Origin of the sequence: Klebsiella michiganensis, assembly GCF_002925905.1 — a bacterium.
Lineage (GTDB): Bacteria > Pseudomonadota > Gammaproteobacteria > Enterobacterales > Enterobacteriaceae > Klebsiella > Klebsiella michiganensis.
Genome location: NZ_PRDB01000015.1, coordinates 1 through 56,994, shown reverse-complemented (window position 1 = coordinate 56,994; position 56,994 = coordinate 1). Strand labels below are relative to the sequence as shown.

The window sequence follows — 56,994 nt, the reverse complement described above, 5'->3', positions numbered from 1 at the left end:
AATAATAAACAGGGCGTTGATCGACTGGAACCACACCGCCGGGATCTCGAAGGAGCCGAGCATACGGTTGGTATAGTCGTTAGCGAACAGGTTAAACGAAGTCGGTTTCTGCTCAAACGCCGACCAGAAAAAGGCGGCGGAGATGAGCAGGATAAAGCATACCAGCAGGCGGGCGCGCTCTTTGCGGCTCAGTCCGGCGAAGACGAACAGGTAGATAAAATAGAGCACCACCGACGCCGCAATCACGTAGACCAGCACGCTGGCGACCGCCACCGGGTTAATCACGATAACGCCCTGGGCAATCAACGCGATGATAACCGCCACGCCGACCGTCAGCGCCAGCAGCCATGCGCCGACGCCGTTTCGTTTCACTACCGGGCTGTTCCAGGTGGAGTCGAGGCCGACTTCGCTGTCGTAGCGTTTCATCGCCGGAACGGCAAAGACGCGGAAGATAATCAGCGCCACCAGCATCCCGATGCCACCGATGCCGAAGCCCCAGTGCCAGCCGTGAGATTTAATCAGCCAGCCGGAGATCAGCGGGGCGATAAACGACCCCATGTTGATGCCCATATAGAACAGCGAGAAGCCGCCGTCGCGGCGCGCATCGCCTTTCTTGTACAGCGTACCGACCATCACCGAAATACAGGTTTTGAACAGGCCGGAACCGAGCACGATAAACATCAGGCCGATAAAGAACAGGCTATCCCCCATCACCGCCGACAGCGCGATGGAGAGATGGCCGAGGGCGATCAGAATCGAGCCGTACCAGACCGCCTTTTGTTGCCCGAGCCAGTTATCCGCCAGCCAGCCGCCGGGCAGCGCGGCAAGATACATGGTCCCGGCAAAGATCCCGACAATGGCCGACGCGTTCTCGCGCGCCAGCCCCATCCCGCCGTCATAGACGGTGGCCGCCATAAACAGGATCAGTAATGGTCGAATACCGTAAAACGAGAACCGTTCCCACATTTCGGTGAAAAACAGCGAACCGAGGGGGTAAGGATGACCAAAAAAGGTCCGAGTTTCATTTTTATTAACAGAGGAATGCATAACTTCTCCCAAAGATGTCCGCAGCGCTTTAACGCAGCGGAAAGCGTGTTGGCCTTTTATACACAAGGCCAATCATTCACATTTAATGTGACGTAATTTAACCATTTGATAACCTAATAATGGTCCTGTCTAGTCCCTTCCCCAACTTTTTAGATGAAAAGTCGACAAACGTCTACTTTTACAGATTTAAAGTTGGCGAGAGAGGAAATGTGATTGACAGAGGTATTCATGATAAAAATGATACTTTTTCATTTATTTACAATGAGTTAAGAAATTACCCTGGCAACCTCATCCCGCCAGAAAACCCGGGCGATAAAAGGGGTAAAAGCGGGAAAAAACAGCATTAATGGGGGGCTTTATTGAGTAATGCCGTTTAATGACATTCTCATCGACTCAAACCAGGAGGAACTCGCGGCAGGGAATATCCAACCTGCAGCCGGAAGAACGATCGAAGCGAGCATCCCGGCTCATTGGCCCATTGACGGAGAGGAGATATCTACAGATAGCGGATCAAAAAGACGATAAGCTCCTCAATCAGCTGAGGCTTCATGACTCTAAAAATATACTTAAACTTTTTATGGGATATTTTTACAATGCGCCATTTCGCTTTTGATGCCGTCAGCCGCAGGGTGAGCCTGACTTTCAGCGACAGGCTTTCTTCAGATACAATAATCCGCACTTTATTTCTTGCGTAGTCATATTTGAAACTAATATCAAAAAAGAAACCATCGTTTGCCACAGTGATTTTTTTGGCATCGCCAAAAGAACCCTTGGTAACTTTATTATCAGGATTTGCTTTCAGATGTGACAATATTGAGACATATAAGCACACGAATTTTATTTTAAATTCACGCCGCTGTCGCTTTATCTCCTCCTTTTCCTTCCTTAATCTTTCCAGGCTATTTGTCATCGAACTCATTTATTCTTCCTGCCATATGATTTATATCCTATATAATCACCAGCGAGGTTTTTAAGACAGGATAGCATCACGATAATTCTCCATGCGAATAATCAGACAACGCCTCAGAATGTTATTTCTGTAGCGTTGGGTAGTATCCGCTCATTATGGCTTGCATAATGACAATATATAAAATATGGTTTTTACTGCCATAACGCGATTCTGACATAAAGATTGAAATAAAATCCACTTTTTATTTCATTGGGCATGTTTTTCAGAAGTTTCGCGTTACATTTTAAATGTCCGCGCGCTAAGAATTATATTAGCTACGCGCATAATGTCTTGAAAACTTTTAAAAAGGGAGAAAACCAGTAACCCGTTTGTTCGTTGACGGATAAGCCGATGCTCCCGATGGCATACAGGAACGTTTGAGGGGCTATACCCTTCAGGAGGTATCTTTCCTGTACGCCACTATCAACGACGCTTTAATCCAGCGCGCTTTAATTGCGCTATATTCGGGAGAAGCCGTCACTTTCTCCAGCGCCTGGTTGATACGCGGCGCAATACCGAGCCCTTTACCGTAGTACTCCGGATCGGTGCGCCGCTGCCGGAACAGAACGCTAGAGGTGCGCCTCTTCATCCAGGGAGATCACCTGAATGCCGGCATTACGATACGCCTGAACGTCATCGGGCAGACGATCGACCACCACGGTATCAATCCGATCCGCGGCGGTAAACTGGGCAAGCGAGGTATTATTCAGCTTGCTGTAGTCGCAGACGATAATCACCTGGCTGGCGTGTTCAACCATGCCGCGTTTCGTTTCTGCCAGCATGATATCGGCCACGCAGGCGCCGTGTTTCAGCGACAGCGAATTGGCGCCCATAAACGCTTTATCGACGTTCAGGGTATCAAGAATGGAGCGTCCGTTGATCGCCACCACGCAGTGGTACCCCTTCTTCACGATCCCGCCCAGTAGAATGGTTTGAATAGAGGGGCTGGCTTCCAGCTCGCGGGCGATTTGGTAATCGTTGGTGACCACCGTGACGTTTTGTCGGTCGCGAATATTGCGCGCGATATGCAGTGTCGTCGTGCCGGTATCCAGCACGATAATGTCGCCATCCTCAACCAGCGCCGCCGCGCGCTGGCCGATCCGCTCTTTCGCGCTGAGGTTGACAATTTCACGCGCGTCCGATGCCTGTTCAAAGCTCGCCCGCGTGCGAAGGACGGCGCCGCCGTGGGTACGGGTCAGCAGTCCCTCCTCTTCCAGCTGGCGGAGATCGGCACGAATGGTGGCGCCAGATACATTAAAGACGTCACACATCTCAGAAACAGCCACTTTGCGTTTTTCCCTGAGAATACTGAGCAACTTCTCCTGTCTTTCTTCTGCAAACATTCTGCCTCTCTCTTATTTACGGCACGTTACGCGCGACGCGGCGCTGGCTTACCGTTGCTTATCAGTCGGGTCCTGCGCTCAGGGCATCCAGCCTGTCGTATAAGGCGGCGGATTGCCGGTAGAGCGTATCAAAAAGCTCGCTGCAGGCGTGGTAATAATCCCGCAGACGGGGATCCGGCGAAATCAGCTTATCGAACTGCACCGTCTGCCTCACGCCGCTGGCAAAATCCGCGTACAGCCCCGCGCCAACCCCGGCGATAATACCGCATCCGGTGACGCCATTCTCCTGATTGCGCGTAGATAATATCGGAAGATTGTACGCCGCGGCTTTGATTTCAAGCCACAGCGGGCTGCGCGCGCCGCCGCCGGAAGCGATCATTTGTTGCGGATATTGCCCGCACGCCTGCAGCTGGCGCAGATTGCGCCAGGACGCAAAGGCCACCCCTTCCAGGACCGCGCGGAATAAATGACCGCGGCGATGCTTGCGCTGCAGGCCGAAGAACTGCGCCCGCGAGTTCGTGTGTTCGGCCAGGCGCTCTCCCGTCAGATAGGGAAGAAAGAGCAGCCCTTCCGCACCGGCCGGCACCGCCGCAGCTTCCTGCAAAAGCTGCGGGTGGGTAATCTGGTTATCGGCAATCGCCAGCCGCGCCCAGCGGACGGCATCGCCGCCGGCGTCGAGAATCGTAAATCCGCCCCAGGCCGCGTTAGCCAGATGAAGGTTATTGACCAGCGGGTGGCGTAACGGCCGCGGCGACACTACGGTGATCAGCGTCGACGTGCCGGTGGAGTCGGACGCCATCCCCGGCTCATATACTCCCGAGCCCAGCAGAGAGGCCGCCATGTCCGACGTACCGGCAACCACCGGGATCCCTGGCGGCAGGCCCGTCAGGCCGGCGGCGCGCGGGGTCACCTGGCCGATAATGTCGCTGGAAAGTTTGAGGTCCGGTAGCTGATCGACCCGCAGGCCAAACGTTTCGCAGGCTTGCGAAGACCAGGCGCGGGTTTCGCTGTCCATCAGGAAATAGCAGGACGCCTCGCTATAGTCGGTCGCCAGAGCGCCGGTCAGCATGAAATTAATATAGTCCTTCGGCATCAACACCCTGGCGAGCTTTGGCCAGCGCTCCGGATGATGTTCACGCCACCAGGCTAATTTGAAAGCGGGCCAGGCCGCCGCGGGCGGATTATTTAAATGCGCCAGCCACTTTTCCCGCCCTTCGCGCGCGGTAAAAGCTTCCACCTGCGGCTGGCTGCGCTTGTCATTCCACAGCAGCGCCCTGTCCTCCACCAGCTCGCCGCGATCGTCCAGCAGGACGGTGCCGTGCATCTGCCCGCAGGCGCCAATAACCGCAATCTGCGCAGCCGTTTCAGGATAGCGGTAAAGCACCTCGCGTATACAGTCGCAGGCGGCCTGCCACCATAGAGAAGGGGCCTGTTCTGACCAGCCCGCACGCGGCGTGGTTTGCTCATACTCTCTTTGCGCAAAGCCGATCATCGCGCCGTCAATGCGCAAAATAGCGGCGCGGGTGCTGCCAGTGCCAACATCAATCGTGAGTATTTTATCTTTCATCACTGACTCCGGTGACGTCTTAAGGCGGGCCATCAGGCCCGCGGTCTCTCAGTTTAATCGGCGTTCAGCTCGGGAAAGCGTTCCGGGTGCTGCTCCAGTTCAGCCAGCACCTTTGTGACCGCGCCATGGCTCATGCCAAAGCGGCGGACGCCAAGCTGGTACAGGGCGCGCACCGTTGCCAGATCGCGAATCCCCCCGGCGCCTTTGATATCGATTCGTCCTTTAAGCTGGTCGGCAATAATGCTGACTTTTTCCACCGTCGCGCCGGTCGGCGCCCAGCCGGTGGAGGTTTTGACCCACTTCATCCCCACCTCTACGGCGATATCGCACACGCGGCGAATCTGCTCCTCATTGAGATAGTGCGTTTCGAGGATCACCTTCGCCGGTACCGGCGCGGCGGCCTCCACCACGCGGCGCAAATCTTCGCGCACATAGTCATAATCGCCGGATAACACTTTGCCGATATTCACCACCATATCCACTTCGCGGGCGCCATCGGCAATCAGCTGCCGCACTTCCTGAACCTTGGTGTCAGTCGCATGCCCGCCGCCGGGAAAGCCGACCGGCCCGCCAATCATCACCTCTCCCGTCCCCTGCTGTGGCAGCAGCGTACTGAGAAAACGCGTCCAGCAGGGCAGAACGTGGACGGAAATAATGTTGTATCGGGTTGCCAGCTCGGCGCAGGCGCGAACGTCCGCTTCGGTACTGGTGGCCTGGACTGCGCTCAGGTCGACTAAACGTGCAAAACGACGGGTTGTTTCATTCATGGTTTTATCCTGCTCTTTGTTTTTAGTTGCTTTCATTTAATGCTCTTAATCGGCTTAAATCCATTTAAAAACGCATCAAATGAAAATAACGTGATCAAATTAGCATTTTTTTATTTTCATTTGCTTTTAATTAGCAGGCGGGAAATGAACGATGCCCTTGATGAACGGGCGCAAACGGGCATAAACGGGCGCAAAGGCAATATTGCATTTATTTTTGTTTGTTTTTGTTTATGCCTGAATAACGGGTGAGAGAGCGAAACCGCTGCCGGATATGACGCCAAAATGCGTACGCTGTCACATTGACCGGCGACAAAACGGTCGCCTTCGCCGGATATTCCGGAGGTCTCAACGCCCTGCGCAAGGGAAAGGTAATCTGATTATGTACTTCAGGAGAGAGCTATGTTGCCGCTGGAACGTCATCGTTTGATTGTTGAACTGCTGGGCCAACGCGGCGTGATGCGGGTGAATGAGATTGCGCAAGCGACTCGGGTCTCCAGGGAAACGATTCGCCGCGATCTGAGCGAGCTGGAACGGAAAGGGATCTTAAATCGGAGCCATGGCGGAGCGCTGGCGGCGGAGAACCCGCTGCCGGCGATCCGAGCGGCGTCGCCCGCCCTGCCGGTCGAAGATAGCCAGGGAAGCTTTCAGCAGAGAACGCTGCTGCACAGCGAAGGAAAAATGCGCGTTGCCCGCAAAGCGCTGCAGTGTCTCCAGCCGGGACAGACCATTGTCCTGGACGGCAGCAGCACCAGCTGGTTTTTGGCCCGGCAGATGCCGGAGATGGCGCTAACGGTTATCACGCCCTCTATCCGCATTTTGCAAACGCTGATGAGCAGACGCTCGTTGCATCTCGTGGGACTGGGGGGCGATTTTTCCCCGACCGAGGAGTCGTTCTTCGGTGAAACCGCCTCACGAACGCTGCGCGAGTACGCCGTCGATACGCTCTTTTTCTCCTGCCAGGGTCTGGAGCGCGATAGCGGTTTATATGCGGGTACGGAAGCCCATGCCGCCCTGTTGAAACAGATGATGCTGGCCGCCCGTCAGACCGTGGCATTGGTCGACGGCAGCAAGCTGGGGCGAACAGGCGTCGCGCGGATCGGCGGATTGGGCGAGCTGGACTGTTTAATCACCGAAAAGTTTGTCGATCCGCTGCTGGAAAAAGAGATGACCTGGCATAACGTCGGGCTACAGATCGCCTGAGTACGCCGTCATGACGTGACGGTGACTACGCGCATTGTCGAAACGCTGCTTCCCGCGGCAGGGCCAGACTTTGCCTGAAATCAGCCACTACCGGAATAAAAGAGGCCTTATGCGTTATTACCTTTCTCCCTCGCTCATGTGTATGGACATGATGAAGCTGGCGGAACAGCTGCACTTTTTAAACGGCAAAGCCGACAGGCTGCACGTCGACGTGATGGACGGGCACTATGTGAAAAACCTGGCGCTATCGGCCAGCTTTGTGGCGCAGATTCGGCCCTATACGTCGCTTGCCATCGATGTCCACCTGATGGTCGAAGAGCCCGCCCCGTTTATCCCGGCGCTGATAGAAGCCGGAGCAGACGCCATTTCCCTGCATCCGGAAACCATCTGCCGCGAAGCTTTTCGGGTCATCAATATGCTTCGCCAGGCGGGGAAAGAGGTGGGGATGGTGCTCAATCCCGCCACGCCGGTTGAGAGCATCCAGCACTATCTGCATCTGCTCGATAAGGTCACGGTGATGACCGTCGATCCGGGCTATGCCGGTCAGCCGTTTATTCCCGAAATGACCGCCAAAATCGCGCAGCTTCATCAGCTAAAAGAGAGCCGCAGCCTCAACTTCTTGCTGGAAGTCGACGGCTCATGTAACCGCAACACCTACCGTGAGCTGCTGGGAGCCGGGGCGCAGGTATTGGTGATGGGCAGCAGCGGTTTATTCCGCCCGGATATGCCGCTCGAGCAGGCCTGGGAAAAAATGTCCCGCGATCTGTCCGCCGCGCTGCACTCCCCCGAGCACGTATAAAGGAGCGAATGATGTCAGGAAAAGTCTGTGTTTTTGGTTCATTCAATTTCGACATGGTGGCCAGAGTGGAGCGCTTTCCGGTGCCGGGCGAGTCGTTAGTGGCCTGCGGGAGCATGACCAGCGCCGGCGGAAAAGGGGCGAACCAGGCCACCGCCGCGCTAAAAGCGGGGGCGAATGTTCACTATATCGGCAAGATTGGCAATGATACCTTCGGCCATTTTGCCCGCCGTCATCTGAAGGGCGTGGGGTTTAACGCCGTGACGCTGCTGGTCGCCGAAGACGTCCCCACCGGCAATGCGCTGATTTATGTGGCCGGCAACGATGCCGAAAACATGATTGCCGTCGACCCCGGCGCGAATATGACGGTGACCGATGATGAAATCGCCGGCTGCATTCCCGCTATCGGCTGCGCGGATGTGGTGCTGGTTCAGCTGGAGAACAATCTTTCCGCCATTGAACAGGTCGTTGACGCCGCGAAAGCAGCCGGGGCCTTCGTGGTGCTCAATCCCGCCCCATGGCAGCCCGTTGAGCACGCCTTTCTAAGCAAAGTGGATTTGCTCACGCCGAACGCCACGGAGGCCGGGTTAATGACCGGGCGCCGGGTTGACTCTCTGGCGGCCGCGGCCGAGGCCGCCGATGCGCTGCATGCTCAGGGCGCGCGCAACGTCATTATCACCCTCGGCGCAAAGGGCGCCCTGCTGAGCGAGCAGGGCGTGAAATCCCCTATTCCGTGCTTTCCTTCTCATCCCCGCGATACCACCGGCGCGGGCGATGCCTTTAACGGCGCGCTGGCGGCGCGTCTGGCCTGCGGCGAGCCGCTGCATAGCGCGGCCCGATTTGCGGCGGCGTACGCCGCCGTCAGCGTCGAAAAGCAGGGCGCATCATCTTTACCGGATTACCAGGAGGCACGAGAACGGCTTTTACGTGCCGCCTCTGATTATGAAATGGCTTAAACCCTACTGTATAAAAACCATTAAGAGGATAGCTCAATGAGTACGCTAATCACGGATAAGGTCGATAAAGCGGCGGTCCACAATGAAAAACTGGACACCAGCGCGTATTTACCGCACACCCCCTGGCTGCAATTTTTACTGGTCTGTTGCCTGTTTGCGCTCTGGGGGATGGCGGGCAACCTGAATGATATTTTGATCGCCCAGTTTAAAAAGGGCTTCGATTTAACGGATACCCAGACGGCGCTGGTGCAGTCGATTTTTTTCCTCGGCTACTTCTTTGTCGCCCTGCCTGCGGCGGCGCTGATTAAGCGTTATTCCTATAAAGCGGCGATTATTATTGGGCTGTGCCTGTACGCCCTCGGCTGTTTCCTGTTCGTCCCGGCCGCGCAGATCATGACCTACGGCGCGTTCCTCGCCTGCCTGGGGGTGATCGCCTGCGGACTCTCTTTTCTGGAAACCTCGGCAAACACCTACTCCAGCCTGCTGGGCCCGATCCACTCCTCCACCCAGCGCATTAACTTTTCGCAGATCTTCAACTCGCTGGGCGTGATTTCCGGCGTGCTGATTGGCCAGGTGATGGTCTTCGGCGAAAACGATCCGAGCCATGAACAGCTGCTGACGATGCCCGCCGCCGCCGCGGACGCCGCGCGCCATCAGATGGTCGGCCAGGTGGTCGGGCCCTATCTGATTATCGGCTCCGTGCTGGTGGTGCTGGCGCTGGTGTTCGTGTTTATTAAATTCCCGTCGTGCAAGGGCACGCCCTCTCAGCAGCAACAGCTCCCGACGGAAAGCATGGGGCCTACGCTGAAACGCCTGTTTGCCATCCCGCGCTTTCGCCTCGGGATCCTGTCGCAGTTTTTGTACGTCGGCGCCCAGGTTGGCGTATGGAGCTTCACGATTCGCTTTGTGCAGCTCGTGCAGCAGGGCACCAGCGAGCACTCCGCGACTTACTGGCTGCTGGCTTCTCTGGTGATTTACGCCGTGGGTAAAACCGTGGCCACCTGGTTGATGAACCGCCTGAATCCGGCGCTGCTGCTCGGTACCTTTGCCCTGGCCGCCACCGCCCTTTTACTGGTTGCCGTATTCAGCAGTTCAATGCTGGCGGTCTATGCGCTCATTCTGGTCAGCTTCTGTATGGCACCATGCTGGCCGACAAACTTTGGTCTGGTAATCAAAGGGATGGGGAAAGATACCCAGACCGCAGGCTCGATCGTGGTGATGTCGATTATCGGCGGGGCCGTTATTCCGCTGGTGATGGGCATTATCTCGGATATGAACGGCGGCAATATGCAAATCGCCTTTATCGCTCCACTTGTGTGCTTTGTGTATGTCGCTTTCTACGGTTTCTGGTGCGTGCGTAAGGGGGTATAACATGCGCGAACTGATCAACACGATTGCTCATATTGGCTATCAGGTCAGCGACTTAACGCGTTCGCTAGCCTTCTATGAACCGCTGGGCTTTCAGCGCCAGCAGCGGTTTAGCAAACCGTCGCCGCAGGGCGTTATTGAAGTCGCGTTTCTTGAAATGGCGGGCGCCGTCCTCGAGCTGTACCAGCTTCCCGAAGGAACGCCTTTTGACGCCCCTCGCTGCGGTATCGATCATCTGGCGCTGGAAGTCAGCGATCTGGATGCGGTGCAGCAGCGGCTGGCGGCGCTCGGTTATCCGCTTGATGAAGGGCCGATTGAAGAAGAAAATGTGCGCTTCCTGCTTATTCGCGGCCCCGATGGCGAACGGCTCGAGTTCGATGCCTTTAAATATTAACGCGTTGAACTGAAATCATTTCACCATCCTGTTGTTCGGTTAGACCCGGCCAAAGCGGGTCTGACCTGACGCTGCTGCCATAAGCCACTACGCGTATCACTCTGAGATCGCCGTTTATCAAAATAATAGCGCGCCCGGCGATTTTATCGCGGGCGGTGCCTCCGTCGCCGATGGCGGGCTTTTCGCCTCAGCCGTTCGGCGAAGCTTGCTCGCTTCAGTCGCCATTTTTGTACACAATTTAATCAAATGGCACCGTTCTTGCCTTTTATCTACGTTCCCCAACCGCAGCATTCGTCGGCCAATATCGATAAAAAGGACAGGAAAATGGCGCAAATGAATGAAAACATCGCGACCGCACCGGTCTCTCCCCTCCGCGATTTTTTCGCGAAACCCCGTATCATCGCCAGGCCCGGCTTTAACCGCTGGCTGGTGCCGCCGGCCGCGCTGGCGGTTCATCTCTGCATAGGTATGGCCTATGGATTTTCCGTTTACTGGCTGCCTATGTCGCAGCTCATAGGAGGAAGCGCGTCCTTGCAATGCCCCGCCACGATGTCGTTCTGGCAGCAGCTGTTTACCCGCGATTGCGACTGGAAAATCTCCATGCTGGGCTGGACCTACACGCTGTTTTTTGTTTTTCTCGGCTGTTCGGCGGCGCTGTGGGGCAGCTGGCTTGAGAAGGTTGGACCGCGGCTGGTGAGCTTTATTGCCACCTTGTGCTGGTGCGGCGGCCTGCTGCTCTCCAGCGTCGCTATCTATTTCCATCAGCTGTGGCTGCTGTGGCTGGGGGCCGGGGTCATCGGCGGAATCGGTCTCGGACTGGGCTATATTTCACCGGTTTCGACGCTGCTGCGCTGGTTTCCTGACAAGCGCGGAATGGCGGCCGGGATGGCGATCATGGGTTTTGGCGGGGGAGCGCTGGTGGGCGCACCGCTGGCAAACGGTCTGATGAATTACTTCGCCGGTCCGGCCGGCAACGGAGTATGGCAAAGCATTCTGGCGCTGGCGGCGATTTATGCGCTGTTTATGCTCGCCGGTACCTTTGGCTATCGCCTGCCGCCCATGGGCTGGCATCCTTCGGGTGAGAAGGCGCAGAAAACGATCCGCAATAATCCCACGATCCAGGTGCACGTCCGCGTTGCCTGCCGCACTCCGCAGTTCTGGCTGCTGTGGATGGTGCTGTGGCTCAACGTCACCGCGGGGATCGGCATTCTCGGTATGGCTTCGCCGATGCTGCAGGAGATCTTTGCCGGCAAACTGCTGTCGCTCGATCTCAGCTGGCATGAGCTGAACGGCGAGCAGCTGAAACGCATTGCAACCATGGCCGCAGGATTTACCGGTCTGCTCAGCCTGTTTAACATCCTGGGACGCTTTTTCTGGGCATCGGTATCCGACCTGTGCGGGCGCAAAATGACCTTTGCGATCATTTTCTGCCTGGGCGCCGTGCTGTACGGCACGTTGCCGCTGGTGAATCACGGCGGCTATATCGCGCTTTATGTCTGCGCGATGTGCATTATCATTTCGATGTACGGCGGAGGCTTTGCCAGTATTCCCGCCTATCTGGCTGATGTCTTTGGCTCACAAATGGTGGGCGCGATTCACGGGCGCCTGTTAACCGCCTGGTCGGCGGCGGGGATCAGCGGCCCGGTTCTGGTGAACTATCTGCGCGAATATCAGCTAACGCACGGGGTTTCGCCCGAGCGCGTCTACGATATTACGCTGATGGTCCTGACCGGCCTGCTGGTGTTGGGTTTTATCTGTAATCAGCTGGTGCGTCCGCTGACGGAAGAGCATGCGATGACCGCGGAACAGCAGCAGCAGGCGAAAGGACTGTACACCATCAACAAGGATGCCCAGCTCACGTGGGAGCCCCGCCCGTCCACGCTGCTGTTAACCGTAAGCTGGCTGGCGGTGAGCGTGCCGCTGTTATGGGGCGTCGGTACCACCCTCCAGCAGGCCGTGAAATTCTTTATGTAGATTGTTGCCGCCGATGGCCCGGCGGCTGCTACGAACCTACCGGCGCGTGGCGATCGCGTGACGCAATATGCTCACCGATCCGCTCTACCGCCTCTTCGGCGGTCAGCACCGAGGTATCCAGAGTCAGGCTGGCGGTGCGCCAGGGTTCGTAGTCACGGGTGATAACCTTTTGCCAGTCCGGCAGGATATGACCGCGAATATCCGCTGCGCGGTTTTCCACGCGATACCGATGCTGTATTTGGTCGGAGCAGGTCAATTCTATCTCCAGAAACGGCGCGGCATTCCCGGTCGCGACTTCTCTCCATGCCTGGCGGGTAATGGCTATAGGGTTAACTGAGTCGGCAATCACCACGTTGCCCAGCCTGAGGTTATCCGCGGCAATGGCGTACGCCACCAGATATCCGGCTGGCCCTATATCGTGCCTGGTGACGGTTTCGGCGCGAATCAGCGCCTGTTCAATTGAATCAATCCGTAACCAGACGGCCCCCAGCCTGGCGGCCAGCAGGCGAGCAATGGTTGATTTCCCGGTACCGGGCAGACCGCCAAAGATCAGTAACATAGATATCCCGTTATTTAAGCGCCTTTAATGAATGACAACTTCCGGACGTTGATGACAATAGAGCGCCGATCGCCTCACGTCCAGCGCTGATGTGCGCACGTGGTATAAGGCCAAAAAACCACAAAAAAACAGGCTTAATTTATCTCCATTTAGGGTCTGTTGAGTTTGTTTACAGATACTAAGATGCAGGATGGCAGATTCCCCGGAGCCCGCATGAATACCCCGCCACGGCGTTTAATCCAGTACGGCAGCGTCATGTTGTTTCCGCTGGCGATGATTATTTATGATTTTTCGGCTTACCTGACCACGGATCTTATTCAGCCAGGCATTATCCATATCATCAACGAGCTTCAGGCTGATGTCACCCTTGCTCCGGCATCGGTCAGCCTGTATATGGCTGGAGGCCTGGCGCTGCAGTGGCTGCTGGGCCCTCTGTCAGATCGTATCGGCCGCCGCCCCGTTCTGCTCACCGGCGCCCTGATTTTTGCTCTCTCCTGCCTGAGCATGCTGTTTGTCGCTTCGATCGCGCAATACTTCGTCGCCCGATTTATCCAGGGAACAAGCATCTGCTTTATCTCAACCGTGGGCTATGTGTCGATTCAGGAAGCGTTTGGGGAAACCGATTCGATCAGAATCATGGCTGCGCTAACCTCTATCGTCCTGCTTGCGCCAGTTATCGGACCGCTGGCGGGCGCGACGCTAATGACGGTGATGCACTGGAAACTGCTGTTTGCCATTATTGGCGCGCTGGGCCTGGTGGCCTGGGCCCTGCTGCTTTTTAAAATGCCGGAAACCGTTATCTCTCAGGGACGGGGATTTAAACCGGGGGAAGTGCTGGCTGATTTCATCGCGGCGTTTCGTCATCCCGTGGTGCTGACCGGTTCGCTGGCGGTGGCCTTTGGCAACGTGCCGATGATCACCTGGGTGGCGCTCTCTCCGGTGATTCTGATTGAACACGGCGGCATGTCTCCCGCGGCATATGCCTGGACTCAGGTGCCGGTGTTCAGTGGGCTGATTATCGCCAGCGCGATCGTGGCGAACGTGGTAAAAGACCCAACTTCGCCGCGCTTTATCTGGCGTACCATTCCGATACAGCTGACCGGCCTGCTGATCCTGCTGGTCGGTAATCTTCTGTGGCCGCATGTCTGGTTCTGGTCGGTGCTGGGTACCAGCATTTATGCGCTGGGGATTGGGCTACTCTACCCGGTGCTGTTCCGCTTCACGCTCTTTTCCCATCATCTGCCAAAAGGCACCGTGTCCGCCACGCTGAATATTCTGGCCCTGAGCGCGTTTGCCGCTTCCATTGAGGCAACCCGTTGGATCTACTTCCATGCCGGAGGCAGAATCGCCTTCCACTGCGCGGCGCTGATGGCCGGGATCGCCGTGGTAATACTGGTTTCCCGGCTGCTGGAACTGCGTAAGCGGCATCAGGAGGCATCAACAGATAATCGTCACCTCCACGGCAATGTTCATAAAGAATGAGATCGCCCCGGATTTTTTTATTTCAGCCGTTTACCCGCGTCATCCACCACTTTCTCGCCATCTTCCTTAGCGAAAGCTCCTTGCTGAGCATCGGGAAGAATATCCAGAACAACTTCAGAAGGACGGCACAGGCGCGTTCCCAACGGCGTCACCACAATCGGGCGGTTAATCAGGATCGGATGCTGCAGCATAAAGTCGATTAACCGATCGTCAGTAAATCTATCTTCTGCGAGGCCCAGTTCTTCATAAGGCTCAACATTTTTACGCAGCAGCGCCCGCACCGCGATCCCCATATCGGCAATGAGTTTGACCAGCTCATCGCGTGACGGTGGATTTTCAAGGTAATGAATAACGGTGGGTTCAGTACCGCTATTGCGGATCATCTCCAGCGTATTACGCGAGGTGCCGCAGGCCGGATTGTGATAAATAGTGACGTTGCTCATAGATAGCAGTATCTCACGACAAAATGAAAGAGAGACGTAGCGCCAGCGCGGCCAGCGTTACAAACAGCACAGGCAGAGTCATGACGATCCCGGTGCGGAAATAGTAGCCCCAGGTGATGGTCATATTCTTCTGTGAAAGTACGTGCAGCCAGAGCAGCGTTGCCAGGCTACCGATCGGCGTAATTTTCGGCCCCAGATCGCAGCCAATCACGTTGGCGTAGATCATCGCTTCTTTGATAACGCCTGTTGCGGTGCTTCCATCGATAGAGAGCGCACCAACCAGCACGGAAGGCATGTTATTCATGATCGAAGACAGGAAAGCCATCAGGAAGCCAGTACCCAGCGTCGCGGCCCAGAGTCCTTTATCCGCCAGCACGTTCAGCACTCCTGAAAGGTATTCGGTTAGCCCGGCGTTGCGCAGACCGTAGACCACCAGGTACATCCCCAATGAGAAGATGACGATCTGCCATGGCGCACCGCGCAGCACTTTGCCGGTGTTAATGGCATGGCCTCGTTTAGCTACTGCAAACAGGATCACAGCTCCAACAGCCGCAATCGCGCTAACGGGAATACCGAGCGGCTCGAGGACAAAGAACCCAACCAGCAGAAGAACTAAAACTATCCAGCCGGTTCTGAAGGTTGCCAGATCTTTAATCGCCTTTGCCGGTGCTTTCAGAAGAGCCAGGTCGTAAGTCGGTGGAATATCTTTGCGGAAGAACAGATGCAACATCACCAGCGTGGCGATAATAGCGGCAATATCCACCGGCACCATTACCGACGCATACTCAGTGAAGCCCAGTCCAAAGAAGTCCGCCGAGACGATATTCACCAGGTTCGACACGATAAGCGGCAGGCTGGCTGTATCGGCAATAAACCCGGCAGCCATAACGAATGCCAGCGTGGTGCCTTTGCTGAACCCTAATGCCAGCAGCATGGCAATCACGATGGGCGTCAATATTAATGCCGCGCCATCGTTGGCAAACAACGCCGCCACCGCTGCGCCGAGCAGAACGATATACGTAAACAGCAAACGGCCACGACCGTTTCCCCAACGAGATACGTGCAGCGCAGCCCATTCAAAAAAGCCGGACTCATCGAGCAGCAGGCTAATAATAATCACCGCAATAAAGGTCGCCGTCGCGTTCCAGACGATATTCCACACCACCGGAATATCACCTACATGTACGACGCCAGCAATCAAAGCCAGTACCGCGCCCAGCGTCGCACTCGAGCCGATGCCTAACCCCTTCGGCTGCCAGATAACCAGAACAATGGTCAGGACAAAAATAGCACCTGCCAGTAGCATACCCCCTCCCTGAAAATCACATTCGAAAAAACATATATGTTACGGCAAATTTTTAAAGGCAGAACGCTTTACCGCTTCCAGAACAGTTTGCTGATGCCAGCTTGCGGGCGATGGCCTGTACGATCTCCTGTTGGCTTAACCAGGCCTGCTCTATTACCTTTGCCGCCCATGCAGGCATATGCGGTGATAAGCGATAGTGCACCCACTTACCCTGCTTGCGATCCAGCAACAATCCGCTTTCCCGCAGCATAGCAAGGTGACGGGAGATCTTGGGCTGCGACTGATCCAACGCCGTGCAGAGATCGCACACGCACAGCTCCCCCATCTCTTTAAGCAGCAGCACAATACCCAGACGGGTTTCATCGGACAGATTTTTAAAAAGCTGTAAGGGTGTTAATGACATCATTCCTCCCAATCGTCGATGGACAGGATACTCCACAGAGATATAAGTTCAATATCACATATGAAAAAACAGATGTATTAAGTAACAAAAAACAAGAGGCAAGTATGCCTGGCGGGTTAACCAGATCAATTTATAGGGGAAGAAAAGAATTCAGAAGTCTGGAGCGGGCGAAGGGAATCGAACCCTCGTATAGAGCTTGGGAAGCTCTCGTTCTACCATTGAACTACGCCCGCGAGGAGGTGCGAGGGCCATTATAGACCTTACGCACCCGCTGACAAGCCCAAACCAGGCTAAATGCCGATAAAATAACCTTTTAGCACTTAGGCTTACTGCCCTGCGGCGGCAAATAGCGCAGCGGGTCGATCGCCGTCGCCCGGTAGCGAATCTGGAAGTGCAGGCGCACGGAGTCCGCGTCCGAGCTGCCCATGGTGGCAATCTGCTGGCCAATCTTCACGCTCTGGCCGTTATTCACCATCAGCTTGTCGTTGTGCGCGTAGGCGCTGATATAGTCCTCATTATGCTTAATCATAATCAGGTTGCCGTAGCCGCGCAGCTGGTTGCCCACGTACACCACTTTGCCCGCCCCTGCCGCATACACCGGCTGGCCGCGCTTACCGGCGATATCGATACCTTTATTGCCGCCATCGCTGGTGGAATATGGCAGCACTACTTTACCGCTGGTTGGCCAGCGCCAGCAGCGTTGCCCGACCGGTGGCCAGGAGGATTGCGGCACCGCCGAAGATGGCGTCACGGCGGCGGTACGTTTCGCTGACGATTTCTTGCCGGATGCCCCCGCCTTCGCCGTGGTCCCGGAACCGCTGTTTAGCTTCAGCTTTTGCCCGACTTCGATGGTATAGGGAGGTGAAATATTATTGAGACGGGCGAGATCCCTGACGCTGGTGCCAGTGGAACGTGAGATAGCGTATAGCGTGTCGCCGCGCTTCACGGTGTAGGTGGAACCGGAATCGGATGAGCTGGAACACCCCGCGACGATCAGGCTGCTCAGCAACATTATTGCAATAACAAAGCGTTTTCTCATCAGGCGTCCTGCGCTTAACACTAACATTCACCTCAAAACCAGGGCGATTATCATACCAGTCCCCAGGGCATTCCCCAATCGCTACCCGTCATACAGAAGTATTAAACGGATAGCCATGCGCAATAATATCCATCAGCGCGGGCAGATAAGGCATAGACGGCAATTTGACCAGCGCCGGGTAGAATATTTGCGGCGAGGGGAAAACATCGACTACGTAACACTGGCTAAGTTTATCGGCTTCCACTTCAGAAGAAGGTAGCAGCGTCGCCGCCTGAAGTCCTGACTCCAGCCAGTCGAGGATAACGCCCGGCTGCGTAATATGCATAATTACCTTCGCGTTGATTCCGGACTTACGAAATAGCTCCATAAGCATCTCATAAGTCCCTGAATCCTTTGCTCTATGGAGCAGCACCAGCGGCAGTGCCGCCAGCGACGTGTAGCTATAAGGATTAGACGGCGGCCCCGGCAGGCACGTTTTATTGATCACCGCAACCAGCTTAATCGGGTCAAAAGAGACATAATCAAAGCCTTCGCTACGGTAGGGGCGCTGGATTAAGGCGAAATCAATTACGCCCTCAGTTAATAACGTCTCGAGATGGCTGGAGTCGGTAACGGAAATATTTATGGAGGTATCCGGATGACGTCGATATACCTCCATCAGCAACGCTTTAAAATAATTCTGATAGAGGTGAGTTAAGCCGATTCGCAATTCAGTTCTGTTTTTATGCGCAATATCCGCCGTTTCCCGCGCCGTATCTTCTACCTGGCGTAATATTTCACAAGCTTTCCGATAGAGGAAAAAACCGGCTTCCGTAGGCTCAATGCGATTTCCCCGGCGAACAAACAGCGATACCTGAAGCTCCTCTTCCAGCTCCTGAATCCGCTTGCTGAGCGGCGGCTGAGCCATGTTCAGCGACTTCGCCGCCTGGCTAACCGAACCTTTTTCCACCACCCGACAAAAATAGCGTAAGCGCTTTAAATCCATCACCATCATCCGTAGTTTAATTTATCACCAGTATCACACTTAGCCGGAGAAATAAAAAGCCGCAGCGCTGCGCCTCATATTAATTAATCATTATTTAACACCTTGTTAAAATAAACTTTTTTGATCTACTGACCATCCGGTAAACGGTATTTGTTTATGCGCACCAGGGAAAATATTGTGCAGGGAGCAAAACTTCTTTTCCGAAGGAAACATCCCATGGCAAATAGTGATAACAAAACCCCCTCATCGGTACATGATTTACGCTCCGCGCTGGAACTGCTGAAAACGCTTCCCGGCGAGTATGTTGAAACCGATACCGAAGTCGACCCGCATGCTGAACTCTCCGGCGTCTATCGTTACGTAGGCGCCGGCGGGACCTGCCAGCGTCCGACCCGCAAAAATGGCCCGGTCATGGTCTTTAACAAAATCAAAGGCTTTAAAGATATCAGCGTGGCGATTGGCCTGAATGGCTCACGCCAGCGCGTCAGCCATTTCCTCCAGTGTGAATCGGCAAAACTGGGGCATCTGCTGAAGGATTCGGTGGAGAATGCGATAGCGCCGGTGATGGCTCAGGGCGCAGCGGTCTGCCAGCAAGTGGTCCACCTGGCGAGCGATGCCGATTTCGATCTGCGCAAGCTGCTGCCGGCGCCGACGAATACCGAAGAAGACGCGGGCCCCTATATCACTATGGGTCTGTGCTACGCCTCCGATCCAGAAACCCATGAGTCCGATATCACCATTCATCGCCTGTGCGTCCAGAGCCGCGACGAGCTCTCCATGTGGCTAACGCCCGGCCGCCATATTGATGCTTTTCGCATGAAGGCGGAAGCGGCAGGCCAGCCGTTGCCGATTTCAATCAGCATCGGCGTCGATCCGGCCATTGAAATTGCCGCCTGTTTTGAGCCGCCGACCACCCCGCTGGGCTTCAATGAGTTAAGCATCGCCGGCGCGCTGCGCGGCAAAGCGGTGGAGATGACGCAGTGTAAAACTATTAACGAGAAAGCGATCGCCCACGCTGAGATCGTGATTGAAGGCGAACTGCTGCCCAACGCGCGCGTACGAGAAGATCAGAACACCCATACCGGCCGCGCGATGCCCGAATTTCCGGGCTACACCGGCGAAGCTAAAGAGGCGATCCCGGTCATCAAAGTGAAAGCCGTCACTCACCGTATCAATCCCATCTGGCGCACCACCGTAGGACCAGGTGAAGAACACGTCAATATGGCCGGTATCCCGACCGAAGCCAGCATTCTGGATATGGTCGAACGCGCGATGCCCGGCAAGCTGCTGAACGTCTTCGCCCATTCCGCGGGAGGCGGCAAACTGCTGGCGGTGCTGCAGTTTAAAAAATCCTCCCCGGCGGACGAAGGGCGTCAGCGTCAGGCAGCCCTGCTGGCGTTCTCTGCCTTCCCGGAACTGAAGCACGTGATTCTGGTCGATGAAGACGTCGATATTTTCGATAGCGATGACGTACTTTGGGCCATGCAAACCCGCTACCAGGGCGATGTCGATACGATCGTTATTCCCGGCGTACGCTGCCATCCGCTCGATCCGTCGCAGGTACCGGAATACAGCCCGAGCATCCTGCAGCAGGGAATGTCCTGCAAAACGATATTCGACTGCACGGTGCCGTTCCATCTGAAGCACACCTTCCAGCGTTCCAGATTTAAAGAAGTGGATGTGAAGCGCTTCCTGCCGGATTTCGAATAAAGGGAGAACACCATGACGACACGCATCATCATTGGTATCAGCGGCGCATCCGGGTTTCAGTACGGCGTTAAGGCGCTGGAGCTGCTGCGCCCGCATCCCGTTGAGGTCCATCTGGTCGTCTCTAAAGGCGCGGAAAAAACCTGCGAGCTGGAGACGGATTACCGCCTGGACGACGTGATGGCGCTGGCCGACGTGGTGTATCCCATCGCGAATCTTGGGGCGGCTATCTCCAGTGGTTCGTTTAAAACGCTGGGAATGTTGATCGCGCCGTGTTCAATGCGTTCTTTAGGCGCCATCGCCCACTGCCTGACCGACAACCTGCTCACCCGCGCTGCGGACGTGGTGCTGAAAGAGCGTCGCCGCCTGGTGCTGCTGGCCCGGGAAACACCGCTGAACCTTGGCCACATCCGCAATATGGCCGCCGTAACCGAAATGGGCGGAATTATCTTTCCGCCGGTCCCGGCGCTTTACCAGCGTCCGCAAACGGCGGACGACATCGTTACCCATAGCGTTAATCGCGCGCTCGATCTGTTTGACCTGCAGGTCAACAACATCCCCCGCTGGGGTGAAGGCGAGCTACGTATTAATTAACCGGAAATGACTCAATGTTAATTGGCCCATATGTAAACGGAGCCGCCGTGATTATCGGCGGACTCATCGGCGCTGCGGCGGGCGGCAAGCTCCCCGAGCGCGTAAAAACGGCGCTGCCGATGACCTTCGGCCTGTGCTCCGTTGGTCTTGGCATCACGCTGGTGCTCAAAGTGAAATATATGCCCGCCGTCGTGCTGGCCATGGTGATTGGCGCCATCCTCGGCGAACTGCTGCATCTGGAAAAAGGCATCGGTAAAGCCGCAGGCTCCACGCGCGGCTTGATCAACAAGGTGCTGCCGCCGGTCAATGGCCTCGGCCACGAAGAGTTTACCGAGAAATTCGTCGCTATCCTGGTTCTGTTTTGCGCCAGCGGCACCGGCATTTTCGGCGCAATGACCGAAGGCATGAGCGGCGATCCGTCGATTCTGTATATCAAAACGATTCTCGATCTGTTTACCGCCGGGATCTTTGCGACGCTGCTGGGCTACGCGGTAATGACCATTGCTGTCCCGCAGGTCATTATTCAGGTGGCGCTGGCGATGCTGGCGGTGGTTATTCTGCCGTCGATCTCGCCTGACATGATGGCGGATTTCTCCTGCGCCGGCGGACTGCTGATGGTGGCGACAGGGTTGCGCATCTGTAACATTAAGCTCTTTCCGGTAGCCAACATGCTGCCAGGGCTTGTTTTGGTAATGCCTTTGTCCCATTTATGGGCTACCCTAGTGGCCTGAGTACATGACCCGGCGGGTTTGTGCCGGGTCATTTTTTATTTCAGGAGTTGTCATGGCCGGGGAACATGTCATTTTGCTGGACGAGCAAGATAAGCCTACAGGTATGCTGGAGAAGTATGCCGCCCACACCCTCGATACCCCTTTGCATCTCGCGTTTTCCTGCTGGCTGTTCAATGAACAAGGTCAGCTGCTGGTCACGCGCCGTTCGCTGGGCAAAAAAGCCTGGCCAGGCGTATGGACGAACTCAGTCTGCGGGCATCCGCAAACCGGCGAAACCTTCGAACAGGCCGTTGAGCGCCGCTGCCGCTTTGAGCTCGGCGTTGAGATTACCCGCATCGCCCCGGTCTTCCCGGGGTTCCGCTATCGGGCCGTTGCGCCGAATGGCATTGTCGAAAACGAGGTCTGCCCGGTCTATGCGGCACGAGTCGCCAGCGCGTTACGGATAAATCCTGACGAAGTGATGGATTTTCAGTGGAGCAATCTTGCGGATGTGTTAAGCGGGATTCGCGCGACGCCCTGGGCTTTTAGCCCGTGGATGGTGCTGCAGGCGGCGGACGATAATGCGCGTAACGCATTAATCAGCTTTAGCAACCAGGCATAAAAAAACCCAGCTCTGCTGGGTTTGTTAATTCGCGTAATGCTTATTTTACCGGACGCATCGCCGGGAACAGGATCACGTCGCGGATGGTGTGGCTGTTGGTAAACAGCATCACCATACGGTCGATACCGATACCCAGGCCCGCGGTCGGCGGCAGGCCGTGCTCCAGCGCGGTAACGTAGTCTTCGTCATAGAACATCGCTTCGTCGTCACCGGCGGCTTTCGCGTTAACCTGATCGAGGAAACGCTGCGCCTGGTCTTCCGCATCGTTCAGCTCGCTAAAGCCGTTACCGATTTCACGCCCGCCGATGAAGAATTCAAAGCGGTCGGTGATTTCCGGGTTCTCGTCGTTACGACGCGCCAGCGGAGAGACTTCTGCCGGATATTCGGTAATGAAGGTCGGCTGAATCAGGTGCGCTTCCGCCACTTCTTCGAAGATCTCGGTCACGATGCGGCCCAGACCCCAGCTCTTCTCAACGTGGATACCGATGCTTTCCGCAATGGCTTTTGCAGAATCGAAGTTATCCAGATCGGCCATCTCGGTTTCCGGACGATACTTCTTGATCGCTTCGCGCATGGTCAGCTTTTCAAACGGCTTGCCGAAATCAAAAGTCTGATCGCCGTAAGGCACTTCAGTATGGCCCAGAACGTCCTGCGCCAGGGTGCGGAACAGGGATTCGGTCAGCTCAATCAGATCTTTGTAATCCGCATACGCCATGTAGAGTTCCATCATGGTGAACTCTGGGTTATGGCGAACGGAGATACCTTCGTTACGGAAGTTACGGTTGATTTCGAACACGCGCTCGAAGCCGCCAACCACCAGACGCTTCAGGTACAGTTCCGGCGCGATACGCAGGTACATGTCCAGATCCAGCGCGTTGTGATGGGTGATGAACGGACGCGCGGACGCGCCGCCGGGGATCACCTGCATCATCGGGGTTTCAACTTCCATAAAGCCGCGGCCGACCATGAACTGGCGAATGCCCGCCAGGATCTGCGAACGCACTTTAAAGGTGTTGCGCGATTCATCGTTGGAGATCAGGTCCAGGTAGCGCTGACGATAGCGCGCTTCCTGATCCTGCAGGCCGTGGAATTTGTCCGGCAGCGGGCGCAGGGCTTTGGTCAGCAGACGCAGCTCGGTGCAGTGAATAGAGAGCTCGCCGGTCTTGGTTTTGAACAGCTTACCGCGCGCCGCGATGATATCGCCGAGGTCCCACTTTTTGAACTGCTCGTTGTAGACGCCTTCCGCCAGATCGTCGCGGGCGACGTACAGCTGAATGCGGCCGCCAACGTCCTGCAGCGTAACGAAGGAGGCTTTACCCATGATACGACGGGTCATCATGCGACCAGCGACGGCGACTTCAACGTTCAGCGCTTCCAGCTCTTCGTTTTCTTTGCCATCGAAGTCAGCGTGCAGTTGGTCTGAGGTGTGGTCACGACGGAAATCATTCGGGAACGGGATACCCTGCTCACGCAGCGCGGCCAGCTTCTCACGACGGGCTTTCAGTTCATTATTAAGGTCAATTGCCGCGTCAGCGCCCTGTGCTTGTTGTTCAGACATGTTGGTTCCTCATAACCCTGCTTTCAAACTTGCTTCGATAAATTGATCCAGGCTGCCGTCCAGCACCGCCTGAGTGTTGCGGGTTTCCACCCCGGTGCGCAGATCTTTAATGCGGGAGTCATCCAGCACGTAAGAACGGATCTGGCTGCCCCAGCCGATGTCGGATTTGGTATCTTCCATCGCCTGCTTCTCGGCATTTTTCTTCTGCATTTCCAGCTCATAAAGCTTCGCTTTCATCTGCTTCATGGCCTGGTCTTTGTTCTTGTGCTGTGAACGGTCGTTCTGGCACTGGGTCACTAAGCCGGTCGGAATGTGGGTAATACGCACCGCGGATTCCGTACGGTTAACGTGCTGACCGCCCGCGCCGGATGCGCGATAAACGTCAATGCGCAGATCCGCCGGGTTGATGTCGATATCAATATCGTCATCCACTTCCGGATAAACGAACGCGGAGCTGAAAGAGGTGTGGCGGCGGCCGCCGGAATCGAACGGGCTCTTACGCACCAGGCGATGAACGCCGGTTTCGGTACGCAGCCAGCCGTAGGCGTAGTCGCCGATAATCTTGATGGTCACGGACTTAATGCCCGCCACTTCGCCTTCAGACTCTTCGATGATCTCGGTCTTGAAGCCGCGCGCTTCGGCCCAGCGCAGATACATGCGCGTCAGCATGCTGGCCCAGTCCTGCGCTTCCGTTCCGCCGGAACCGGCCTGGATATCGAGGTAGCAATCGGCGCTGTCGTATTCACCGGAGAACATCCGGCGGAATTCCAGCTGCGCCAGCTTCTCTTCCAGCACATCGAGCTCGGCGACGGCTTCGTTGAAGGTCTCTTCGTCTTCGGCTTCAACGGCTAGCTCCAGCAGGCCGGAAACGTCCTCCAGCCCCTGAGACATCTGATCCAGCGTATCAACGATGGCTTCCAGCGAGGAACGCTCTTTACCCAGCGCCTGCGCACGCTCTGGTTCGTTCCAGACGTCAGGCTGCTCCAGCTCGGCGTTTACTTCTTCAAGACGCTCTTTCTTAGCATCGTAGTCAAAGATACCCCCTAAGAACGTCCGAGCGCTCCGTGAGGTCCTGAATACGGTTTTTTACCGGATTTATTTCAAACATGGTCGGTTTCTTTTAATGGATTCGTCAAAATGCGGTGATAAGAGCGGAATTCTACCGGATTCGCGCCCTCATTAATATACTGTTCTCAATTTGGCCAGAGGTGGTCAATGATCAGCTGCAGGCTGCGGTTGCCGCGGAACTCATTGATATCAAGCTTATAGGCAAGCTGAACTTCGCGAACGCCGTTATCCGGCCAAAGGGAAGTATCAACATTGAACGCGATACCGTCCAGCAGCGGGCCGCCGCCGACCGGCTCAACCATCACCTTCAGATGACGCTCGCCGACCAGGCGCTGCTGTAGCAGACGGAAACGGCCGTCAAACAGCGGCTCCGGGAACATCTGCCCCCACGGTCCGGCGTCGCGCAGCATCTGCGCGACCTCCATGCTCATCTCTGCCGCCGCCAGCGGACCGTCGGAGACCACTTCCCCCTGCAGCAGCGCAGGATCGAGCCACTCGGTCACCAGCTCGCCGAAGCGCTGCTGGAACTCTTCAAAGCGCGCCTCTTCCAGCGATAGTCCCGCCGCCATGGCATGGCCGCCAAACTTCAGAATCAGCCCGGGATAGAGCGTATCCAGACGCTCCAGCGCATCGCGCATATGCAGCCCCTGAATCGACCGACCGGAGCCTTTGAGCGTACCGTCGCCGGTGGGCGCAAAGGCGATAACCGGACGATGGAAACGCTCTTTGATACGCGAGGCCAGAATGCCGACGACGCCCTGGTGCCACTGCGGATGGTACATCGCCAGGCCGCCGGGCAGCGTCTCACCGCTGCGCTCCAGCTTCTCACACAGGGTCAGGGCTTCCGCCTGCATCCCCTGCTCTATCTCTTTGCGCGTCTGGTTCAACGCGTCCAGCTCATTGGCCAGCACCCGCGCTTCGCCGGTGTTGTCGCATAGCAGCAGCGCCACGCCGACGGACATATCGTCCAGCCGGCCCGCGGCGTTCAGGCGCGGACCGAGCGCGAAGCCGAGATCGCTTGCCGCCAGCTTTTGCGGGTCGCGGTTGGCGATCTCCAGCAGCGCTTTAATGCCCGGACGGCATTTCCCCGCCCGGATGCGGCTCAGCCCCTGCCAGGTCAGAATACGGTTGTTGGCATCCAGCGGTACGACGTCCGCCACGGTGCCGAGCGCCACCAGATCGAGGAGGTCAGCCAGATTCGGCGGCGCAATGCCGCGCTCCTCAAACCAGCCTTTATCGCGCAGAAAAGTGCGCAGCGCCAGCATCAGATAAAAAGCCACGCCCACCCCGGCCAGCGATTTCGACGGAAACTCACAGTCGCGCAGGTTCGGGTTAATAATCGCTTCCGCCGCGGGCAGCGAATCCCCCGGCAGGTGGTGATCGGTCACCAGCACCGGAATACCCAACGCATGGGCGCGATCGACGCCAGCGTGCGAAGAAATGCCGTTATCCACGGTCATAATCATCTGCGCGCCGCGGGCGTGAGCCTGATCGACCACTTCCGGGCTCAGGCCGTAGCCATCTTCAAAACGGTTTGGCACCAGGTACGAGACGTTGCCGTAGCCCAGCGCCCGCAGGGCCAGAACGCTCAGCGCGGTGCTGGTGGCGCCGTCGGCGTCAAAATCGCCGACCACCACAATGTGCAGCCCCTGCTTAAATGCCCCGTAGAGCATCTCTACCGCTTTTTCGACGCCGGTGAGCTGCGACCACGGCAGCATGCCTTTCACGCCGCGCTCCAGCTCCTGCGCGCTACGCACGCCGCGGCTGGCGTACAGCCGCTGCAGCAGCGGTGGGAGATCGGCAGGTAAATCGACGCCGTCAGCCGCCTCGCGGCGGCGTAGTTGTATCTGTTGTTTCACGCGAATCAGTTACCGCTTGTCTGTTTTTGATGCTCATCAAGGAGCGCTTTCAGGTCTTTAGGATCGCGATAGCCGGGCATCAGCGTGCCGTCGCTCAGCACCATCGCCGGCGTGCCGTTAACGCCAAGCTGCACGCCCAGCATGTAATGTTTAGCGATATCAACATCGCAGCTGGCCGGCTGCACGCCCTTACCGCTCATCGCGTCATCCAGCGCTTTATTACGATCTTTAGCGCACCAGATAGCCTTCATATTCTGCTCGGCTTCGCTTTGCAGCCCCTGGCGCGGGAAGGCCAGATAGCGCACGGTAATACCCAGCGCGTTATAGTCGCTCATCTGCTCATGCAATTTATGGCAATAACCACAGGTAATATCGGTGAAGACGGTGATGACGTGTTTTTCCTGCGGCGCTTTATAGACGATCATCTCTTTTTCCAGCGCGTTCAGCTTACCGGCCAGCAGCGTATTGGTGACGTTTACCGGCTGCGCGCCGCTGACGTCGTACATCGGCCCCTGGATAATGTGCTTACCGTCATCGGTAACGTATATCACGCCGCTGTCCGTCAATACGGTGCTGATGCCTTTGATCGGCGAAGGTTGCACGTCCGAACTCTGCACGCCCAGCTTCGCCAGCAGGTGTTTGATCGCCGCGCTATCGGCATGCGCCGCACCGGATAAGGTGGTCGCCAGCAGAGTGAACATCAGTAAACCTTTTTTCATACTCAGTCCTTTTTTTCAGCACTCACGCACGCGGGTGATGCTGTTGATGGAGTTGTCGCAGACGCTCGGTCGCCACGTGGGTGTAGATCTGCGTCGTGGAGAGATCGCTGTGTCCTAACAGCATCTGCACCACGCGTAAGTCGGCGCCATGGTTAAGTAAATGCGTCGCGAACGCATGGCGTAACACGTGCGGGGAGAGCTTTTCGCTGTCAATCCCCGCCAGTACGGCATAGTGCTTAATTCGATGCCAGAACGTCTGGCGCGTCATCTGCTGCGCGCGCTGGCTGGGAAAAAGCACATCGGACGCCACGCCGTTCAGCAGCCAGGGGCGCCCGTATTCAAGGTAATTCTCAACCCACAGCACCGCCTCTTCACCCAGCGGTACCAGACGTTCTTTATTTCCTTTACCAATCACGCGCAGCACGCCCTGTCGCAGGCTAATGTCGCTCATGGTCAGGCCCACCAGCTCGGAAACGCGCAGACCGGTGGCGTACAGCACTTCCAGCATCGCTTTATCGCGCAGCTCCAGCGGTTGTTCAACCAGCGGCGCCTGGAGCAGGCGTTCCACCTGCGCCTCGCTCAGATCCTTCGGCAGCCTCTGCGGCAGCTTTGGCGAGGCCAGCAGCGCGCTGGGATCGTCCGGGCGAATTTTCTCCCGGTAAAGATGCTGGAAGAAACGGCGCACGGCGCTTAGCAGGCGCGCGGTGCTGGTGGCTTTATAGCCGCCGGTTTGCCGCTCCGCCAGCAGCGACTGGAGATCTTCGCCGCTGACGCTGGCAAGCGACAGGCCACGATGGTGCAGCCATTCGACCACCATCGTCAGGTCCCGGCGGTAGGCGCTTAGCGTGTTCTCCGCCAGATTCCGCTCCAGCCATAAGGCATCAAGAAACTGCTCGATTTGTGCGAGATCCTGTTCCACTCTGGCCTCTTTGCTTATTAAAACGGCGCCATTATACCCTAAATAATTCGAGTTGCAGGCGGGCGCGGCCTTTCTGGTACACTAAGCGCAAAGTCACAGCAAGAATTGAGACGTTTCCGCGATGAACATAGGTCTTTTTTACGGTTCCAGCACCTGCTACACCGAAATGGCGGCGGAAAAAATCCGCGATATTATCGGCCCTGAACTGGTCACGCTGCACAACCTGAAAGATGATTCCCCTGCCCTGATGACGCAATACGATGTGCTGATCCTCGGCATTCCAACCTGGGATTTCGGCGAGATCCAGGAGGACTGGGAGGCGGTCTGGCAGCAGCTCGATACGCTGGATCTGCAGGGTAAAATCGTCGCGCTATACGGCATGGGCGACCAGCTAGGCTACGGCGAATGGTTCCTTGATGCGCTCGGCATGCTGCACGATAAGCTGGCGACCAAAGGGGTTAAGTTTATCGGCTACTGGCCTACTGAAGGCTATGAATTCACCAGCCCGAAACCGGTCATTGCCGATGGGCAGCTGTTCGTTGGCCTGGCGCTTGATGAAACGAACCAGTACGACCTGAGCGATGAGCGCATTCAGAACTGGTGCGAGCAAATCCTCGGTGAAATGGCTGAGCAGTTCTCCTGAGTCCCTGCCTACTCTTGCGTCGGTTTTAGCAACACCAGCCGACGCAGGTCTCGCCATTCTCCCGCGTCCATGCTATCCGCCGCGACCCACAAATGCTGGGTTCGTTGGTTTTCCGTATTCCGCAGGCGCAGCAGCATTCCGCTGTTAATCACCCACGGGGTGCCGATGATATCCCACTCCGCCTTTTGCCAGCGCAGACGGGAGTCGATCAGCAGCTTGATTTCTCCCTGACGGGCATGGATCCGCCGCTGGCTGCGCACGCAGTCGAACACCACCAGCGACAGCAGTATCAGCCACAGCGGGGTATAGCTCAGCGGCCAGGGCATCAGCAGCACCAGCGCCGCCACCACGCCGTGCATCAGCAGCGAAAACCACTGCGCTCGCCACGAGATGCGTAAATCAGATTGCCACAGGACCACGTTCCCGATTCCGTGTCTGAATTAATTTTACCATCCGCTGCAGTTCTGCATCAGCCGGCTCGCCATGATTCATCAACCAGTTGAACAGATCCGGATCGTCGTTTTCCAGCAGGCGGATGAATAACGCTTTGTCGCCATCGCTGAGCGTGTCGTACTCATGCTCGAAAAACGGCATGATGGAGATATCGAGTTCACGCATACCTCGACGGCATGCCCAGTGGATGCGGGCTTTATTGTTAATGTCCATGTTTTACTTCCTGCTTATAAATATCTCTTAGTTTAACCCGTTTTCGGCGCTGACTTCACTGGAATATCAAGTTTCGCGAGCGCTATTCCATGAAAACCCTAAAATAATCAGGCCATTTATTATTTCGCTGGTTTCAGCGCCCCGTTTTTGAGGGCACGAATGGCCTGTCAAAAGCGCTTGCATTGCACCATAGCTCTTTTACCATTAGTCACACACTCTGCGTTAAGCTATTCAGGATATGACTATGGCTTTTACACCTTTTCCTCCGCGTCAGCCTTCCTCTTCCACTCGTCTGCCGTTAACGCTGATGACGCTGGACGACTGGGCGCTGGCGACGATTACCGGTCCGGATGGCGAAAAATATCTGCAGGGGCAGATTACCGCCGACGTCAGCCACCTGACCGACGAGCAGCATCTGCTTGCCGCGCATTGTGACGCCAAGGGCAAGATGTGGAGCAATCTGCGCGTTTTCCGCCGCAACGAGGGTTTTGCGTGGATTGAGCGCCGCAGCCTGCGCGATGCGCAGCTGACCGAACTGAAAAAATACGCGGTGTTCTCTAAAGTGACCATCGCCGCCGATGATGAATTCGTACTGCTGGGCGTTGCCGGGTTCCAGGCGCGCGCTGCGCTGTCGCCGCTGTTTAGTGAGCTGCCGAACGCCGAGAAACAGGTTGTCAGCGAAGGAGCCACCAGCGTGCTGTGGTTTGCGCATCCGGCCGAGCGTTTCCTGCTGGTGACCGATGTGGCAACCGCCACCCGCATCACCGATGCGCTACGCGGTGAAGCGCAGCTCAACAACAGCCAGCAGTGGCTGGCGCTGAATATTGAAGCCGGGCTGCCGGTTATCGACAGCGCCAACAGCGCGCAGTTTATTCCGCAGGCCACCAACCTACAGGCGCTGGGCGGCATCAGCTTTAAGAAAGGCTGCTATACCGGCCAGGAGATGGTTGCCCGCGCTAAATTCCGCGGCGCCAACAAGCGCGCCCTGTGGTATCTGGCGGGAACAGCCAGCCGCGTGCCTGAGGCCGGGGAAGACCTGGAGCTGAAGATGGGTGAAAACTGGCGCCGAACCGGCACCGTTTTAGCGGCCGTGCAGCTGGACGACGGTCGCCTGCTGGTACAGGTGGTGATGAATAACGATATGGAGCCGGACAGCGTGTTTCGCGTACGCGATGATGCAGGTAGCCTGAGCATCGAGCCGCTGCCGTATTCGCTGGAAGAGAGTTAAAGCGATATTCCCTGCCGCCTTCTCCCCGGAGGCGGCGCTCACGCGCCTGTCTGGGCTACCCCACCCGCAAACCACGAAACACCCGCGGCCGCGCGCTTTGCGCAAATGCGCCATCTCTGGCCCAGGCCACTTTCTTGCGTAGAAGAATAGTGTATGTTCTGAACAATCATTTATTTCTTAAGCGGTAAAAGAGATGAGACGGATTGAGGTCATACTGGGGGAACTGGAGCGATTAACTCGCGGGCTGAATCTTGCGGATCTGGAACAGGAAACGGCATTTACGGCGGAAGCCATCGGCTTTAACCTCGGGCTTGCGCGCAACTCGGTCAGCAAAGACCTCAATCAGTTATGGAACGACGGCCTGGCGATTAAGAGCAGAGGACGCCCCGTGTTCTTTTGGCACCGCCAGGCAATGGAAACGCTGCTGGGGCGCAGACTGAATGATACCGAATGTGAAGTGCGCACGGTTGCCGACCTTCTGCCGCATCAGGAAGGTTGCTCAACGGATGACCCCTTCAGCGGCCTGATTGGCTACGATCGCAGCCTCCGTGATGCGGTGGAAAAAGGCCGCGCAGCGGTGCTTTATCCTCACGGGCTCCACGTATTGCTGACCGGCCCCTCCGGAGTAGGTAAAACTTTCTTTGCCGAGCTGATGCACCGTTTTGCCTGCGAGCATGCGGCGGGTTCTCCCCCACCGCTGGTCTACTTTAACTGCGCCGAGTATGCGCATAACCCGGAGCTGCTCTCTTCGCATTTGTTCGGCCATCGGCAGGGCGCATTTACCGGCGCCAGTGAGAATAAAGCCGGTCTGGTAGAGCAGGCGGACGGCGGATATCTGCTGCTTGATGAGGTGCACCGCCTGCCGTATGAAGGACAGGAAAAACTCTTCTCCATTCTCGACAAAGGCCAATATCGCCCGCTCGGTTCAAGCGCCACGGCGCGGTCCATTACGGTGCGCTTGATTTGCGCCACCACCGAACCGGTCAGCTCAGCCCTGCTGCGAACGTTCCAGAGGCGCATCCAGGTCTGTATCGATCTCCCCGGGATCCGTCAGCGCTCGGTGGAAGAACAGGTGGAACTTATTGTCGGTTTTCTCCAGCGCGAGAGCCGCAAAATTGAGCGTACGGTCAGTATCGACAAAACGCTGTTGCTCTGGCTGCTGAATAAACCGCTGGAAGGCAATATCGGCCAGCTCAAAAGCGATATCCAGTTTCTTTGCGCCCAGGCGTGGGCCGCGGGAATGACCGAGCATAACGACACGCTCCAGCTGGATAAACGGCTGGTAGAAGTGCCGTTCAACGCCACCCCGGAACAGCGTCTGTTGGTCGATACCTTGTTTGACGGCCAGGATCGGCTAAGCGTCGATGCGCGCACGTTACCCGCATTGAAAACCTCTCTGGCGACAGGAGCGGAGATCGAAGAAAGCGATCTGTTTTACAGCTTCCTGACCCGCGAATACGTCAACCTGCGCAACAGCAACGTCCCACCGGCTGAGACGCTGGCGATCCTCAAAAACAAACTCAGTTCTATCTTTGAATATGGTCTCTACAGCCGCGACAGCGTGGCCCATCCGCCGCGCTATGGCGATCGGATTGAAGAGCGGGTGACCCTGCTGATTGGCTGTGTGGAACAGGTGCTGGGCTTTACGCTGCCAGAAAACCTGATGAATCCGCTGCGTAAACACTTTCTGGCGCTGATTGGCTACGTGCAGCGCGGGCTGATCCCGCAGCTCTACTCCTCCAGCCTGATCCTCGACCGCTGCAAAGACGAGTATGAAAACGCGACTCTGCTGTGCCGGAAAATCAACGAGCTGCTGCATATTCAGTGCCCGGCGACGGAGGTCGTCTGGCTATGTCTGTTCCTGAAAGAGTGCCGCCATTATCGCCAGCGGATCGACGCCAGCCCCGACTGCGGCGTCATTTTAATCGCCCACGGCGCGACGACGGCGACCAGTCAGGCGCAGTACGTCAACCGGGTGCTGGAGCGCGAGCTGTTTAGCGCCATCGATATGCCCTTTGAGCAGTCGGTGCATGACACGCTGGAAACGCTAACCCAGCGGATCCAGAGCCAACGCTACCGGCGGCTGATTCTGATGGTGGATATCGGCTCGCTGGTGCATTTTGGCAGCACCATCAGCAAGCTATTCCAGATTGACGTCCTGTTAATGCCCAATATTACGCTGACCAGTCTGCTGGAGCTGGGTCTGGATTTAAGCTATGAAACCAGCGAGCTACCGCAGCTGGCGGAATTACTGCAGAGTAAAAATATCCCCTGTCAGCTCTGTACTCCGCAGCAGGAAAACGGCGGTAAGGTGCTGGTGATCTCCTGCATTACCGGCATGGGAACCGCAGAGAAAATCAAAAAAGTGCTGGAGGAAAGTTTTGGCGAGCTGATGTCGCAGGATACGCGAATGGTGATCCTCGATTACAACGAGGTTCGCAGCCTGGAGCGCGTTCAGCAGTCGCTGCTGGCCGGTGAGCGACTGGCGGGGATTGTCGGCACCTTCCAGCCGGGACTGCCGGATATTCCGTTTATCTCGCTTGAAGAGCTGTTCTCCGAGCAGGGGCCGGAACTGGTGCTCAGCCTGCTCACGCCGGACCTCTCAAGCAGTGAGCGCCGTCTGGAGATGGAGCGCAGCGCGATGCGCTTCATCAGCGCGCTGACCATGGAAAGTATCATCAACCATATTTCGGTACTCAATCCCCAGCGCATTCTCAAAGAGATGGAGGGGGTGTTTAACCATTTAACCACCTCGCTTTCGCTGAAACCCAGCCGCCAGGTGACACTGCGCTTCCTGATCCACTGCTGTTGCATGGTCGAGCGTATCGTAATTAACCGGAAACCGTTACAGATGTCGCTGGAGAGCCAGCCCGCGCTGGACGTCCGCGCGTTTAGTGTCATTAAATCCGCCTTCCAGCCGATCGAAGAGGCTTATGCCATTCGTTTATCCGACGCGGAATATTTTTATATCTACGAACTGTTGTATCGCTGATCCCTTAACTGGCGTGGCTTTACGCCGCGCCTGCCCCTCTTCGCCCCCCATGTGACACAAATTCTGGCACAGCCTTTGCTCTTATTACGTATATCAACGTAATAGCGCCAGGAGGCCATTTTGATTACCACTGAACCTTTGTCCCAGATCCTGCTGCTGACCCATGGCGGCTGGGGGCAACAGCTCTGCAACAGCCTGTGCATGGTGACGGGCGAAATTAAAGGCGTAACGGAAATCGCCCTGATGCCCGTCGATACCTTGGGCGAGTTTTATCAGCGCGTAGAAGCCGTCGTGAAAACCCTGCCCGAAGGCTCGCTTATTCTGACCGATTTTATTGGCGGGACCACCTCTAACGTGGCCGCGCGGCTAAGCGCCGATTATCCGGTGGCGGTGATTTCCGGACTGAATGCCTCGCTGCTGCTGGAGGCGCTGGACAAGCGGGAACAGGGACCGCTATCCGCCTGCGTAGCTGAATTAGTGGAAGCCGCGCGCAGCAGCTGTCTGGACGTTGTCGCCCACGTTCGGCAATTACAACAATCACAATAAGGAAAAAATATCATGGCTAACATCGTGTTATGTCGCATCGACAGCCGCCTCATTCATGGACAAGTGGTGACGAAGTGGGTCGGACAATCCCAGGCCAACCGGATTGCGGTAGTGAGTGATGAGCTGGACGCCGATCCGTTTATGAAAAATATCTATCTGATGGCGGCACCGCCAAACATCAAAGTGGATTGCTACAGCAATCAGAGCTTTGCCGCATCGTGGAAAGAAAACCAGCTTGGCGACGGCAGCGTGCTGGTGCTGTTCCCCTCTCTCGCGGCGATTCAGGAGGCCGTACAGCTCGGATTTGATGTTTCCGCCATTCAGGTTGGTGGCTTAGGCGGCGGGCCGAACCGCAAGGTCGTTTTCCAGAACATCACGTTGGATGAAAAAGACGTTGGCATTCTTCACGACCTGAAAAGTCGAGGGATTAAGGCGGTCTTCCAGACTATCCCGGAAGATAAGCCGCAGTCGCTGGACGATATCCTGAAAAAATTCTAACCATTTAACATACACAAAATCATTCTGGATGCATCGAGGCGGCAACTGAGTGAATCCCCTGGAGCTTACTTAAGTAAGTGACTGGGGTGAGCGAAGGCAGCCAACAAAGAGGCAGCCTGAAAGATGAAGTGTACAGGAAAAAACTATGGATACTTTAGTCTTCGCAAGCCTGATGGGGTTGTATTACTGGTTTGCCCGCTTACGCCTTGGCTACACCTTCTCCGCCATGCTGTTACAACCTGTTGTAATCGCCGTTTTTGTCGGCCTGCTGTTGGGCAATATGGAAACGGCGATGATTATTGGCGCTGGCATGCAGCTGGTTTACCTCGGCGTGACCTCAACGCCCGGGGTAACGTGCCGTCAGATCCGGCGCTGGCAGCCTGTATCTCAATTCCTATCGCCGTAAAAGCCGGGATGGACCCGAACCTGGCCATCGCGCTGGCCATCCCGTTTGGCGTGATCGGCGTTTTCCTTGACCAGCTCAGACGCACGCTGAACGCCGCGTGGGTGCATATGGCGGATAAACACGCGGAAACGGCCAACATGGGCGGTATTATGCGCTGCGCGTTCCTCTACCCGGCGTTGCTCGGCCTGGTGCTGCGTTTCCCGGTGGTGTTTGCTGCCAACTATTTTGGCCAGGACGTGGTAGAGAGCTTCCTTAAGCTGATGCCGCACTGGTTGACCCACTCCTTTGAAATTATGGGCGGCATTCTGCCGGCGCTGGGCTTTGCCATCACCATCATGGTGATCGGTAAGAAGAGCCTGCTGCCGTGGTTTATCGGCGGATTCTTTGCGGTGCTGTACCTGAAGGTGGACATTATGGCGATGGCAATCTTTGGTACCTGCGTGGCCTTCCTGATTAAAGGCCTGGCGAAAAATGAAGGAGCAGCATGATGAGCAGCGATGTAATGCAGCACGAACTGGTGGAGCGCGCGCGGGAGAACGGCACGCTGACCAAAGCGGACATCACCAAAGCCTGGTTTATTTACTGGCTGGGTGCAGAAGTTTCCAGCTCCTATGAGCGTTTACAAAGCCTGATTTTCTGCGCCTCAATGACGCCGATTATCAAAAAACTCTACCCGCAAAAAGAAGAGCAGGTGGAGGCGCTAAAACGCCATCTGAACTTCTTCAACTCTGAGCAGACCTTTGGCGCGGTGATTCAGGGGATCTCGATTGCGATGGAGGAGCAGAAAACCCGCGGTGAACCGATTAGCGACGCGTCTATCACCGGGATTAAAACCGGGCTGATGGGGCCGCTGGCCGGAATGGGGGACTCCATCATCTGGGCGGCCGTCATGCCGTTGCTGATTGCGATTTTCATCCCGTTCGCCGCCAGCGGCAGCGCGATGGGCGGCATTGTGCCCTTAATTCTCTATCCGGCCATTACGCTGGCGATCAGCTACGGCATGGTGCACAAAGGCTACACGCTGGGACGCGACTCAATCATCGGCCTGCTCCAGGGAGGGCGAATTAAGGAGCTTATCTACGGCGCGAACGTGCTGGGCCTGATAATGATGGGCGCGCTCTCCGCAAGCTACGTCAAAATAACGACCCCCTTAAAGCTCAGCGCGCTGAAGGGCTCGGAGGTGGTGGTCCAGCAAATCCTCGACTCTATCGCGCCCGGCCTGTTGCCGCTGGCGGCGGTGTTTGCCATCTACTTCTATCTGGTGAAGAAAGGGCCGCGCTACACCACCATTCTGCTGTCAATTGTCGCGCTCAGCGTGGTCTGTTCGCTGCTGGGAGTGCTGTAAACCATGACGCAGAATATCTATCAACAGCTGGGGTTAAAACAGGTGATTAACGCCTGCGGCAAAATGACGATTCTGGGCGTTTCCAGCGTGGCGCCGGAGGTGATGCAGGCAACGGCGCGGGCGGCATCGGCCTTTGTGGAAATCGACAGGCTGGTAGACCGAACCGGCGAGCGGGTCTCCCGCTTTACCGGCGCGGAAGACAGCTATATCACCTCCTGCGCCTCGGCGGGAATCGCCATCGCCGTAGCCGCCGCGATTACCCATGGCGACCAGGCGCGAGTGATGCAGATGCCGGACAGTCGCGGTATGGCCAACGAAGTCGTCATGCTCCGCGGGCATAACGTCGATTACGGCGCGCCCATCACCAGCGCGATTCGCTTAGGCGGTGGGCGCGTTGTGGAGGTCGGTTCAAGCAATCTGGCGGCGCGCTGGCAGCTGGAGAGCGCGATCTCTACCAGCACCGCCGCCCTGCTGTATGTGAAATCACACCACTGCGTGCAAAAAGGGATGTTGAGTATCGAGGATTTCGTGCAGGTCGCACAGACTCACAACCTGCCGCTGATTGTCGATGCCGCCGCCGAGGAGGATTTACGCGTCTGGGCGGCGAGCGGAGCGGACATGGTTATCTATAGCGGGGCAAAAGCGTTTAACGCGCCCACCTCCGGATTCATCACCGGGAAAAAACAGTGGATAGCGGCGTGTAAGGCGCAGCATCACGGTATTGCCCGGGCGATGAAAATCGGCAAGGAGAATATGGTCGGTCTGGTTTATGCGCTGGAACACTATCATCAGGGGCAGAAGGGGGTCACAGCCGAGGAACTCCTGCCCGTCGCGAAAGCGATCTCAGCGATAAACGGCTTACAAGCCGATATTGAGCAGGATGAAGCCGGACGCGCTATCTGGCGTATCCGCATTCAGGTGAATGCCCAGGAGCTGGGCCTGGATGTCCGCGAAGTCGAAGCACAGCTGCGCAACGGCGATATCGCCATTTACGCCCGGCGCTATAACCTCCATCAGGGGGTTTTTAGCCTGGATCCACGAACGGTAGCCGAGGGTGAAATGAGCCTGATCGTGGCGCGCCTAAAGGAGATTGCAGACCATGCAGCAAATTAATTTTTACCGTCAACGCGTCGCGATTAACGTGCTGGCGAAAGATATCGCCAACGCCCGGGACATTTATGATGCCGCCGAAGGCCATGCGGCGATTGGCGTCCTCTCGGCACAGTTTGCCTCCGTGGAAGAAGGTGTTCAGGAGGTAAAACGCTGGATGGCGGAGATACCCTCCATCTCCGTAGGCCTGGGCGCCGGCGATCCTGCGCAGTATTACAAAGCGGCGATGATCGCGTCAGCGCTTCACCCGGCGCACGTTAATCAGACCTTTACCGGCTGCGGGTTTGCCGCAGGGGCGCTGGCGGCTACGGGTGGGCAGCAGACCTGCATTAACGCGCTGGTCAGCCCGACGGGAACCCCTGGCGAGGTTCTGATCTCCACCGGCGTCAGCAGCTGTCAGGGCACGCCGGCACGCGTCTCCTGCGATGCGGCGGTACGCATGATGCAGGACATGGGGGCCCATGCGGCGAAGTTTTTCCCCATGGGCGGCGAAAAGTCGTTACCGGAGCTGTATATGCTGGCGACCACGGCAGCCCGTAACGGGATGACGTTAATCGAACCAACCGGCGGAATCGATCTCGATAACTTTGGCATTATTTTGCAAAGCTGTCTGGAAGCAGGCGTACCTCGCGTGATGCCCCATGTTTACAGCTCGATAATCGACCCGCAAACCGGCAATACCCGGCCAGAAGATATCCGCAGATTAATGGATATCGTGAAAGCCGTGGTCTGAATAAAAAACACCAGGCCGTAGCCCAGGCAGGCAGGCCATCACCAACGAAGAATGTCCCGGAGGCGGCGCTGGCGCGCCATGTCCGGGCTACCAGCCCTCAGACGACGGTGAACCTGTAGCCCGGCTAAGCGTAGCGCGAGCCGGGAGATTTCGCGAAATTTAAACCTGCCCGACGTACAAATAAATGGCCAGGAAGTGGCACACGCTGCCGCCCAGGACAAAACCGTGCCAGATAGCGTGGTTGTACGGAATACGTTTGCAGACGTAGAAAATAACCCCCAGCGAATAGACCACGCCACCCACGGCAAGCAGCGTCACGCCGCCCACCGCCAGCTTAATCGCCAGTTGATAAACGACGATCAGCGACAGCCAGCCCATGGTCAGGTAGGTCACTAAAGAGAGGATCTTAAAACGATGCGCAATGGTCAGCTTAAACAGGATCCCCAGTAGCGCCAGGCTCCAGATGACGATCATCAGCCCACGCGATAGCGGCGAATTTAGCCCCACCAGCAGAAACGGCGTGTAGGTCCCGGCAATCAGCAAATAGATGGCGCAGTGGTCGAATTTTTTCAGCCACAGCTTAGCCCGCTGATGCGGAATCGCGTGATAGAGGGTCGAGGCGAGGAACAGCAAAATCATGCTGCCGCCGTACAGGCTGTAGCTGGTAATGGCCGTGGCGCCGGCGTTGCTGTCCACCGCCTGCACCAGCAGCAGCACCAGACCGACGATACCGAACACCAGCCCAATCCCGTGACTGACGCTGTTGGCAATTTCCTCTGCCAGAGAATATCCCTGTGTGATTAACGATTTGCGAACCATATTTGACTCCGAAAACAAGTACGCTTTCAATGCACACTTAGGTTAACTGAGAATGATTCCAGTGAACACCTGTTCGCTAAAATAAAAAGATGAATATTTATGAACAGTATAAAATCAATAGGTTACATAAATATTTCAACTAACAGACGTTCACTGTTTATTTAAAGCTTTTCGAATTCAATAACATAAAACTGCTTTTCTTCAGGATAGATCTCCGCAATCACCTCACGCAGCTGCGCCAGGGTCATATTCTCCTGCTGCGCGTGCAGTTCACTCAGCGTATCCAGCGTCACCGTTGAGGTGGCCACCACGCGAATGGTGCAAAAATAGCCGTCATCTTCATAGCGGCCAACGCGCAGCACATCACCCGTTTTAAAGTGTGATTCAGCCGCATCGCGGAGGGTAATGGTTTTGCGTCCGGCGAGGATGTCGTCCTGAAAACGCTGAAAAAAGGTTATGTCATTTGGCTGCATGATATCATTCCGTCCTGGTCATTATGAATTGTGAGTTTGCCACTGTGAGTATCTTCTCCCACGCCGCTATCGCCAGTCTCAATAATCTTGAGATGATGGTCTATCACTACGTCATTAAAAATCGCGACAAAGTGATGTACATGACCATCCGCGAGCTGGCGGAAGCGGCCGGAGTCTCCACGACTACCGTTTTGCGCTTCTGCCGCAAGCTGCAGTGCGAAGGCTACTCGGAGTTTCGCGTACGCTTTAAATTATATCTGGAGCAGAATGAGCCTCAACAGGCAAATATCGGTGCCAGCGAAATAATGAGCTTTTTTAAAAGCGTTAATAACGATGAATTTGACCAGCTGCTTGAGCAGGCGGTCGATATTATTCTGTCTTCAGAACGTATTATTTTTGTTGGCGCCGGCACCTCCGGCGCGCTGGCAAAATATGGCGCGCGTTTCTTTTCTAACGTCGGGAAATTCAGTAACCATATCGACGACCCTTATTTCCCGGTGACCAATGATATGGCGCGTAATGCGCTGGCCATCGTGCTGTCGGTCTCCGGCGAAACCGAAGAGATCCTGCGCTTCGCCAGCCAGTTCAGCCTGCACCGCTGTAAAGTGATGTCCATCACCAGCCACGAGCACTCACGGCTGGCAAAGCTTGCCGACTTTAATCTCTCCTGGCACGTTCCGCAAACGCGCATCGGCGGCGTCTATGACATTACCACCCAGATCCCGGTCATTTATATTCTGGAAACGCTGGGGCGTAAATTAGCGCGCAAACTCGCCTGAAAATAACAGGGTGTTTTTTCGATGTAACAAATTCCATTCCGGGCAAATTGTTATATCGTGACATTTATATTCCCTTTGTTAGACTCGCAGCCAACAAGTCATTAAGACGAGATGAGCAAAGATGAAGAAAATTCCTTTACCAAAAGACTTTTTATGGGGTGGCGCCGTCGCCGCGCACCAGGTTGAAGGCGGCTGGAATAAAGACGGCAAAGGCCCGAGCATCTGCGACGTGCTTACCGGCGGCGCGCACGGCGTGCCGCGCGAGATAACCCAGCAGGTAGAGCCGGGCAAGTACTATCCGAACCACGAAGCCATCGATTTCCACGGCCGCTACAAAGAAGACATCAAGCTGTTCGCCGAGATGGGCTTCAAGTGCTTCCGCACCTCTATCGCCTGGACGCGCATCTTCCCGCTGGGCGACGAAAGCCAGCCGAATGAAGAAGGGCTGAAATTCTACGATGACATGTTCGATGAACTGCTGAAGTACAACATCGAACCGGTTATTACCCTCTCCCACTTTGAGATGCCGCTGCATCTGGTTCAGCAGTACGGCGGCTGGACCAACCGCAAAGTGGTCGATTTCTTTGTGCGCTTCGCCGAAGTGGTCTTCGAGCGCTATAAGCACAAAGTGAAATACTGGATGACCTTTAACGAGATCAACAACCAGCGTAACTGGCGCGCGCCGCTGTTTGGCTACTGCTGCTCCGGCGTGGTCTATACCGAGCATGAAAACCCGGAAGAGACCATGTACCAGGTGCTGCACCATCAGTTTGTCGCCAGCGCGCTGGCGGTGAAGGCAGCGCGTCAAATCAATCCGGAGATGCAGGTGGGCTGCATGCTGGCAATGGTCGCCCTCTATCCGTTCTCCTGCAAGCCGGAAGACGTGATGTTTGCCCAGGAATCAATGCGTGAACGCTACGTCTTTACCGACGTCCAGCTGCGCGGCTACTACCCGAGCTACGTCCTGAACGAATGGGAACGCCGCGGCTTCAATATCAACATGGAGGACGGCGATGCGCAAATCCTACGCGAAGGCACCTGCGCGTATCTCGGCTTCAGCTACTACATGACCAACGCGGTGAAAGCGGAAGGCGGCACCGGCGACGCGATCTCCGGCTTTGAAGGCAGCGTGCCCAACCCGCACGTCAAAGCCTCCGACTGGGGCTGGCAGATTGACCCGGTCGGCCTGCGCTATGCGCTGTGTGAACTGTATGAGCGCTACCAGAAGCCGCTGTTTATCGTCGAAAACGGCTTCGGCGCGTACGATAAAGTCGAAGAAGACGGCAGCATCAACGACGACTATCGCATCGACTATCTGCGCGCTCACGTCGAAGAGATGATCAAAGCGGTGACTTACGACGGCGTTGAGCTAATGGGCTATACCCCGTGGGGCTGCATCGACTGCGTCTCCTTCACGACCGGTCAATACAGCAAGCGCTACGGCTTTATCTACGTCAACAAACATGACGATGGTACCGGCGATATGTCCCGCTCGCGCAAGAAGAGCTTTAACTGGTACAAAGAGGTTATCGCCAGCAACGGCGAGAAACTGTAATCATCTTGCCCCTTTCCAGCCGGAAGGGGGAAAAACTTCCCACAAAACAGACACTTCTTTACAGCTTTAGCATTGCTAACCCACGCTCAGCCGATAAGATAAACCACATCAATCGTTGAGTCGCTGACGCTGACTTCGTGAATCAACGCCGCACGCTGCCGGCCTTTCCGGCGCATCACAATGTAGAAAAATGATGCTAAACGTCTTCAGACAGATCCTGATATGGCTGCTGATTGTCGCCGCCGTCAGCCTGGCGGTGGATTACCTGCGCAGGCCCGCGCTGCCGCAGAATTTCTCCAGCATGCCGCTGCAAACGCTTGATGGCCGAACGGTCGATCTGGCGGCAATGAGCCACGAGCGCCCTTTGCTGCTGTACGTCTGGGCCACCTGGTGCGGCGTTTGCCGCTATACCACCCCGTCGGTGGCCGCTTTAGCCAACGATGGCGGCAATGTGATGACGGTAGCGCTACGCTCCGGCGACAACGCCGCTCTGGCGCGATGGCTGGCGCATAAAAAAATGGCGCTGCCGACGCTCAATGACGCCAGCGGTCAGCTATCCCAACGGTGGGAGGTGCAGGTCACGCCGACCCTTATCGTTATCTCGCGCGGCGAGGTGAAGTCAGTCACCACCGGCTGGACCAGCGGCTGGGGGATGCGCCTGCGGCTGTGGCTGGCGTCGTAGCGCATTTCCCTGCTTGCGCTGCGCTTAGCAGGGCCAGGGATGGGGTGAGGTAAACAGATGTTGTATCCCGGGCAAGGCGTTAGCCGCCCCCCGGAAAACGAGTTGCCGATTATCTCCCGCCCGCCAGCTCCAGAAAGCTGCCGGTCACGTAGGAAGCCTTCTCACTCAGCAGCCAGACGATGGCCTGAGCCACCTCCTCCGGCTGCCCGCCGCGCCGCATGGGCAACATCGACTTCACGCGATCCACGCGCCCCGGTTCACCGCCGCTGGCGTGCATGTCGGTATAAATTAAGCCGGGGCGCACGCCGTTAACCCGAATCCCCTGCGCCGCCACCTCCAGCGACAGGCCGGTGGTCAGAGTATCAACCGCGCCCTTTGACGCGGCATAATCCACATACTCCCCCGGCGCCCCGAGGCGCGATGCCGCGGACGACACATTCACAATCGCCCCGCCCTTACCGCCGTGCTTGTGCGACATCCGCTTTACCGCCTCCCGGCAGCAGAGGAAGTAACCGGTCACGTTGGTGGCCAGCACCTGGTTAATCCGCTCCGCGCAAAGGCTTTCAATCGTCCCCTGGGTAAATAAAATGCCGGCGTTATTGACCAGCGCGGCGAGCGGTTCGCCGAGGCGATCGATAGCGGTAAACATCGCCATCACCTGCGCTTCATCGCTGACGTCCGCCCGTAGCGCAACGGCTTTGCCGCCGCTGGCGATAATTTCGTTCACCACGCCGGTCGCGGCAGCGCTATTTTGATGGTAATTCACCGCCACGGTATAGCCTTCCTGCGCCAGCAGCAGCGCCGTCGCTTTACCTATTCCCCGGCTGCCGCCCGTCACCAAAGCTATCGTCATGCCATTCTCCCAAAAAATAAAGGCGCCGCAGCGCCTTTAAAAGATAGTCTAATCAGCAGATTACTGGTATTCGCTCATCGGCACGCAGGAGCAGAACAGATTACGGTCGCCGTAAACATCGTCCAGACGCTTAACGGTCGGCCAGTACTTGTTGTTCAGCCCCGCCGGGAAGACCGCCAGTTCACGGGTGTACGGATGGTTCCACTCGCTCACCAGTTCACCCTGAGTATGCGGCGCGTTCACCAGCGGGTTATCCTCCAGCGGCCATTCACCGCCTTTCACGCGGTCGATCTCGCCGCGAATCGCCAGCATCGCATCGATAAAGCGGTCCAGCTCCACTTTGCTTTCCGATTCGGTCGGTTCCACCATCAGCGTGCCGGCAACCGGGAAGGACATGGTCGGAGCGTGGAAACCAAAATCAATCAGTCGCTTGGCAATATCCAGCTCGCTGATGCCGGTCTCTTCTTTCAGCGGACGAATATCCAGAATACATTCGTGCGCCACGCGACCGTCGCGGCCGGTATACAGCACCGGGAACGCGTCTTTCAGCCGGGTAGCGATGTAGTTGGCGTTCAGAATCGCCATCTGGCTCGCCTGTTTCAGCCCCTCTGCACCCATCATACGGATATACATCCAGCTGATCGGCAGAATGGAGGCGCTGCCGAACGGCGCGGCGGAAACCGCGCCCTGGCGGGTCAGCATGCCTTCAATTTGCACCACGCTGTGGCCCGGCACAAACGGCGCCAGATGCGATTTCACGCCGATCGGCCCCATACCCGGGCCGCCGCCGCCGTGCGGAATGCAGAAGGTTTTATGCAGGTTGAGGTGCGAGACGTCCGCGCCGATAAAGCCCGGAGAGGTAATGCCGACCTGGGCGTTCATGTTCGCGCCGTCAAGGTAAACCTGGCCGCCAAACTGATGCACCACTTCGCACACTTCGCGAATAGTCTCTTCATAAACGCCGTGGGTGGACGGATAGGTCACCATGATGCAGGAGAGGTTCGCCGCATGCTGCTCGGCTTTCGCCCGCAGATCCGCCAGATCGATGTTGCCATTTTTATCACAGGCGACCACCACCACCTGCATTCCCGCCATCTGCGCGGAAGCCGGGTTGGTGCCGTGCGCAGAGCTTGGGATCAGGCAGATATCGCGATGCCCTTCGTTGCGGCTCTCGTGGTAATGGCGAATCGCCAGCAGGCCCGCGTATTCGCCCTGCGCGCCGGAGTTCGGCTGCATGCAGACCGCATCATAGCCGGTCAGCTTAACCAGCCAGTCGGAGAGCTGGGCAATCATCTGATGATAGCCTTCAGCCTGATCAACCGGGCAGAACGGATGTAGTTCGGCGAATTCCGGCCAGGTGATCGGGATCATCTCCGCGGCAGCATTCAGCTTCATGGTGCAGGAGCCCAGCGGGATCATCGCCTGGTTCAGCGCCAGATCCTTACGCTCCAGCGCGTGCATATAGCGCATCATCTCGGTTTCGCTGTGGTAGCGGTTGAACACCGGATGAGTGAGGATCGCATCGTCACGCAGCATGCTGGCCGGGATCGAACGGCTGTCCAGGGCCACGTCTTTATCCAGCGTGTCGATATCCAGGCCGTGATCGTCGCCCACGATGGCGCGGAACAGGTTCAGGACGTCTTCGCGCGTGGTGGCTTCATCGAGCGTGATCCCGACGGCGTGATGAATATCGCTGCGCAGGTTGATCTGCAGCGCTTCCGCCCGCGCCAGCACAGCGGCTTTATCGGCGACGTCCACGCACAGGGTATCGAAGTAGTGCGCATGGCGGAGCTTAAGGCCTTTTTTCTGCAGGCCATCGGCGAGAATATCGGTCAGGCGATGAATACGGCTGGCGATACGCTTCAGCCCAGCCGGGCCGTGGAATACGGCGTACAGGCTGGCAATATTGGCCAGCAGCACCTGGGAGGTACAGATATTGGAGTTCGCTTTCTCGCGGCGAATATGCTGCTCGCGCGTCTGCATCGCCATGCGCAGCGCGGTATTACCCGCCGCATCTTTCGATACGCCGATAATACGGCCCGGCATGGAGCGTTTGAATTCATCTTTTGCGGCAAAAAACGCCGCGTGCGGGCCGCCGTAGCCCATCGGTACGCCGAAGCGCTGGGCGGAGCCAAACACAATGTCCGCGCCCTGCTTGCCCGGGGCAGTCAGCAGAACCAGGGCCATAAAATCGGCCGCGACGCTGACAATCACTTTGCGCGCTTTCAGGTCAGCTATCAGTTTGCTGTAATCGTGAACCTCGCCGGTGGTACCTACCTGCTGCAGCAGCACGCCAAAGACGTCCTGATGGTCGAGCGCTTTTTCCGCATCATCGACAATCACATCGAAACCAAAGGTTTCCGCGCGGGTGCGCACCACGTCCAGCGTCTGCGGATGAACGTCGGCGGCGACGAAGAAACGGTTGGCGTTTTTCAGTTTGCTTACGCGTTTGGCCATTGCCATCGCTTCCGCAGCGGCGGTGGCTTCGTCCAGCAGCGAGGCCGAGGCAATATCGAGCCCGGTCAGGTCGAGGGTCACCTGCTGGAAATTCAGCAGTGATTCCAGGCGACCCTGGGAAACCTCCGGCTGATAAGGCGTATAGGCGGTATACCAGCCCGGATTTTCCAGCATGTTGCGCTGAATCACCGGCGGCAGCTGCACGGCGGTGTAGCCCATGCCAATGTACGACTTGAAGCGCTTGTTACGACCGGCGATCGCCTTCAGTTCCGCCAGCGCGGCGAATTCCGTGGTTGCTTCGCCCACCTGCGGCGGCGTTGCCAGCTGGATATCCTGCGGCACAATCTGGCCAATCAGGGCGTTAAGCGAATCGGCGCCAACGGTTTTCAGCATCTCCTGCTGCTGCCGGGCATCCGGGCCGATGTGACGTTCAATAAAGGCGTCACGGTATTCAAGCTGGCCTAAAGTCTGGGTCATGAGCGATGGTTCCTGAACGTGCGGTGAATCGTGATTGTCTGACGGGTTTGCCCGGCGCGCACTGACGCTAACCGGGCCAGAAGACGCAAATCATTCGCGTTGCAGGAAGCCAACGCCCCTGCCACGTGAAGGATGAAGCGTATTTATTCGTCTTCTAACAGAGCTTCATATGCGGTCGCATCCAGCAGCGCGGCAACCTGAGCTTCATCGCTGGCTTTGATTTTAAAGATCCAGCCGCCGGCGTACGGCTCGCTGTTGACCAGCTCAGGGGAGTCGTTCAGCTCTTCATTGACGGCAACAATTTCGCCGCTAATCGGCGCGTAGATATCGGAAGCGGCTTTGACGGATTCGGCAACCGCGCAGTCGGCGCCCGCTTCTACGGCGGCGCCCACTTCCGGCAGGTCAACGAAAACCATATCGCCAAGCAGCTCCTGCGCGTGCTCGGTGATACCGACGGTATAGGTGCCGTCCGCTTCTTTACGCAGCCATTCGTGTTCTTTGCTGTATTTCAGTTCTGCTGGTACGTTGCTCATCAATTCATCTCCAAATGGGAAATCACACCACGGCTTTGCCGTTGCGTACAAAAACGGGTTTCGTCACTTTGACCGGCATTTCGCGATTGCGAATCTGCACCACGGCGGTTTCACCGATGCCTTCCGGTACGCGCGCTAAGGCAATACTGTAGCTCAGCGTCGGGGAGAAGGTGCCGCTGGTGATAATGCCTTCTTTCTGATTGCCATCGGCATCGCTGAAGCGCACCGGCAGGCCGCCGCGCAGAACGCCTTTCTCGGTCATCACCAGGCCGACCAGCTGTTCGGTGCCTTTTTCACGCTGGAGTTCCAGCGCTTCACGCCCGATAAAATCACGGTCAGCCGGTTCCCAGGCAATGGTCCAGCCCATGTTAGCCGCCAGCGGAGAGACGCCTTCGTCCATCTCCTGGCCATAAAGATTCATGCCCGCTTCCAGGCGCAGCGTATCGCGCGCGCCAAGGCCGCACGGCTTAACGCCCGCGTCCAGCAGGCCGCGCCAGAAATCCACCGCCTGCTCGTTCGGCAGCGCGATTTCATAACCCGCTTCACCGGTATAGCCGGTAGTCGCAATAAACAGATCGCCCGCCTGCACGCCAAAGAACGGCTTCATGCCTTCCACGGCCTGGCGCTGCGCGTCGGTAAACAGCGTTGCCGCTTTCTCTTTCGCCTTTGGACCCTGTACGGCGATCAGGGATAGATCGTCACGCACAGTTATCTCAAGACCATAGAATTCAGACTGCTGGGTGATCCAGGCGAGGTCTTTTTCACGGGTGGCGGAGTTAACAACGAGGCGGAAATAGTCTTCAGAAAGGAAATAAACAATCAGGTCATCAATGACGCCGCCGGAGGCGGTCAGCATGCCGCTATAGAGCGCTTTGCCCGGCACGGTGAGCTTCGCCACGTCGTTAGCCAGCAGATAGCGCAGGAACTCGCGGATTCGGCTGCCGTGAAAATCGACGATGGTCATGTGCGACACATCGAACATTCCGGCATCACCGCGCACCGCATGATGCTCATCGATCTGGGATCCGTAATGCAGCGGCATCATCCAGCCATGGAAATCCACCATGCGCGCGCCGCATAGCGTGTGTTGTTCAAACAACGGAGTCTGTTGAGCCATCTTTTCCTCATCGAATAAAACGGAACCAGCCACGATTTTCGGCGTTTTTGCGCCGCGAAAAACGCCGCCAGCATCGCTAAAGGACGCCGACGCAAACGTTCTCTTTGGCCTGAACTTACCACCGATATCCGCACTAAACCATAAGCCTGGTCAGGACATCACATTAGCTTATGACCAAAATCAGCCGCAGAGCCTACAGAGTTTTTATCTACAATAAAGCGATTCAATCCGCACAAAACCAAACTAATTAGTTAAAAAAGCAGCGCATGATGATATTTTCTGCGAAATGACGGGCCTAATTTCTATAACAAAAAAAAGGTAACATTAATAAAACTAATGCGAAAAACGAGGTGAAATTAGATTATTTCAAATGAGAGTGGATAACCCGGCGCGGCGGCCGGGTGAGAGAAGTGTGACGTACTTAACGTAACCAGGCGGGCAGGTCGTTGAGCCCCATCGCTTGACGGATAAGCTGTGGCTTCACGCCGGGCAATGTATCCGCCAGCTTAAGACCGATATCGCGCAGCAGCTTCTTCGCCGGATTGTGGCCGGAGAACATGTCGCGAAAGCCCTGCATCCCCGCCAGCATCAGCGCAGCGCTATGTTTACGGCTGCGTTCATAGCGACGCAGATACAGATGCTGGCCGATATCCTTGCCCTGCGCGTGCAGGCGCTTCAGTTCGTCGATCAGCTCGGCGGCATCCATAAAGCCAAGATTAACGCCCTGCCCCGCCAGCGGATGAATAGTATGGGCGGCATCGCCGACCAGCGCCAGACGATGGGCGGCAAACTGGCGCGCATAGCGGCCGGTGAGCGGGAAGACCTGGCGCTCGCTCTCCACGGCGCATAAGCCGAGGCGGTTATCGAAGGCAATATTCAGCGCCTGGTTAAAAGCGGCATCGTCCGCCTGCCGCATCCGCTCAGCCTCCTCGGGAGAGAGCGACCAGACAATTGAGCAGAGGTGCGGATCGCTCAGTGGCAGAAACGCCAGAATCCCTTCGCCGTGGAACGCCTGACGCGCCACCGCTTCGTGCGGTTCTTCGGTGCGAATAGTGGTAACCAGCGCATGATGGTGATAATCCCAGTAGGTGAGCGGGATATCGGCTTTATTGCGCAACCATGAATTGGCCCCATCGGCGCCAACCACCAGCCGGGCGGTTAACATCGTGCCGTCCTGCAGGCTAAGAAAGGCCTCGTTCTCCCCCCACGCAACCTGCTGCAGCTGCGCCGGAGCCAGCAGAGTGACGTCCGCGCAGCGCTGCGCTTTTTGCCACAGGGCGTGGTGAATCACGGCGTTTTCAATAATATGCCCAAGGTGGCTAAAGCCCATGCTCTGGTCATCAAAGCTGATGCGGCCAAAACTGTCTTTATCCCACACTTCCATACCGTGGTAGCAGCTGGCGCGCTGGGCGATAATATCCTGCCAGACGCCCAGTTTGCTCAGCAGCTTCTCGCTGGCGGCGTTAACCGCCGACACCCGCAGCGCCGGCGGCGCATCCGCGCTTAACGGCTGAGGCGCGGCCTGTTCCAGCACCGCAACGCGCAGCCCGCTGCCCTGCAAACCGCAGGCAACCGCCAGCCCCACCATTCCACCGCCAACAATAGCGACATCAACACTTTGCACGTTTCACTCCTTAACGGGGAACCCAACCGAGGGTACGCTGCGCCAGCGCATCGCGCGCCGGGGTAAATAATTCCATCGCCATCAGGCCGACGTTGCGCCCCACCACCAGCGGCGCCCAGCGATTGGCGAACAGATGCACCAGCCCATCGGTCACGCCGACGGTGGCGGCTTTATCTGCGGCGCGTCGGGTCTGATAGCGGCTCAGAAGCGGATAGCCGCCCGGATCCTCTCCTTCTGCCTGCGCCTGCGCCAGCATTTCCGCCAGGCTCATGACGTCGCGCAGACCGAGGTTAAATCCCTGCCCGGCAATAGGATGCAGCGTTTGCGCCGCGTTGCCGACCAGCGCCAGCCGATGCGCAACCGTGCGGCTGGCTCGGGTGAGCGAGAGCGGATACACGCTGCGCTTTCCGGCATGGACGATCCGGCCAAGACGCCAGCCGAATGCCTGCTGAAGCTCATGGCGGAAGCGTTCGTCCGACCAGCTCAGCACCTCTTCACGCCGCGACTGCGGATGACACCACACCAGCGAGCAGCGGCCCTGCGACATGGGCAGCATCGCCAGCGGGCCGTGTGGGGTAAAGCGTTCAAACGCGCGCCCGCTATGCGGCTGCGCGGTACTGACGTTGGCGATAATCGCCAGCTGTTCATAGGGTTCCTGCTGCCAGCTGATACCACAGCGGGCCCCCAGCGTCGAGCGCGAGCCGTCGGCGGCGACCAGCAGTTTACCGCTGAGGGTTTCGCCGTTGTCCAGAACCAGGCTTACGCTCTCTTCGCTGCGGCTGACATTTTCCACCTTTGCCGGGCAGTGCAGCGTCACGCCCGGCGCCTTGCGCAGCTGCGCAAACAGGCGCTGGCCGACATCGTGCAGCTCAACCACCTGGCCCAGCGCCGCCAGCCCATACTCCTCAGCCTCGAGCGTCACAAACCCCGCGTGGCCGCGATCGCTGACGTGAACGCGCTGAATGGCCGTGGCGCAGTCGGCTATCTCTTGCCAGATATCAACGCGAGCCAGCTGCTGGCAGGTGCCGGCAGCCAGAGCGATGGCGCGGGCGTCAAAGCCCGGATGCTGCGCGGAATCCGGCGCAGATGCTTCAACCAGATGCACCGGCAGCGTACCGCCGGTCAGGCGAGATATCGCTAGCGCCAGCGTCGCGCCGGTCATTCCTCCGCCGACGATCAGGACGCTCATAGCTGGCGCGCCGCCGCCATCAGCGCCTCGATATCGTCCGCTTTTTTCACTACGCCGGCGGTGAGGTTCTCATTACCGTCTTCGGTAATGACGATATCGTCTTCAATACGAATGCCGATGCCGCGGTACTGGGCCGGCACGTCGGCATCCGTCGCAATATACAGCCCCGGTTCAACGGTCAGCACCATTCCCGGCTCAAGAATACGCGAGCGGTCAACGTCATAGCTGCCGACATCATGCACGTCGAGCCCCAGCCAGTGGCTCAGGCCATGCATAAAGAAAGGACGATGGGCGTTATTGGCAATCAGCTCATCAATTTCACCTTTCAGGATCCCCAGACGCACGAGGCCGGTAATCATAATCCGCACCACCTGCTGGTTAACCTCTTTAATTGAGGTACCTGGGCGATAGAGCTTCAGCGAGGTTTCCAGAGATTCAAGGACGATATCGTAAATCTCGCGCTGGGCCGGGCTAAATTTGCCGTTAACCGGGAAAGTTCGGGTGATATCGCCCGCGTAGCCGCGGTATTCGCAGCCTGCGTCAATCAGCACCAGATCGCCGTCGCGCAGCTCGCACTCATTTTCGGTGTAGTGCAGGATGCAGCCATTTTCGCCGCCGCCCACGATGGTGTTATAAGAAGGAAAGCGCGCGCCGTGACGGTTGAATTCGTGAAGGATCTCGCCTTCCAGATGATATTCGAACATCCCGGGACGGCATTTTTCCATAGCGCGGGTGTGGGCCAGCGCGGAGATCTCCCCTGCGCGGCGCATGACCTCCAGCTCTTCTGCCGATTTAAACAGGCGCATCTCATGCACCATCGGCCGCCAGTCAATGACCGAGCCTGGCGCCTGCAGATTCTGCCGTACGCCTTTGCGCAGTTTTTCCAGCGCGTTAAACACGATGTCGTCGGCGTAGGCATATTCGCCCTGCGCAAAGTAGATAGCGTCGAGGCCGTTAAGGAGCTGGAACAGCTGCTGATTGATTTCACTAAATGCCAGCGCGCGATCGACGCCCAGCTTCGCGGGGGCAGCTTCCTGCCCGAGGCGGCGGCCAAACCAGATTTCAGCGGTCAGATCGCGCACGCGGTTAAACAACACGCTGTGGTTGTGCGTCTCATCGCTTTTAATCAATACCAACAGCGCTTCTGGCTCATTAAAGCCGGTGAAGTACCAAAAATCGCTGCTCTGCCGGTAGGGATATTCTGAATCTGCGCTGCGTACCGCTTCCGGCGCTGCGAAAATGAGCGCTGCGCTGCCCGGCTGCATCTGCGCCAGTAGAGCCTGGCGACGAGAGAGAAATTCCTGCTGAGTCATGACGCCCCCTGAACGATTTAATGAATGATTAGTGTAGCGTCGGCTTTTGAACTTCCGGCGCAGTAGGTTTCTGAAGAGAGAAGGTGTCGTGGCACAGCAGCGCAGCAACGCGTACGTATTCGATAATCTCCTCCAGAGACATTTCGAGCTCTTCCTGATCCTCGTCTTCGTCATACCCGAGCTGAGCAATATTGCGCAGATCGTCGATGGCTTCACCCGTTTCGTCTTTGACTTTATCCAGCTTAGGCTGCGTCACGCCCAGCCCAAGCAGAAAATGGTTCACCCAACCCGCGAGCGCATCGGCGCGATCGAACACGCTCACCTCGTCGCCATCCGGCAGGTAGAGCTGGAATAAGAAACCGTCATCCTCCAGCGAATCGCTGGTGGCGGAATGCATGTTACGCAGCGCCTGCGCCAGCTCGTGACCAAAAGCCAGGCCTTCGTTAGTCAGATCGTGCACCAACGGCTGCCAGCTGCTGTCTTTGTTGCCGCCGCACAGGATCCCGCTAATCAAACCGTGCATTTCGGCAGGGGTTAATCCTACCCCTTGTTGGTTCAGTAACTGGTCTACAGCGTTGTAGCCAGGCATTTCGTTCTGTATAGACATGCGCATTCGTCATCGTTGGGAGGAATATTCATGATATGCTACCACTTTGGACCCTGGTGAACCAGAATAGGGCTTGTATCTTAAAACCAGGGTAGCTATAGTGTCGCCCCTTCGCAGACCCTCCCAGGGCGTGAAGGCCGCGCAGTCAATCAGCAGGAAGGTGGCATGTCTGCACAACCCGTAGATCTCCAAATTTTTGGCCGTTCACTACGAGTGAATTGCCCGCCTGAACAAAGGGATGCCTTAAACCAGGCAGCTGACGACCTGAATCAGCGGTTGCAAGATTTAAAAGAACGCACTAGAGTCACAAATACTGAGCAGCTGGTCTTCATCGCCGCGTTGAACATCAGCTATGAGTTGACTCAGGAAAAAGCGAAAACCCGCGACTACGCCGCCAGCATGGAGCAGCGTATTCGGATGCTTCAGCAGACCATCGAACAAGCATTGCTTGAGCAAGGTCGCATAAGCGAAAGACCCGGGCAGAAGTTTGAATAACACTTTGCATTTAACTGTGTTAGAGTAATCGCAAGAACAAAATTTCTCTGAGATGTTTGCAAGCGGGCCAGTCCCCTGAGCCGATATTTCATACCACAAGAATGTGGCGCTCCACGGTTGGTGAGCATGCTCGGCCCGTCCGAGAAGCCTTAAAACTGTGACGACACATTCACCTTGAACCAAGGGTTCAAGGGTTACAGCCTGCGGCGGCATCTCGGAGATTCCCTTCTTTTTCGTTTCATCCCCCCTAAGTTAATTTTCGGCTTTTGCCGTCGTGTATTAGACTACGCCTGTTGGTATCGTTTGCTCACCGATGAGACTCAGGTATGACCCTATTGTCAGATATCCCCTTTACCAGGCAGCAAATTCGTCAGCAGATCCGCCAGCGCCGACGCGCGTTAACACCGGAGCAGCAAACCCAGTTCGCCCTCCATGCGGCGGACAGAATGATGGCGTATCCGCCGGTTCTGCTCGCGCAGACGGTCGCGGTATTTCTTTCGTTTGATGGCGAGCTGGATACGCGGCCGCTGATTGATCAGCTCTGGCGGGCAGGCAAACGGGTCTATCTCCCCGTGCTTCATCCGTTCAGCCCCGGCAATCTTCTGTTTCTGCACTACCACCCAAGCAGCGATCTGGTGGTGAATCGTCTGAACATCCGCGAACCGAAGCTCGACTTGCGCGATGTCCTCCCGCTTAGCCAGCTGGATGTACTGGTAACGCCGCTGGTCGCGTTTGATGCCGCCGGACAGCGCCTGGGTATGGGCGGCGGATTTTACGACCGGACGCTGCAAAACTGGCGGCAGCATCGCCTGCAGCCGGTCGGCTACGCGCATGATTGCCAGCAGGTTGACGCGCTGCCGACGGAGCAGTGGGATATCCCGCTGCCAGCGGTCATCACGCCGTCAAAAACCTGGCTCTGGTAAAACGCCCGAACAATTGACATTGCTGTTTTTTTCACCTAAATTCCTGGGTAAAGGGTGAGGGAGGCGAACCTCCCTCCTGCATTCTCTCTGTTAATATGCTGGCCAGGCGATGATTAACAGGATAAGCAGCATGATGAAGAGTCTCATCATCGTCCCTTTCCTTTTAGAGCCCCTGCCTCGGTAGGGGCTTTCCCGTTTCAGCCCCACGCTGAGTCTTTATCGTAAATCCCTTTCTTTCAGGCACAACGACATCCGACGGTTTTAATCGCCGTTTGCGGCAAGCTTCGCAAAGCGTTTGGGTGGCGACGGGAAATTGCAGAAGGGTCTATCAGGAGAAAAGGGGCAGGTCGATGACCTGCCCGCTGGCATAAAAGGAGTTAGAACAGCAGACGGGCGCGGATGGTACCAGGAATAGCCTTCATCGCCTGCAGCGCGCTCTGGGCGACATCTTCTTCGGCTTCGATATCAATGACCACGTAGCCCATTTGCGGAGTGGTCTGCAGATACTGCGCCGCGATGTTAATGCCCTGCGCGGCGAAAATCTGGTTAATCGCGGTCAGAACGCCCGGACGGTTTTCATGGATATGCAGCAGACGGCGCCCGCCGTGCAGCGGCAGCGACACTTCCGGGAAGTTAACCGCCGAGAGCGTAGAACCGTTATCGGAGTATTTCGCCAGCTTGCCCGCCACTTCCAGACCGATGTTTTCCTGCGCTTCCTGAGTTGAGCCGCCAATGTGCGGGGTCAGGATAACGTTGTCGAACTCACAGAGCGGAGAGTTGAACGGATCGCTGTTGGTCGCCGGCTCGGTCGGGAAGACGTCGATCGCCGCGCCCGCCAGGTGCTTGCTCGCCAGCGCATCGCACAGCGCCGGGATATCCACCACGGTGCCGCGAGAGGCGTTGATCAGCAGCGCGCCGGGTTTCATCAGCGCCAGCTCTTCCGCGCCAATCATGTTCTTCGTAGAGGCGTTTTCCGGCACGTGCAGGCTCACCACATCGCTCATGTTCAACAAATCAGAAAGATGCTGGACCTGAGTCGCGTTACCTAACGGCAGCTTGCTTTCAATATCGTAGAAATAGACATGCATCCCCAGCGATTCGGCCAGAATACCCAGCTGCGTGCCGATATGACCATAGCCGATAATACCCAGCTTTTTGCCGCGCGCTTCAAAGCTGCCGACCGCCAGCTTGTTCCATACGCCGCGGTGCGCTTTGGCATTTGCCGCCGGTACGCCGCGGAGCATAAGCAGTAGTTCGCCGATCACCAGTTCAGCAACGGAACGGGTATTGGAGAACGGGGCGTTAAACACCGGGATACCGCGTTTCGCCGCCGCGTTTAAATCAACCTGATTGGTACCGATACAGAAGCAGCCAACCGCGACCAGCTTCTCCGCCGCCGCGAAGATCTCTTCAGTCAGATGAGTACGGGAACGCAGGCCGATGAAATGGGCATCACGGATGGACGCTTTCAGCTCTTCGCTATCCAGCGCGCCTTTATGAAATTCGATATTGGTGTAGCCCGCTGCGCGAAGGCTGTCCACCGCTTTTTGGTGCACACCTTCAACCAGCAGAAATTTAATCTTGTCTTTTTCCAGTGATACCTTAGCCATTTCCCCGTCCTGTTTTTGTCTTAACTGATGTCGTGCGGAACGAAAGTTCTTCTCAGCAACATATCAAAAAAAACTATTGCGGCAATATGAACGTTTGCGTCGGCAACCTGAAGAAATATCAATCAGCGGGAAATAGCAGGACAAAACACCAGAAAGTAAAAGAAAGGTAGATTGTTACTAAGACAAGGCGCATAAATGTGACAGAAGTCACCAAAATAGGCCTGGAGAAAAAATATTTGCGAGGGAGCGATTCGCTCCCTCGGATCAGACTATTTAGTGATAGTTTTTACACCATCAGCGGTGCCAATCAGCGCAACGTCCGCACCGCGATTCGCAAACAGGCCAACGGTCACGACGCCCGGAATACCGTTAATGGTATTTTCCAGCGCAATAGCGTCCAGAATTTCCAGACCAAACACATCGAGGATCACGTTGCCGTTATCGGTCACGACGCCCTGACGATACTCCGGACGGCCGCCCAGCTTAACCAGCTGACGCGCCACGGCGCTACGCGCCATCGGGATCACCTCCACCGGCAGCGGGAATTTACCCAGAATATCCACCTGCTTGGAAGCATCGGCGATACAGATAAATTTGTCGGCGACCGAAGCGATAATTTTCTCACGCGTCAGCGCTGCGCCACCGCCCTTGATCATCTGCATATGGCCGTTGATTTCATCTGCGCCGTCCACGTAAATACCAAGACGATCAACGCTGTTCAGATCAAAAACCGTGATACCGAGGCTTTTCAGTTTTTCAGTAGAGGCATCAGAGCTGGAAACCGCCCCTTCTATTTGCCCTTTCATGGTACCCAGCGCATCGATAAAGTGCGCCGCCGTCGAGCCCGTACCGACCCCAACGATAGTGCCCGGTTGTACATACTGCAGTGCCGCCCAGCCTACCGCTTTTTTCAGTTCATCTTGCGTCATGATTATGGTCCGAGATGTGAATTCCTGAGGCGCATTATAGAACATCAGGGGGGTCATT

55 protein-coding genes, 1 tRNA gene, 1 other RNA gene and 1 pseudogene (1 of these 58 only partly in view) are annotated in these 56,994 nt (G+C 56.6%); 26 read left to right on the top strand and 32 right to left on the bottom strand.

The window, feature by feature from the left end:
- The 6 genes from CDA56_RS24445 to deoC all read right to left on the bottom strand — a co-directional run.
- Positions 1–1,047 carry the 5' portion of a peptide MFS transporter gene (locus tag CDA56_RS24445; RefSeq protein ID WP_103813920.1) on the bottom strand. The gene continues 507 nt to the left of window position 1, outside the view, so 1,047 of the gene's 1,554 nt are visible here — the first part of the coding sequence; it begins with the start codon at positions 1,045–1,047; the stop codon falls past the left edge of the window.
- 496 nt (positions 1,048–1,543) lie between these two features.
- Positions 1,544–1,966: a hypothetical protein gene (locus CDA56_RS24440; RefSeq protein WP_009654947.1), complete on the bottom strand. Its 423-nt coding sequence runs from the start codon at positions 1,964–1,966 to the stop codon at positions 1,544–1,546.
- Positions 1,967–2,390: 424 nt separating this feature from the next.
- A complete protein-coding gene (locus tag CDA56_RS30995; protein ID WP_170064946.1) occupies positions 2,391–2,585 on the bottom strand; it encodes a type 2 periplasmic-binding domain-containing protein in 195 nt (64 codons plus the stop codon).
- On the bottom strand, positions 2,566–3,339 hold the full coding sequence (locus CDA56_RS24430; protein WP_009654966.1) for a DeoR/GlpR family DNA-binding transcription regulator: 774 nt from the start codon (positions 3,337–3,339) through the stop codon (positions 2,566–2,568). The genes CDA56_RS30995 and CDA56_RS24430 overlap by 20 nt, the downstream gene beginning before the upstream one ends.
- A 61-nt stretch (positions 3,340–3,400) precedes the next feature.
- Entirely contained in the window at positions 3,401–4,906 is a 1,506-nt protein-coding gene (locus tag CDA56_RS24425; RefSeq protein ID WP_103813922.1) for a xylulokinase, read from the bottom strand.
- Positions 4,907–4,959: 53 nt separating this feature from the next.
- Positions 4,960–5,709 (bottom strand): deoxyribose-phosphate aldolase, encoded by a 750-nt coding sequence (deoC, locus tag CDA56_RS24420; protein ID WP_046876706.1) that lies wholly within the window; start codon positions 5,707–5,709, stop codon positions 4,960–4,962.
- Positions 5,710–6,072: 363 nt separating this feature from the next.
- Here deoC and CDA56_RS24410 point away from each other — a divergent pair, with 363 nt between their 5' ends.
- The 6 genes from CDA56_RS24410 to CDA56_RS24385 all read left to right on the top strand — a co-directional run bounded on the left by CDA56_RS24410 (position 6,073) and on the right by CDA56_RS24385 (position 12,361).
- The gene (locus tag CDA56_RS24410; RefSeq protein ID WP_046876704.1) at positions 6,073–6,873 is read left to right on the top strand and encodes a DeoR/GlpR family DNA-binding transcription regulator; all 801 of its coding nucleotides are present in this window, start codon (positions 6,073–6,075) and stop codon (positions 6,871–6,873) included.
- Between the two features lie 109 nt (positions 6,874–6,982).
- On the top strand, positions 6,983–7,672 hold the full coding sequence (gene alsE / locus CDA56_RS24405) for a D-allulose 6-phosphate 3-epimerase (RefSeq protein ID WP_103813926.1): 690 nt from the start codon (positions 6,983–6,985) through the stop codon (positions 7,670–7,672).
- Between the two features lie 11 nt (positions 7,673–7,683).
- Entirely contained in the window at positions 7,684–8,625 is a 942-nt protein-coding gene (locus tag CDA56_RS24400; RefSeq protein WP_047722945.1) for a ribokinase, read from the top strand.
- 36 nt (positions 8,626–8,661) lie between these two features.
- Complete coding sequence (fucP, locus tag CDA56_RS24395; RefSeq protein WP_025106032.1) at positions 8,662–9,996, top strand: L-fucose:H+ symporter permease; 1,335 nt, start codon at positions 8,662–8,664, stop codon at positions 9,994–9,996.
- A 1-nt stretch (position 9,997) separates the two neighbouring features.
- Positions 9,998–10,387, top strand: coding sequence for a VOC family protein (locus tag CDA56_RS24390; RefSeq protein ID WP_103813928.1), 390 nt, complete (start codon positions 9,998–10,000; stop codon positions 10,385–10,387).
- A 324-nt stretch (positions 10,388–10,711) separates the two neighbouring features.
- Positions 10,712–12,361 carry an OFA family MFS transporter gene (locus CDA56_RS24385; RefSeq protein ID WP_014226731.1) on the top strand — a complete coding sequence of 550 codons (1,650 nt, stop codon included), beginning with the start codon at positions 10,712–10,714 and terminating at the stop codon, positions 12,359–12,361.
- Between the two features lie 28 nt (positions 12,362–12,389).
- On the opposite strand, the gene CDA56_RS24380 is transcribed toward CDA56_RS24385, so the two are convergent.
- Positions 12,390–12,920, bottom strand: coding sequence for a P-loop nucleotide/nucleoside kinase family protein (locus CDA56_RS24380; protein WP_103813931.1), 531 nt, complete (start codon positions 12,918–12,920; stop codon positions 12,390–12,392).
- Between the two features lie 213 nt (positions 12,921–13,133).
- Between CDA56_RS24380 and CDA56_RS24375 the strand changes: the two genes are divergently transcribed.
- Entirely contained in the window at positions 13,134–14,402 is a 1,269-nt protein-coding gene (locus CDA56_RS24375) for an MFS transporter (RefSeq protein ID WP_103813934.1), read from the top strand.
- A 17-nt stretch (positions 14,403–14,419) separates the two neighbouring features.
- Here CDA56_RS24375 and arsC read toward each other — a convergent pair whose 3' ends face one another.
- The 6 genes from arsC to CDA56_RS24345 form a co-directional block, all read right to left on the bottom strand.
- The gene (gene arsC, locus CDA56_RS24370; RefSeq protein ID WP_103813936.1) at positions 14,420–14,845 is read right to left on the bottom strand and encodes a glutaredoxin-dependent arsenate reductase; all 426 of its coding nucleotides are present in this window, start codon (positions 14,843–14,845) and stop codon (positions 14,420–14,422) included.
- Between the two features lie 13 nt (positions 14,846–14,858).
- Positions 14,859–16,151, bottom strand: coding sequence for an arsenite efflux transporter membrane subunit ArsB (arsB, locus tag CDA56_RS24365; protein WP_103813938.1), 1,293 nt, complete (start codon positions 16,149–16,151; stop codon positions 14,859–14,861).
- 52 nt (positions 16,152–16,203) lie between these two features.
- A complete protein-coding gene (locus tag CDA56_RS24360; protein ID WP_103813940.1) occupies positions 16,204–16,554 on the bottom strand; it encodes a transcriptional regulator in 351 nt (116 codons plus the stop codon).
- Between the two features lie 159 nt (positions 16,555–16,713).
- Positions 16,714–16,787 (bottom strand) — tRNA-Gly (locus CDA56_RS24355).
- 80 nt (positions 16,788–16,867) lie between these two features.
- A complete protein-coding gene (gene actS, locus CDA56_RS24350) occupies positions 16,868–17,593 on the bottom strand; it encodes an amidase activator ActS (protein WP_004124922.1) in 726 nt (241 codons plus the stop codon).
- An 88-nt stretch (positions 17,594–17,681) separates the two neighbouring features.
- Positions 17,682–18,578: a LysR family transcriptional regulator gene (locus CDA56_RS24345; protein WP_103813942.1), complete on the bottom strand. Its 897-nt coding sequence runs from the start codon at positions 18,576–18,578 to the stop codon at positions 17,682–17,684.
- 216 nt (positions 18,579–18,794) lie between these two features.
- Between CDA56_RS24345 and CDA56_RS24340 the strand changes: the two genes are divergently transcribed.
- Genes CDA56_RS24340 through idi form a run of 4 tightly spaced genes read left to right on the top strand, consistent with a single transcriptional unit; the run spans position 18,795 to position 22,211 of the window.
- Positions 18,795–20,288, top strand: a complete 1,494-nt coding sequence (locus CDA56_RS24340; protein WP_103813944.1) for a UbiD family decarboxylase — start codon at positions 18,795–18,797, stop codon at positions 20,286–20,288.
- Between the two features lie 12 nt (positions 20,289–20,300).
- Positions 20,301–20,879 (top strand): UbiX family flavin prenyltransferase, encoded by a 579-nt coding sequence (locus CDA56_RS24335; protein WP_064404219.1) that lies wholly within the window; start codon positions 20,301–20,303, stop codon positions 20,877–20,879.
- Positions 20,880–20,893: 14 nt separating this feature from the next.
- A complete protein-coding gene (locus CDA56_RS24330; protein WP_038423599.1) occupies positions 20,894–21,610 on the top strand; it encodes a DUF554 domain-containing protein in 717 nt (238 codons plus the stop codon).
- Between the two features lie 52 nt (positions 21,611–21,662).
- Positions 21,663–22,211 (top strand): isopentenyl-diphosphate Delta-isomerase, encoded by a 549-nt coding sequence (gene idi / locus CDA56_RS24325; protein WP_025105973.1) that lies wholly within the window; start codon positions 21,663–21,665, stop codon positions 22,209–22,211.
- Positions 22,212–22,251: 40 nt separating this feature from the next.
- Here idi and lysS read toward each other — a convergent pair whose 3' ends face one another.
- The 5 genes from lysS to xerD all read right to left on the bottom strand — a co-directional run bounded on the left by lysS (position 22,252) and on the right by xerD (position 28,334).
- A complete protein-coding gene (lysS, locus tag CDA56_RS24320; RefSeq protein WP_004134430.1) occupies positions 22,252–23,769 on the bottom strand; it encodes a lysine--tRNA ligase in 1,518 nt (505 codons plus the stop codon).
- A 9-nt stretch (positions 23,770–23,778) separates the two neighbouring features.
- Positions 23,779–24,877 (bottom strand): peptide chain release factor 2 gene (prfB, locus tag CDA56_RS24315; protein WP_103813946.1). Its coding sequence is split into 2 segments (ribosomal slippage): positions 23,779–24,801 and positions 24,803–24,877, totalling 1,098 coding nucleotides; the frame shifts between segments, so codons are not numbered across the junction.
- Between the two features lie 85 nt (positions 24,878–24,962).
- Entirely contained in the window at positions 24,963–26,696 is a 1,734-nt protein-coding gene (gene recJ, locus CDA56_RS24310) for a single-stranded-DNA-specific exonuclease RecJ (RefSeq protein WP_032751182.1), read from the bottom strand.
- A 5-nt stretch (positions 26,697–26,701) separates the two neighbouring features.
- A complete protein-coding gene (gene dsbC / locus CDA56_RS24305; protein ID WP_103813948.1) occupies positions 26,702–27,415 on the bottom strand; it encodes a bifunctional protein-disulfide isomerase/oxidoreductase DsbC in 714 nt (237 codons plus the stop codon).
- A 22-nt stretch (positions 27,416–27,437) separates the two neighbouring features.
- Positions 27,438–28,334, bottom strand: a complete 897-nt coding sequence (xerD, locus tag CDA56_RS24300) for a site-specific tyrosine recombinase XerD (RefSeq protein ID WP_004105555.1) — start codon at positions 28,332–28,334, stop codon at positions 27,438–27,440.
- A gap of 121 nt (positions 28,335–28,455) precedes the next feature.
- Between xerD and fldB the strand changes: the two genes are divergently transcribed.
- Positions 28,456–28,977 (top strand): flavodoxin FldB, encoded by a 522-nt coding sequence (fldB, locus tag CDA56_RS24295; RefSeq protein WP_014226792.1) that lies wholly within the window; start codon positions 28,456–28,458, stop codon positions 28,975–28,977.
- Between the two features lie 8 nt (positions 28,978–28,985).
- On the opposite strand, the gene CDA56_RS24290 is transcribed toward fldB, so the two are convergent.
- Positions 28,986–29,396 carry a protein YgfX gene (locus CDA56_RS24290; RefSeq protein WP_004854060.1) on the bottom strand — a complete coding sequence of 137 codons (411 nt, stop codon included), beginning with the start codon at positions 29,394–29,396 and terminating at the stop codon, positions 28,986–28,988.
- The gene (sdhE, locus tag CDA56_RS24285; protein WP_004124953.1) at positions 29,377–29,643 is read right to left on the bottom strand and encodes an FAD assembly factor SdhE; all 267 of its coding nucleotides are present in this window, start codon (positions 29,641–29,643) and stop codon (positions 29,377–29,379) included. Before sdhE ends, CDA56_RS24290 begins: the two co-directional genes overlap by 20 nt.
- A 244-nt stretch (positions 29,644–29,887) precedes the next feature.
- On the opposite strand from sdhE, the gene ygfZ reads away from it, so the two are divergent.
- The 8 genes and pseudogenes from ygfZ to dagF all read left to right on the top strand — a co-directional run bounded on the left by ygfZ (position 29,888) and on the right by dagF (position 38,501).
- Positions 29,888–30,871, top strand: coding sequence for a tRNA-modifying protein YgfZ (gene ygfZ / locus CDA56_RS24280; RefSeq protein WP_102803241.1), 984 nt, complete (start codon positions 29,888–29,890; stop codon positions 30,869–30,871).
- A gap of 193 nt (positions 30,872–31,064) precedes the next feature.
- Entirely contained in the window at positions 31,065–33,863 is a 2,799-nt protein-coding gene (gene dagR / locus CDA56_RS24275; protein ID WP_014226794.1) for a transcriptional regulator DagR, read from the top strand.
- Between the two features lie 120 nt (positions 33,864–33,983).
- Positions 33,984–34,409: a PTS sugar transporter subunit IIA gene (locus tag CDA56_RS24270; RefSeq protein ID WP_004854067.1), complete on the top strand. Its 426-nt coding sequence runs from the start codon at positions 33,984–33,986 to the stop codon at positions 34,407–34,409.
- 12 nt (positions 34,410–34,421) lie between these two features.
- Positions 34,422–34,907, top strand: coding sequence for a PTS sugar transporter subunit IIB (locus tag CDA56_RS24265; RefSeq protein WP_004854068.1), 486 nt, complete (start codon positions 34,422–34,424; stop codon positions 34,905–34,907).
- A 145-nt stretch (positions 34,908–35,052) separates the two neighbouring features.
- Positions 35,053–35,801, top strand: a pseudogene (locus CDA56_RS24260) (PTS mannose/fructose/sorbose/N-acetylgalactosamine transporter subunit IIC).
- Positions 35,798–36,658 carry a PTS system mannose/fructose/sorbose family transporter subunit IID gene (locus tag CDA56_RS24255; RefSeq protein ID WP_014839507.1) on the top strand — a complete coding sequence of 287 codons (861 nt, stop codon included), beginning with the start codon at positions 35,798–35,800 and terminating at the stop codon, positions 36,656–36,658. The pseudogene CDA56_RS24260 and the gene CDA56_RS24255 overlap by 4 nt, the downstream one beginning before the upstream one ends.
- A gap of 3 nt (positions 36,659–36,661) precedes the next feature.
- Positions 36,662–37,771, top strand: coding sequence for a D-glucosaminate-6-phosphate ammonia lyase (dgaE, locus tag CDA56_RS24250; protein WP_064358254.1), 1,110 nt, complete (start codon positions 36,662–36,664; stop codon positions 37,769–37,771).
- Positions 37,758–38,501 carry a 2-dehydro-3-deoxy-phosphogluconate aldolase gene (gene dagF / locus CDA56_RS24245; protein WP_014226798.1) on the top strand — a complete coding sequence of 248 codons (744 nt, stop codon included), beginning with the start codon at positions 37,758–37,760 and terminating at the stop codon, positions 38,499–38,501. The genes dgaE and dagF overlap by 14 nt, the downstream gene beginning before the upstream one ends.
- Positions 38,502–38,660: 159 nt before the next feature.
- Here the strand turns inward: dagF and trhA are convergent, their stop codons facing one another.
- Both trhA and yqfB read right to left on the bottom strand, forming a co-directional pair.
- Entirely contained in the window at positions 38,661–39,320 is a 660-nt protein-coding gene (trhA, locus tag CDA56_RS24240) for a PAQR family membrane homeostasis protein TrhA (RefSeq protein ID WP_014839509.1), read from the bottom strand.
- A gap of 161 nt (positions 39,321–39,481) precedes the next feature.
- Positions 39,482–39,793 (bottom strand): N(4)-acetylcytidine aminohydrolase, encoded by a 312-nt coding sequence (gene yqfB / locus CDA56_RS24235; RefSeq protein ID WP_032720089.1) that lies wholly within the window; start codon positions 39,791–39,793, stop codon positions 39,482–39,484.
- A gap of 50 nt (positions 39,794–39,843) precedes the next feature.
- On the opposite strand from yqfB, the gene CDA56_RS24230 reads away from it, so the two are divergent.
- The 3 genes from CDA56_RS24230 (at position 39,844) to CDA56_RS24220 (ending at position 42,809) form a co-directional block, all read left to right on the top strand.
- Positions 39,844–40,572, top strand: coding sequence for a MurR/RpiR family transcriptional regulator (locus CDA56_RS24230; RefSeq protein ID WP_025105967.1), 729 nt, complete (start codon positions 39,844–39,846; stop codon positions 40,570–40,572).
- A gap of 121 nt (positions 40,573–40,693) precedes the next feature.
- Positions 40,694–42,127, top strand: a complete 1,434-nt coding sequence (gene bglA / locus CDA56_RS24225) for a 6-phospho-beta-glucosidase BglA (protein ID WP_025105966.1) — start codon at positions 40,694–40,696, stop codon at positions 42,125–42,127.
- A gap of 190 nt (positions 42,128–42,317) precedes the next feature.
- The gene (locus CDA56_RS24220) at positions 42,318–42,809 is read left to right on the top strand and encodes a protein disulfide oxidoreductase (RefSeq protein ID WP_103813950.1); all 492 of its coding nucleotides are present in this window, start codon (positions 42,318–42,320) and stop codon (positions 42,807–42,809) included.
- Positions 42,810–42,918: 109 nt separating this feature from the next.
- Here the strand turns inward: CDA56_RS24220 and CDA56_RS24215 are convergent, their stop codons facing one another.
- The 8 genes from CDA56_RS24215 to CDA56_RS24175 form a co-directional block, all read right to left on the bottom strand.
- Positions 42,919–43,662, bottom strand: a complete 744-nt coding sequence (locus tag CDA56_RS24215; protein ID WP_103813952.1) for an SDR family oxidoreductase — start codon at positions 43,660–43,662, stop codon at positions 42,919–42,921.
- 60 nt (positions 43,663–43,722) lie between these two features.
- A complete protein-coding gene (gene gcvP, locus CDA56_RS24210; protein ID WP_102803243.1) occupies positions 43,723–46,596 on the bottom strand; it encodes an aminomethyl-transferring glycine dehydrogenase in 2,874 nt (957 codons plus the stop codon).
- A 143-nt stretch (positions 46,597–46,739) separates the two neighbouring features.
- Entirely contained in the window at positions 46,740–47,129 is a 390-nt protein-coding gene (gene gcvH / locus CDA56_RS24205) for a glycine cleavage system protein GcvH (protein ID WP_004854088.1), read from the bottom strand.
- 22 nt (positions 47,130–47,151) lie between these two features.
- Positions 47,152–48,246 (bottom strand): glycine cleavage system aminomethyltransferase GcvT, encoded by a 1,095-nt coding sequence (gcvT, locus tag CDA56_RS24200; protein ID WP_102803244.1) that lies wholly within the window; start codon positions 48,244–48,246, stop codon positions 47,152–47,154.
- Positions 48,247–48,667: 421 nt separating this feature from the next.
- Positions 48,668–49,870, bottom strand: a complete 1,203-nt coding sequence (ubiI, locus tag CDA56_RS24190) for an FAD-dependent 2-octaprenylphenol hydroxylase (protein WP_103813954.1) — start codon at positions 49,868–49,870, stop codon at positions 48,668–48,670.
- 10 nt (positions 49,871–49,880) lie between these two features.
- Positions 49,881–51,059: a 2-octaprenyl-6-methoxyphenyl hydroxylase gene (gene ubiH, locus CDA56_RS24185; RefSeq protein WP_049083217.1), complete on the bottom strand. Its 1,179-nt coding sequence runs from the start codon at positions 51,057–51,059 to the stop codon at positions 49,881–49,883.
- Positions 51,056–52,372: a Xaa-Pro aminopeptidase gene (gene pepP, locus CDA56_RS24180; protein ID WP_014226807.1), complete on the bottom strand. Its 1,317-nt coding sequence runs from the start codon at positions 52,370–52,372 to the stop codon at positions 51,056–51,058. Before pepP ends, ubiH begins: the two co-directional genes overlap by 4 nt.
- A gap of 28 nt (positions 52,373–52,400) precedes the next feature.
- Positions 52,401–52,979, bottom strand: coding sequence for a YecA/YgfB family protein (locus CDA56_RS24175; RefSeq protein WP_004133578.1), 579 nt, complete (start codon positions 52,977–52,979; stop codon positions 52,401–52,403).
- A gap of 165 nt (positions 52,980–53,144) precedes the next feature.
- Between CDA56_RS24175 and zapA the strand changes: the two genes are divergently transcribed.
- The 3 genes from zapA (at position 53,145) to CDA56_RS24160 (ending at position 54,397) form a co-directional block, all read left to right on the top strand.
- The gene (gene zapA, locus CDA56_RS24170) at positions 53,145–53,474 is read left to right on the top strand and encodes a cell division protein ZapA (RefSeq protein ID WP_004105598.1); all 330 of its coding nucleotides are present in this window, start codon (positions 53,145–53,147) and stop codon (positions 53,472–53,474) included.
- Between the two features lie 41 nt (positions 53,475–53,515).
- Positions 53,516–53,699: non-coding RNA, 6S RNA (gene ssrS, locus CDA56_RS24165), on the top strand.
- A gap of 101 nt (positions 53,700–53,800) precedes the next feature.
- On the top strand, positions 53,801–54,397 hold the full coding sequence (locus tag CDA56_RS24160) for a 5-formyltetrahydrofolate cyclo-ligase (RefSeq protein WP_103813956.1): 597 nt from the start codon (positions 53,801–53,803) through the stop codon (positions 54,395–54,397).
- A 377-nt stretch (positions 54,398–54,774) separates the two neighbouring features.
- On the opposite strand, the gene serA is transcribed toward CDA56_RS24160, so the two are convergent.
- Together serA and rpiA are read right to left on the bottom strand one after the other, a co-directional pair.
- Complete coding sequence (serA, locus tag CDA56_RS24155; RefSeq protein WP_004115297.1) at positions 54,775–56,007, bottom strand: phosphoglycerate dehydrogenase; 1,233 nt, start codon at positions 56,005–56,007, stop codon at positions 54,775–54,777.
- 269 nt (positions 56,008–56,276) lie between these two features.
- Complete coding sequence (gene rpiA, locus CDA56_RS24150) at positions 56,277–56,936, bottom strand: ribose-5-phosphate isomerase RpiA (protein ID WP_004125006.1); 660 nt, start codon at positions 56,934–56,936, stop codon at positions 56,277–56,279.
- Positions 56,937–56,994 lie beyond the last annotated feature (58 nt).

Coding starts and splice junctions, on each gene's coding strand:
- fucP (WP_025106032.1), top strand. CDS start 8,662: ATGAGTACGCTAATCACGGATAAGGTCGATAAAGCGGCGGTCCACAAT.
- CDA56_RS24375 (WP_103813934.1), top strand. CDS start 13,134: ATGAATACCCCGCCACGGCGTTTAATCCAGTACGGCAGCGTCATGTTG.
- ubiH (WP_049083217.1), bottom strand. CDS start 51,059: ATGAGCGTCCTGATCGTCGGCGGAGGAATGACCGGCGCGACGCTGGCG.
- CDA56_RS24220 (WP_103813950.1), top strand. CDS start 42,318: ATGATGCTAAACGTCTTCAGACAGATCCTGATATGGCTGCTGATTGTC.
- CDA56_RS24410 (WP_046876704.1), top strand. CDS start 6,073: ATGTTGCCGCTGGAACGTCATCGTTTGATTGTTGAACTGCTGGGCCAA.
- arsC (WP_103813936.1), bottom strand. CDS start 14,845: ATGAGCAACGTCACTATTTATCACAATCCGGCCTGCGGCACCTCGCGT.
- CDA56_RS30995 (WP_170064946.1), bottom strand. CDS start 2,585: ATGAAGAGGCGCACCTCTAGCGTTCTGTTCCGGCAGCGGCGCACCGAT.
- CDA56_RS24330 (WP_038423599.1), top strand. CDS start 20,894: ATGTTAATTGGCCCATATGTAAACGGAGCCGCCGTGATTATCGGCGGA.
- dsbC (WP_103813948.1), bottom strand. CDS start 27,415: ATGAAAAAAGGTTTACTGATGTTCACTCTGCTGGCGACCACCTTATCC.
- fldB (WP_014226792.1), top strand. CDS start 28,456: ATGAACATAGGTCTTTTTTACGGTTCCAGCACCTGCTACACCGAAATG.
- gcvP (WP_102803243.1), bottom strand. CDS start 46,596: ATGACCCAGACTTTAGGCCAGCTTGAATACCGTGACGCCTTTATTGAA.
- CDA56_RS24265 (WP_004854068.1), top strand. CDS start 34,422: ATGGCTAACATCGTGTTATGTCGCATCGACAGCCGCCTCATTCATGGA.
- CDA56_RS24440 (WP_009654947.1), bottom strand. CDS start 1,966: ATGAGTTCGATGACAAATAGCCTGGAAAGATTAAGGAAGGAAAAGGAG.
- trhA (WP_014839509.1), bottom strand. CDS start 39,320: ATGGTTCGCAAATCGTTAATCACACAGGGATATTCTCTGGCAGAGGAA.
- CDA56_RS24340 (WP_103813944.1), top strand. CDS start 18,795: ATGGCAAATAGTGATAACAAAACCCCCTCATCGGTACATGATTTACGC.
- CDA56_RS24380 (WP_103813931.1), bottom strand. CDS start 12,920: ATGTTACTGATCTTTGGCGGTCTGCCCGGTACCGGGAAATCAACCATT.
- gcvH (WP_004854088.1), bottom strand. CDS start 47,129: ATGAGCAACGTACCAGCAGAACTGAAATACAGCAAAGAACACGAATGG.
- CDA56_RS24360 (WP_103813940.1), bottom strand. CDS start 16,554: ATGTCATTAACACCCTTACAGCTTTTTAAAAATCTGTCCGATGAAACC.
- idi (WP_025105973.1), top strand. CDS start 21,663: ATGGCCGGGGAACATGTCATTTTGCTGGACGAGCAAGATAAGCCTACA.
- sdhE (WP_004124953.1), bottom strand. CDS start 29,643: ATGGACATTAACAATAAAGCCCGCATCCACTGGGCATGCCGTCGAGGT.
- alsE (WP_103813926.1), top strand. CDS start 6,983: ATGCGTTATTACCTTTCTCCCTCGCTCATGTGTATGGACATGATGAAG.
- CDA56_RS24335 (WP_064404219.1), top strand. CDS start 20,301: ATGACGACACGCATCATCATTGGTATCAGCGGCGCATCCGGGTTTCAG.
- pepP (WP_014226807.1), bottom strand. CDS start 52,372: ATGACTCAGCAGGAATTTCTCTCTCGTCGCCAGGCTCTACTGGCGCAG.
- ygfZ (WP_102803241.1), top strand. CDS start 29,888: ATGGCTTTTACACCTTTTCCTCCGCGTCAGCCTTCCTCTTCCACTCGT.
- zapA (WP_004105598.1), top strand. CDS start 53,145: ATGTCTGCACAACCCGTAGATCTCCAAATTTTTGGCCGTTCACTACGA.
- bglA (WP_025105966.1), top strand. CDS start 40,694: ATGAAGAAAATTCCTTTACCAAAAGACTTTTTATGGGGTGGCGCCGTC.
- deoC (WP_046876706.1), bottom strand. CDS start 5,709: ATGAAAGCAACTAAAAACAAAGAGCAGGATAAAACCATGAATGAAACA.
- CDA56_RS24385 (WP_014226731.1), top strand. CDS start 10,712: ATGGCGCAAATGAATGAAAACATCGCGACCGCACCGGTCTCTCCCCTC.
- CDA56_RS24400 (WP_047722945.1), top strand. CDS start 7,684: ATGTCAGGAAAAGTCTGTGTTTTTGGTTCATTCAATTTCGACATGGTG.
- CDA56_RS24160 (WP_103813956.1), top strand. CDS start 53,801: ATGACCCTATTGTCAGATATCCCCTTTACCAGGCAGCAAATTCGTCAG.
- dagF (WP_014226798.1), top strand. CDS start 37,758: ATGCAGCAAATTAATTTTTACCGTCAACGCGTCGCGATTAACGTGCTG.
- gcvT (WP_102803244.1), bottom strand. CDS start 48,246: ATGGCTCAACAGACTCCGTTGTTTGAACAACACACGCTATGCGGCGCG.
- CDA56_RS24345 (WP_103813942.1), bottom strand. CDS start 18,578: ATGGATTTAAAGCGCTTACGCTATTTTTGTCGGGTGGTGGAAAAAGGT.
- dagR (WP_014226794.1), top strand. CDS start 31,065: ATGAGACGGATTGAGGTCATACTGGGGGAACTGGAGCGATTAACTCGC.
- serA (WP_004115297.1), bottom strand. CDS start 56,007: ATGGCTAAGGTATCACTGGAAAAAGACAAGATTAAATTTCTGCTGGTT.
- CDA56_RS24215 (WP_103813952.1), bottom strand. CDS start 43,662: ATGACGATAGCTTTGGTGACGGGCGGCAGCCGGGGAATAGGTAAAGCG.
- yqfB (WP_032720089.1), bottom strand. CDS start 39,793: ATGCAGCCAAATGACATAACCTTTTTTCAGCGTTTTCAGGACGACATC.
- CDA56_RS24390 (WP_103813928.1), top strand. CDS start 9,998: ATGCGCGAACTGATCAACACGATTGCTCATATTGGCTATCAGGTCAGC.
- CDA56_RS24255 (WP_014839507.1), top strand. CDS start 35,798: ATGATGAGCAGCGATGTAATGCAGCACGAACTGGTGGAGCGCGCGCGG.
- rpiA (WP_004125006.1), bottom strand. CDS start 56,936: ATGACGCAAGATGAACTGAAAAAAGCGGTAGGCTGGGCGGCACTGCAG.
- arsB (WP_103813938.1), bottom strand. CDS start 16,151: ATGCTACTGGCAGGTGCTATTTTTGTCCTGACCATTGTTCTGGTTATC.
- actS (WP_004124922.1), bottom strand. CDS start 17,593: ATGAGAAAACGCTTTGTTATTGCAATAATGTTGCTGAGCAGCCTGATC.
- lysS (WP_004134430.1), bottom strand. CDS start 23,769: ATGTCTGAACAACAAGCACAGGGCGCTGACGCGGCAATTGACCTTAAT.
- CDA56_RS24430 (WP_009654966.1), bottom strand. CDS start 3,339: ATGTTTGCAGAAGAAAGACAGGAGAAGTTGCTCAGTATTCTCAGGGAA.
- dgaE (WP_064358254.1), top strand. CDS start 36,662: ATGACGCAGAATATCTATCAACAGCTGGGGTTAAAACAGGTGATTAAC.
- CDA56_RS24425 (WP_103813922.1), bottom strand. CDS start 4,906: ATGAAAGATAAAATACTCACGATTGATGTTGGCACTGGCAGCACCCGC.
- CDA56_RS24175 (WP_004133578.1), bottom strand. CDS start 52,979: ATGTCTATACAGAACGAAATGCCTGGCTACAACGCTGTAGACCAGTTA.